The sequence below is a fragment of the Stenotrophomonas sp. GbtcB23 genome (assembly GCF_019091045.1).
In the GTDB taxonomy this organism is placed as follows: Bacteria; Pseudomonadota; Gammaproteobacteria; order Xanthomonadales; family Xanthomonadaceae; genus Stenotrophomonas; species Stenotrophomonas rhizophila_A.
This window is the reverse complement of sequence record NZ_JAGXKC010000021.1, coordinates 1-56,394: the sequence shown is the minus strand read 5'-3', so window position 1 is coordinate 56,394 and position 56,394 is coordinate 1. Positions and strand designations below refer to the sequence as shown.

The window sequence follows — 56,394 nt, the reverse complement described above, 5'->3', positions numbered from 1 at the left end:
CGCATTCAATCGCGCGGCGCGACAGGCCCGGGAATGTGACTTTCATCACTTTCGCCCTTGGCTACCAGGGTGGTCAGGGCCAGGTCGCCGGTGACGTTGAGCGCGGTGCGGCACATGTCCAGGAAGTGGTTCACGCCCAGGATCAGGCCGATGCCCATCGGGTCCACGCCGACCATGGCGCAGATCATCGCCACCACCGGCAGCGAGCCGGACGGCACGCCGGCGGTGCCGATGCCACCCAGGATGCAGACCACCATCACCATCAGCTGCTGGGTGATGCTCAGGTCCACGCCGAAGAACTGCGCCAGGAAGATCACCGTCACGCCCTCGAACAGCGCGGTGCCGTTCTGGTTGGCAGTGGCGCCCACGGTGAGCACGAAGCGCGATACCTTCTGCGGCAGCCCCATCTGGTCGGCCACGCGCAGCGCGGTCGGCAGGGTCGCGTTGCTGGAGGCGGTGGAGAACGCCATCACCGTGGCCTCCTGGGTATCGCGGAAGAACGCCAGCGGCGAACGCCCCGACAGCCACACCGCCGCACCGTACGTCACCACCATGTGCAGTGCCAGCGCCAGCACCACCACGCCCACGTAGGCGCCCAGGCGGATCAGCAGGTCGAAGCCGAAGATCGCGGCCAGGTTGAACATGAAGCAGGCCACCGCGTACGGCGCCAGGCGGATGACCAGGTTGATCAGGGTCATCGAGACTTCGAACACGCCTTCGATGACCTTGCGCAGTGGCGCGGTCTTCTCATCCGGCGACAGCACCATGCCGATGCCGAACATCAGCGCGAAGAACATCAGCGACAGGATCGCGCCGTTGCTGGAGGCGGCGGCCAGCACGTTGCTGGGCACGATCGACAGCAGCATGTCCATGCCCTTGGGCTGCTCGCCGATGTTGGCCACGATCTCGCGGCTGCGCTCGACGTTCTCGTGCAGCAGCTGCTGGGCCATGGCCGGGTCCACGCCTACGCCCGGCTTGAGCACGTTCACCAGCACCAGGCCCAGGCCAACCGCGATGCCCGACAGCAGCACGGTGTAGGCCAGGGTCTTCCAGCCGATCCGGCCGAGCGAGCGGATGTCGCCCATCTCCGACACGCCCATCACCAGCGCCGAGAAGATCAGCGGCACGATCAGCATGAAGATCAGGTTGAGGAACAGGCCCGACAGCGGCGTGGTCAGGTAGGTCATCACCGCGCGGGCGGCATCGGGCAGCCAGGGAATGCCCGGCCCGACAGCGTGCACGATCAGCCCCAGCAGCAGGCCAAGCCCGAAGCCAATGCCCATTTTCCAATGCAATGGCAGCTTCTGCCGGGTCGTTGCGGCCTCAGTCATGGAGCGGTGTTCCTTGAAAATTAGAGAAAGAGCTTAGCAAAGCCGGCCAACCCGGCCCGGGGGCCGCTCAGCGTCCCGAAGGATAGAGCGGCGCCAGCCCAGTATTTTCTGCGGTCTGCGGCGGCTGCCAGTGCGGTCCGTCATGGAAGGCGCGGCGCAGCGCCTGTCGCGCCTGGGTCGCATCGCCGCCGTCGCGGCTCCAGCGCGCGGCCTGCATGTCGCTCAGGGCCTGCCGTTGGGCCGGGTCGGCCAGCCGCGCCAGCACGGCATCGAGGCCGTGTACGCCGCCCATCCTGCCCAGCAGCGCGACGATCGCGTCCAGCCCTTCGTGGTCCAAGGCGCGGCGCAGCTCACCGCGCGACGGGACCTGTGCGGAGGCAGCCGGCCCCACCGCAGCGTGGGATGCGCCGGGCGCTGCCACGCGTCGGCGCCGCCACGCCCACGCCAGGGTCAGCAGCCACAGCGCCGCAAAGCCGGCCGCTGCCGCGATCCAGCCCCAGGGACGGCTGGCCGCGGCCGCCACGGTGACGGCGTCGGACGGCGTGGCGGTGGTCCCGGGCAAGGGCGAGGTGGTATCCAGCGCGGTCGGCGGCGGCACCGTACCCGGGGCGCCGGCGGCCACGGCCAGGCTGAGGTCGGGCAGCGAGGCGGTGCGCGCCTGGCGGCCACGCACATCCCACCAGGCCATGCGCGGGCCGGGAATCACCAGGGTGCCCGGCTGGCGGGGCACCACCGAATAGCGGCGGGTCAGGGTCAGGCGCGGGGTGCTGCCGTTGAAGGTTTCGTCGTACTGCGGCGGCTCGGCGAACACCTGCGCGCCCGGACCGGCATCCAGCGGCGGCAGCTCGGGGAACTGCGCACGGGTGGCGCCGTCGGCCACCGCTTCCACTACCACCGTGACCGCCTCGCCGGCGCGGGCGCGGGTAGGCGCGGCGGTGTAGCGCAGGCGCAGGTCGTGCAGTGGCAACCACGGCTGCGGTGCGGCGTCGGGTTGTGCCTGCACCTGCAGGGTGCGGTCGGGCGCGTTGGCGCGCAGCCGGCCATCGCCACCGAACAGGTCATCGAAGAAGCCGCCCGCGCTGCGGCCGTTGAAGCGCGCGCCCGGCAGCACCAGCGGCCCGCTGCGCTCGGGAATGAGCAGGTACCGGCGCTCGACCAGGTTGTAGCGCCGCCCGTTGATCTCGCGGACCAGGCTGCGATCCTCGCCGACGCGCTGCATCGAGGCGCCTTCGGGCGCATCCACGCCCAGTTCGCCCGACAGCAGTTGCGAAGCGTAGTACAGGCGCACCACCACGCCCACGCTCTGCTGCACGTAGGGGCTGGCGTCATCGACCTCCATTTCGACAAAGGCAGTGGCGTTGCCGGGCACGGCGGGCGTGGCGGCGGCACTGGCAGCCACGGTCAACTGCAATGGCGCGGTCCGCGCCGCGCCCACCTGGAGCGCGGGAATGGTCAGCACGCCACTGCGCCGGGGGCTGAGCGCTACGCCGTACAACGAGCGCGACTGCATCGCGCCCTGGCTCCACTGCACCTGGCGGCTGCTGGTCTGGCCGCTGAGCTCGAAATCGGCCTGCAACGGCGCGTAATCCGGTGCGCCGGCATCGGTCTCGATATTGAGCGTGACCGTGTCGGTGTCGCTGATCGCATCGCGATCCAGCCACGCGCGGGGCTGGGCCTGGGCCAGGCTGCTCACGCCCAGCAGCAGCCAGGCGCAGGCGCGCCACCAACGTTGCGTGGGGGATGCTGCGCTCATTGTCCGTCCCGTTTCCTGCGTTCGCTTTCCAGTTGGAATTTCTGCCGCAGCAGGTTGCCCGGTTCATCGGGCACCCGCCGCATCCACGCTTCGACCGCCTGGCGCTGCTCGCGCTGCTGCGGCGTCTCATTCGCCTCGCGGCGCTGCGCCGGGGTATTGCCGGCGTCGGCCTGTTGTTTTTCCAATGCTTGGCGCATGCGCTCGCGCTGGGCCGCATCGGCCCGCGCCTGCTCGCCCGGATCGGGCTTGCCCGCCTGCGGGTCCTGCGGCGGCGTGCCCTGCCCCGGCTTGGGCTGGCCCTGCTCGCCTTTCGGGGAGGGGTCCTGTTTCTGTTGCTGTTGTTGCTGCTGGGACTGCTGCGACTGATTCTGCTTCTGCTGTTGCTGCTGCGGTTGCTGCCCGGCACCCGGTGGCGGCTTGCGCTTGCGGGCGGCGTCCACGGCGGCACGGTTGGCCACCGCATCGGGCATGCCCGGGCGCAGGGCCAGCGCCTGGTCGTAGGCGGCAATCGCCGCGTCGTACTGGCCCTGCCGGGCCAGCGCGTTGCCGAGGTTGTAGCGGGCCTCGGCGTCGTTCACACCCTCGAACTGCTGCTGTGCTGCCTGGAAATCGCCTCGCCGGTAGGCTTCCACCCCCTCGGCCACGCGCTGCTGGTCGCGCTGGTCGGCGCGCTGCCACCAGTTGCGTTCGGCGGCCTGCGCGGGCGCGGGCATGGCCAGTGGCAGCATCACGCAGACCAGGGCCACGGCCGCCACGCCACGGCGACGGAAGGCCCACAGCGAAAGCAGCATCAACGGCGGCAGCAGCCAGAAGCCTTCGTCGCGCCAGGCCAGGCCTTCGCCTTCGCGGCGTTGCTGCTCGCCTGCGCTGGCGCGCGGGGTCAGCACGCCCAGCGCCTTCAGATCACCTTCGTCGTCAGCCACCGGCGCGTAGCGACCACCGCCGGCATCGGCCACCGCGCGCAGCGTGTCCGGCTCCAGCTGCGCGCGCGCGATCTGGCCATCGCCGCTGCGGTAGGCCGCACCGGCCGCAGTGCCGAGTCCGAGTACCGAGACGTGGATGTTCTGCGCCTTGGCGGCAGCGGCGGCAGCACGTGCGGCGTCATCGGCACGGTCGGTCAGCAGCAGGATATCGCCGCCCTTGGCGCCGGACTGCTGCAGCAACAGCACCGCCGCTTCAATCGCACGGTCGGCGCGTTGGCCGTCGCGTGGCATCACGTCCGGGGCCAGCGCATCCAGGTACAGCGCCACGTTGGCGGCGTCGCCGGTCAACGGGGCAACGGTGAAGGCATCGTCGGCGTAGGCCAGCAACGCCACTTCCCCGCCGCTGCGCTCGCGCAGCAGCGTGGCCAGCTTGGCCCGCGCCTGCAGCAGGCGCGACGGCGGCAGGTCGGTGGCGGTGGTGCGCGATGAAAGGTCCAGCGCCACCACCAGCGGCGCCGGTGCCTGCCACAGCGGCTGCGGCAGTTGTCGCCAACCCGGTCCGGCCAGGGCCACCACGGCCAGTGTCCAGCCCAGCAACAGCAGCGCCAGCCCGCTCCAGGCGCGGCGCCCGCCGGCCACCAGCAGGTGCGGCAGCAGGTGCGCATCCACGTTCTGCCGCCAGACGCTGCTGCGCCGGCGGCGCCAGGTCCAGAGCAGCGCGATCAGCGGCAGTGCGGCCAGCGCCCAGAGCAGTGCCGGGCGCGCCAGATGCACGTGGCTCAAGAGGGTATTCATGCCCAGCGCCTCGGCAGCAGCCAGCCCAGCCCACCCAGCAGCATGGCCAGCGCCAGCGGCCACGCATAACGTTCGATATAGGGACGCACCGCCGCGCCTGCGGCGGTGATCGGCTCCAGCCGGTCCAGCTCGGCATAGATGCCCGCCAGTTCGTCGGTGTTGCGCGCGCGGAACGCACGGCCGCCGGTCAGTTCGGCGATGCGGCGCAGCGTGGCCTCGTCCACCGGGTCGTCGCCGGCGGCGATCTGCACGCCGAACAGGCTCATGCCACCGTCGCCGCCGAATGCCACCGGATACACGCGCACGCCTTCGGCCTTGGCCAGTTCGGCTGCGCGCAGCGGCTGCAGCACGCCGGCGTTGCTGACGCCGTCGGTCAGCAGGATCAGCACGCGTTGGCCTTCGGGCTGTTCGCGCAGGCGCTTGACCGCCAGTGCGATGGCATCGCCGATGGCGGTGTCGCGGCCGGCCAGGCCGACTTCGCTGTCCGTCAGCTGGTTGCGCACGGTGGTGAGGTCGGCGGTGATCGGGGTCAGCGTGTAGGCACGCTCGCCGAAGATCAGCAGCCCGACGCGGTCGCCGGCACGGCGGTCGAGGAAATCGGCCAGCACCGCTTTTGCGGCGGACAGACGCTGCACGACCTGGTTGCCCAGCATCATGTCCGGCTCGCTCATGCTGCCGGAGACGTCCACGGCGAGCATCATCTGCCGGCCCTGCTGCGGCGGAGTGACCGGTTCGCCGAGTTGCTGTGGCCGGGCCATGGCCACGCACAGGCAGGCCCAGGCCAGCCACAGCAGCAGCCGCCCGATCCGCCAGCCGGCCACGCCACTGGCCTGGCCGAGTTCGGCCAGCGCACCGGCGGCATACGGCACGCGCAGCGCGGGAGCCGCTGCGTTGCGGCGCGGCCACCAGCGCATCAGCCACGGCAGCGGCAATGCCAACAACGCCCACGGCCAGGCCAACACATCCAGCCACGGCAGCACGGAAGACAGGGCCGGGTTCATCGGCCGCGCCTGCTGATCAGTTCAAGGAAGCGTGCGCGCGCGAGATCGCGCACGCGCTGCACGTCGGCAGCGTCGAGGCTGCGACGGTAGCCCCCGTCCAGCAGCAGGCGTCCATCGCCGTCGGAGAAGGCGCGGCTGCCGGGGGCATCGAGGAATTCCAGCCAGGCCTGGCCCTGCAGCAGTTCCGCGCCCGGTTGGCGGCGGCGCGCGGCGCGGCGCAGCAGTTCGGCCATCGCGGCTACCTGGGCACTGCCGTCCTGCTCAGCATTGACCGCCGTGTCGAACACCCGCAGCCAGCGCCGCTGCTGGCGCCGTCGATGCGCGCGCCACGCCCAGGCCAACAGCACGACCAGCGCCAGCGCCGCCAGCACCAGCCACCAGCCCAAGGGCAGCGGCCACCAGGACGGGATGGGCGGCAGGTGCACATCGCGCAGCGGCAGCGAGGTGGCCGCGCTCATGCGACCACCGCCGACGGCTGCGGACCGAGCCAGCAATCGCTGGCATCGTCGGTACTGACCACGTGCACCTGGATGCGGCGGGCGCCGAGGCTGCGCTGCAGCGTTTCCAGCGGTTCGACGAAGCGGGCGTGCCAGTGTTCGCGCACGGCACGATCGTGCAGGTCCAGCACCACCTGCCGGCCCTGCGACAGGAACGGCAGCACGCCATCCGGCGGCGCCAGCTCCAGCGGATCGGCCAGCAGCATCAGCTGCACTTCATGGTGCATGGCCAGCGCGGTCCAGCGCGGAATGTCGATGGCGGCCGCGCGCGCCGGATCGGCCAGCACCACCACGCGCGCGCCAGGGCGCAGCACGCGCGCGGCCTGCTGCAGTGCGTGGTCGAGGCCGGCGTCGTCGGGCGGCGGCGCGGCGTACCAGCGGGTCAGTGCGTCGAGTACGCGGAGCACGCCCCGCGTACCGCCGGCCGGTGGGATCGGTGCTTCGCTGCGGCTGCCGCGCAGTGCGGACAGGCGGTCGCCCTGGCGTTGTGCCAGCCACGCCGCGACGGCACCGACCCGCGCGGCCTGCACCGACTTGAAGCGCACCCGGGTGCCGAAATACAGCACCGGGTCGGTGTCGGCCACCAGCAGTGTCTGGCGTTCGCGTTCGGCCCGGAACAGCTTGGTATGCGCGCGCCCGGTGCGCGCCGTCACCCGCCAGTCGATGTGTCGCGCATCATCGCCGGCGACGTACTCGCGCGACTCTGCGTACTCCATGCCGCGCCCGCGCATTGGCGAGGGCGCCTGCCCGGCATGCGCCAGCCGCCCGCGTCGCGCCGGTGCCAGCCGGTGCGCGCTGCGCCGCAAGGCGACCAGTTCGGCCAGGCTCGGCTGCACGCCGTTGCCCGCCAGCGCATCGGCAGCAGTGTCATCCGGGGCAGTCATGCGGATCTCAAGGCACCGGGATGCGGGCCAGCAGCTCGGCCACCAGCCGCTCGCCATCCCAACCTTCGGCGGTGGCTTCATAGCTGGGCAGCACGCGGTGGCGCAGCACGTCGGGGGCGACGCTGCGCACGTCCTCGGGGGTCACGAAGTCGCGTCCGGCCAGCCAGGCGCGCGCACGCGCGCATCGCTCCAGCGCGATCGAGCCGCGCGGACTTGCACCCCAGGCGATGCGCTTTGCCAGCGCCGGGTCATAGCGGCCCGGATCGCGCGTGGCCAGGACCAGTTCAATCAGGTAACGCTCCAGCGCCGGCGCCATGTGCAGCAAGAGCACCGCGCGGCGGGCGGCGAACACGTCGTCCAGCGGCATGCGCGCCGGCGCCGCCGGAGGCGTACCGAGCGCATCACGCGCGCGCTCGCGGGCCAGGCGCAGGATCTCGGCTTCGGCGTTGGAGTCGGGATAGCCGATCCGCACGTGCATCAGGAACCGGTCCAGCTGGGCTTCGGGCAACGGGAAGGTGCCCTCCTGCTCGATCGGATTCTGGGTGGCCATCACCAGGAACAGCGCGGGCAGCGCATAGGTATGCCGGCCCACGGTGACCTGGCGCTCGCCCATGGCCTCCAGCAGCGCCGACTGCACCTTGGCCGGGGCCCGGTTGATCTCGTCGGCCAGCAGGATGGGGTGGAAGATCGGACCGGGCACGAATTCGAAGCGTCCCTCCTGCGGGCGCCAGATCTCGGTGCCGGTCAGGTCGGCGGGCAGCAGGTCCGGGGTGAACTGCACCCGCGAGAAGTCGGCCTCCAGGCGCGCTGCCAGTGCGCGGATGGCGGTGGTCTTGGCCAGCCCCGGGGCGCCTTCCACCAGCAGGTGGCCATCGGCCAGCAGTGCGGTCAGCAGGCGCTCGACCAGCGCGTCCTGGCCGACGATCTCGGCCGCGAGCGAGTCGCGCAGCGCGCGGAAGCCGGCATGCAGGCGGTCGTGTTCGGGGGTGTCAACGAAGGGCGTGGGGTCGATTGCGGGCATGGGGGGTGGCAGGTTCATGGCGTCCATCTGACCCACGCGACAGGCGTAAGGTTCCGCACACATGATGGCAGGGCTGGCCGCGCAGCGGGATCAAGATTGCCTGAACGCGGCTAAGCCCGTCCTGCACCGTCGAAGATGGCGCTGCAATAGGGGCCGGCCATTTCAAAGCGCCTGCAGACCATCGGCCGTTCGGCATAGATGCCGCAGGACATGGATTCCCGGTCGAGCGCCACGCACCAGCCGTCCGCGCTTTTGGCCATGGCCAGCACGCCATCGGCAATCTCGGTGGTCAGGTTCGAGGGGACGCACTCCGACGGCGCCAGCACGGCAGTAAGCCGGCAGCATTGCGCGGTGCAACCGGAGCAGTGTGCCTGGGCCATGGGGCAGGATAGCGCGGCGGCCTTGCCCTGCCCTGAACCACTCCCGATGGACGAACAGCCAAAAAAAGATCCGGCGCCCTCGCGGGCACCGGATCCTTGCTTACCAACCGTGTGCTGGATCTGCGGCTCAGTTGGTCTTGGCCACGCGCAGCACCTTCGGGGTGACGAAGACCAGCAGTTCGGCCTTGTCCTTGTTGCGGCTGCGCTTCTTGAACAGGTTGCCCAGGAAGGGCACGTCGCCCAGGAACGGCACCTTGTTGACGCTGTTGCGGTCGGTGAACTCGTACACGCCGCCGATCACCACGGTCTGGCCATCATCCACCAGTACGGCGGTGTTGACTTCGCGGCGGTTGATCGAGGGAACCTGGCCGTAGCCTTCCAGCACGATGTAGCTTTCGACTTCATCCTTCTTGACCGCCATGTTCAGGAACACGCGGTTGTCGTTGGTGATGGTCGGGGTGACCTTCAGTTCGAGCAGCACTTCCTTGAACTGCACGTTGGGCGTGGCCGCCTGGCCGGCAGTGCCGCCGGTGATGGTGACGTAGCCGATTTCCTTACCCTGCTTGATCACCGCTTCGCGCTGGTTGGTGGTGACCACGCGCGGGTTGGAGATCACTTCACCGCGCGATTCCTGCTGCATCGCCGACAGCTCCACGTCCAGCAGGTAGCCGGCGTTGAGGATCGACAGTGCCAGCGAACCCGGGTTGCTGGCCGCGGCCACCGGCAGGTTCCAGTTCAGGCCACCGGTGTTGATGGTACGGGGCGGACGCACCGGGATCGGACCGGTACCGCCACCGGCAGCCCACTCGTTGAGCGCTTCCTGGTACTCGGTCGCGTTCTCGCCGTCGCTGGTGACGTTTTCGTGGTTGGTGTTGGTGTTGCCACTGAAGTACACGTTGTCGCGGCTGCCGGTGATGCCGAACTTGGCACCCAGTTCACGCGCGAAGGTGTCGGTGGCGATCACGATGCGGCTCTCGATCAGCACCTGGTCGACCGGGCGGTCGATCACGTTGATCAGCTCGCGCATGCGCGCGACCTTCTTCGGGATGTCGCTGATCATCAGCGTGTTGGTGCGCTCGTCGGCCACCAGGCGGCCACGCGAGGACAGGAACCCGCTGTCTTCCTGCGAGCTGCCGCCGGAACCGCCACCGCTGCCACCACCACCACTGCCGCCGATACCCTTGGCCTCGGTCAGCGCTTTGAAGATCTGCGCGGCGTTGTGGTAGTTGATCTGGACGTAATCGGTGATCAGGTCCTGGCGGTTCTCGATCGCAATGCGGGCGTCTTCCTTCTCCTGCTCGAACTTGGCCAGCTCCGGCTGCGGGGCCACCCACACCACGCCACCGTCACGACGCTTGTCCAGGCCCTTGGCCCGCAGCACGATGTCCAGTGCCTGGTCCCACGGCACGTTGACCAGGCGCAGGGTGACGTTGCCTTCGACGGTGTCGGAAGCAACGATGTTCAGGTTCGACTCCTCGGCGATCAACTGCAGCACGGTGCGCACCGGCACGTCCTGGAAGTTGAAGGTCACCGGCTTGCCGCTGTAGCCACGCTGCGCGACCGCGGTGGCCGCCTGGGTCACCGTGGTGGCGTTGATCGCACCGGTGGCCGGGGCGCTCTTGCGGGCGCTGATCTCGACCACGTACTCGTTGCCGGTCTGGTAGGCCAGCGACTCGAAGGCCGTGTTGGTGTCCAGCACCAGCTGGGTGCCACCGCCATACGGCTTGGGATCGATGCGCTGCACCGGCGTGGCGAAGTCGACCACGTTGATCGACTTCTGCAGGTTCGCCGGCAGGGTCGCGTTGCCCACGTCGATCACGACGCTGTTGCCCTGGCTGCGCAGGTCCGGATTGGCGCCCTTTCCATCGAACTGCAGGATCAGCCGGCCGCTGCCGTCTTCACCGCGCTTGAAATCGATCTTTGACACCGCCAGCGAGGCCGGTGCGGCGGCCGGCGCGGGGCCGACCCCCTGGGTCGTGGCTGCAGCGGCCGGCGTGGCCGCCATCAGGGTGCCATTGGCCACCATGAGCGCGACTCCCAGCGCGCACAGGTGGATCAGCTTCGGGCGCCGGTCGGGACGCTGCAGCATGGCGTTGGAAAAGGTCATCGTGCTATCCCCATAATCATTCATTGATCTTCAAGCGCAAGCGATGCAGGCCGTTCCAGCCAGCCGCCCGCGCCATCCGGCACCAGTTCAATCAGTTCGATCCGGTCTTCGAAGACCCCGGTCACGCGGCCGTCGCTCTGCCCCATGTAGACGGCCGGACGCACCCGATAGGTGACCTTGTCCGGCGCCATCACCAGCGCGACCAGTGCGCTGCCCTTGCCGATCGACCCGACCATGTCCAGGGAGTCCAGCGGGAAGGCTTCCAGCGGCTCCTTGCGGCGGTTCGGATCCGGGCGCAGGCCCGAGCCGCCGGCCTGGGGGTTGGCCCAGGCGTCGGTGAACGGATCACGCATCCCCTGCGCGGAGTACTCGAAGGTCTCGAACTGCTGCATGACAGGCAGCGGTTCGAGCGGCGGTGCCGGGCGGGCGCGCACGTCGGCGACCCACTTTTCCAGGTTGGGCGCGTCACCGGGCGTGCTGGAGATGCTGCGTGCGCAGCCCGCCAACAGGACCAGCATCAGCAGGCCACATACCCGTGCGGTGCTGGCCAGGTTCATGGCTTGCCTCCGTTCGGGCCTGCTGCCTGTGCGGCCGCTTTCTCCTGCGCTTCCATTTCCACGTCGTCCAGGTAACGGTAGGTCTTGACCGTGCCCGACAGTTCCAGCGCGCCGCTGCGCGCGGTGATGCCGGTCTTGGGGTCCTTGGGCTTGAGGTTGATGTCGTGCATGGTCAGGATGACCACGCGCGGCAGCGAAGCCACGCCGCTGACGAACGCACCGAACTGGTGGTAGCTGCCCACCATGCGCAGGGCGATCGGCTTTTCGGCGTAGAACTCCTTGGGCACTTCCTCACCGGGCTGGAACAGCTCGTTGACCAGCCCGCTGGACAGCGCGGTCTGCGAGATGTCGATGATCAGGTCCGGCATTTCGGTCTTGCTGGGCAGCTGGCGCAGCATCTGCTGCAGCACCTGCTCCATCTGGGCCAGCTGCTGCTTGAGCGGCTCCAGGTTGACCGCGCGGCCCTGCTCTTTCTCGAAATCGGCGCGCAGCGAGACTTCGGTCTGCTCCAGCGATGCCAGTTCGTCGCTCTTGCCACTGATCAGCAGGAACCACGAAAGCACGACGATCAGCACGGTCAACAGGGCGCAGAAGACGATCTTCGCCTGCTGCGGCCAGCTGCCGATGTTGTTGAAGTCCAGATCCTTCAGGTTGACTTTCTTCTGGCTCATGCGGCCCCCTTCTGCGGCGTGCTGGACGCCGCCGGTTGCGTTGCCGGGGCGGGAACGATACGGCTGCCCGAAGGCGCCGGCGCAGCCGGGTCAGCGGCCGGTGCCGGAGCAGTGCCCGGCGCAGGTGCCGGTGCGCCAGTTCCTGCCGGCGCCGGCGCAAGCGGGGCCACGGCGGGGGCAGCGGCGGGCGCGGCATTCGGGTCGGTGCCCGGTGCCTCCACGGTGCCATCCGGCGCGATGCCGTCGACCGCTTCGCTCTGCGCGGGCAGCGTCACCTTGACCACGAACACGTACGGCAGCGCGGAAATGTCCGAGACAGGGCCGATCGGCTTGTCCTTCTCTTCTTCCGGCTTCCTGGCTTCGATCACCGACAGTTCCGGCTTGGTCATCCAGCCCGAGCTTTCCAGGTTGCGCATGTAGGCGCTGACCCGGGCGTTGGACTGGGTGCGCCCTTCCAGCGTCAGGATGTCGCCTTCCTGCTTCAGCGCGGTCAGCACCAGCCCGTCAGGGATGGTCCGGACCAGCGCGTCAAACAGGTGCACCATCTGCGAGCGCTTGGCCTGCAGCTGTTCGATCACCTTCTTGCGCGCCAGCAGGCGGTCCTTCTGGCGATCCAGGCGGTCGATTTCCTTGTTCTGCTCCTTGACCCGTGCGATCTCGGCCGTGAGGAACGCGTTGCGGTCCTCCTGGCCACTGAGCTGGCGGTCGTAGTAGAACCAGATCAGCGCCGACAGCACCACGCCTGCGATAGCCGCAAAGCCGAGCATGGTCATGAACTCGCGCTGGCGTTGCTTGCGCCGCTCGGCGCGCCAGGGCAATAGATTGATTCTTGCCATCAGTCGAAGCTCCTCAGCGCCAGACCGGTGGCAATCATCAGCGCCGGGGCGTCCTGGGCCAGGGCATGCGCCTGCACCTTCGGACCCAGCGTCATCTGCGCCAGCGGATTGGCCACCACGGTGGCCACGCCCAGCTGTTCCTCCACCATCTCCGGCAGACCGGCCAGCGCCGCGCAACCGCCGGCCAGCACGATGTGGTCGACCCGGTTGAACTCACTTCCTGCATAGAAGAACTGCAGCAGGCGGCTGATCTGCTGGACCGTGGCTTCCTTGAACGGCTCGAGCACTTCCATCTCGTAGCTTTCCGGCAACCCACCCTGGCGCTTGGCCAGGCCCGCTTCCTCGTAGGTCAGGCCATAGCGGCGCATGACCTCGTCGGTCAGCTGCTTGCCACCGAACACCTGTTCGCGGCTGTACAGGCTGCGCCCGCCACGAAGCACGTTCAGGGTGGTCATGGTGGCACCGATGTCGACCAGCGCGACCACGCCATCGCTGGCGATCGGCAGTTCACTGGCCACCAGCGCGAAGGCGTTTTCGACCGCGAAGGCCTCCACGTCCATCACCCGGGCGGTCAGGCCACCGAGCTCCAGCGCCGATTGGCGCAGCTCCACGTTCTCCGACCGCGACGCCGCCAACAGCACCTGGACCATTTCCGGGTTGTTGGGAATCGCCCCCAGCACCTCGAAATCGAGGTTCACTTCCTCGATCGGGTACGGGATGTAGTTGACCGCTTCGAGCTCGACCTGGGCTTCCATGTCGTTCTCGTCCAGATCAGCGGGCATCGGGATGAGCTTGGTGATGACCGCAGAGCCGGCCACGGCGGCGGCGGCATTCCGGGCCTTGGTGCCTGAACGGTTCACCGCGCGGCGGATGGCCTCACCCACGGCCTCCACTTCCACGATGTTCTTTTCCACCACCGCATTCGGCGGTAGTGGTTCCACAGCGTAATGTTCCACGCGGAAACGATTGCCACTGCGGGAAAGCTGCAAGAGCTTTACTGCAGTCGAGCTGATGTCGACGCCAATAAGCGGCGACTGGCTTTTTGGGATAAGCCCCACGGTTTCTCCCCTGCCGACGGGCACTTGGACGCAAAACTTGCGCCCGCGCATTAATAACGTTTTTTTTGCAATTCGCAACCATCAACGTGCAAAACGTGTACTTACGACACGTTTCACCCGTCCCCTGACGGTGACCGAAATGCTCTCCCCGGGAACAACCCCAGCCGTTCCCTTGCGTAATCTATACTCTGCGGCCACGAAATTCGCAATCGGAATCTGACACTGATGACTCGCCTTCGCCGCTGGCTGCGCTGGTTGCTGGTCGCCTTCCTGGTCCTGGCACTGATCGGCGCCGCGGTCGCCGGGGGCCTGTACTACGCCATTTCCTCCCGTCTTCCCGACGTCCAGACCCTGCGCGACATCGAGATGCAGGAGCCCATGTACGTCTATGCGGCCGATGGCAAGCTCATGGCGGTGTTCGGCGAGTCCCGGCGCACCCCGATCACCATGAAGGAGGTCCCCGAGCGCCTGAAGCAGGCCTTCCTGGCCACCGAGGACGCCCGCTTCTATGAACACGGGGGCGTGGACTACAAGGGCATCGGCCGCGCGGTCTGGCTGCTGGCCACCACCAACGACAAGCGGGTCCCGGGTGGGTCGACCATCACCCAGCAGGTGGCCCGCCAGTTCTTCCTCAGCTCCGAGTACAGCTACACCCGCAAGCTGGCCGAGATCCTGCTGGCGCGCAAGATCGAGCAGGAACTGAGCAAGGACGAGATCTTCGAGCTGTATCTCAACAAGAGCTTCTTCGGCAACCGCGCCTACGGCGTGGCCGCGGCGGCCGAGTTCTACTACGGCAAGAAGCTGGGCGAGCTGAGCCTGGACGAGATGGCCTCGCTGGCCGGCATCCCCAAGTTCCCCTCCAGCGGCAACCCGATCAGCAACCCCGAGCGCGCCCGCGAACGCCGCGACTATTACGTGCTGCAGCGCATGGCCAACCTGGGCTTCATCAGCCAGGCCGAGGCCGACGCAGCCAAGGCCGTGCCGATGCACGCCAGCGCGCATGAGCCCCCGCTGCAGGTCGAGGCCCCCTACGTGGCCGAACTGGTCCGCCAGGAGATGATCGCCCGCTTCGGCGGCGACGTGCTCAACAAGGGCTACCACGTCACCACCACCATCAATGCCGAGATGCAGACCGCCGCCAACCTGGCCGTGCGCGACGGCCTGCTGGCCTACGACCACCGCCACGGCTGGCACGGGGTGGAGCAGCAGGTGGCGCTGGGCGCGGGCGATGATGCGGCCGCACTGGCCGCGCACCTGCGCGGTATCAATGGCCAGTCCGGGCTGTTGCCGGCCATCGTGGCCGGCACCGGCGCCGATGGCAGCGCCACGGTGGTGCTGGCCAACCGCACCGAGGTGGTGCTGCCCGCCTCGGCCGCCAAGTGGACCGGCAAGAGCCCGGCCAAGCTGGTCCAGCGCGGTGACATCGTCCGCGTGCGCGCCGGCGAGAAGGAAGGCGAGTGGTTGCTGGACCAGATCCCGCGCGGCCAGTCCGCGCTGGTATCGCTGGATGCTCAAACCGGTGCGCTGAAGGCCCTGGTGGGCGGTTTCAGCTTCTCCGGCAACAAGTTCAACCGCGCCACCCAGGCGCGTCGCCAGCCGGGTTCGAGCTTCAAGCCGTTCATCTACGCCGCCGCCTTCGACAAGGGCTTCAACCCGGCCTCGATCGTGCTCGATGCGCCGGTGGTGTTCCGCGACCGCCGCGGCAAGACCTGGCAGCCGCAGAACGACGGCGGCGGCTTCCGTGGCCCGATGCGCCTGCGCGAAGCGCTGGTGCAGTCGCGCAACCTGGTGTCGGTGCGCCTGCTTGACGGCATGGGCGTGGAGTACGCGCGCAAGTACATCAGCGAATTCGGCTTTGCCGAAGCCGAGCTGCCGCCGAACCTGTCGATGTCGCTGGGTACCGCTTCGCTGACCCCGCTGTCGGTGGCGCGCGGCTATGCCGTGTTCGCCAACGGCGGCTCGCGCGTGGACACCTGGCTGATCGACCAGGTCAGCGACCGCGACGGCAACCTGGTGTTCAAGGAAAACCCGGCCCGGGCCTGCCGCGAATGCGTGGGCACCAGTGGCGGGGCGCCGGTGAGCCAGGTAGTGGACGGTTTCAACTTCGGTGCCGCTGCCGCACCTGCGCCGGCCGGCCCGGCCAAGCCGCAGCAGGCGGCGGAGCCGGCCGCGCCGGTAGACCCGAATGCGCGCACCGCGCCGCGAGCGATCGATGCGCGCACCGCCTACCAGCTGGTCTCGATGATGCGCGACGTGGTCCAGCGCGGCACCGGCACGGCCGCCAAGGTGCTCGGTCGCGAGGACGTGGGCGGCAAGACCGGCTCCACCAATGACCATCGCGATGCGTGGTTCTCCGGCTTCGGCGGCCCGTACGCCACCACCGTATGGGTGGGCCGCGACGATTTCCGTTCGCTGGGCTACCGCGAGTACGGCGGCCGTGCCGCGCTGCCGATCTGGATCGACTACATGCGGGTGGCGCTGAAGGACACCCCGATCGCGCAGAACGAGCCGCCGACCGGGATGGTCCAGGCGACGCTCAACGGCGCTACCGAGTGGGTCAAGGTCGAGGACATGGAGAAGCTGGCCGAGTACGACTTCAACACCCAGACCCCGCAGGCCGACGACGCGGCGTTCGATATTTTCTGATCCGCGGCTTCGTTCGGCATGGCGTTGACACGCATGGCGTGTCACTACGATCCGGGGTCGAGCGATGTTGGGGTTGCGTAGGGACACGCCGTGCGTGTCCTGATCGTCACAACGTGGGTGTAAAGTCGGGGCAGGTCGTACAAGGGGAGAATCGCTCATGCATCGGGCCCGTCAGCATGCCGAGAGCCAGACCCGCGAACGCCGCCACCGGCTTGCACACGAGGCGGCGCGGTTGATGGCCGAAGGCGGAATCCGCGATTACCACCAGGCCAAGCTGAAAGCCGCCGGGCGACTGGGCATCCACGACGATGCCTCGCTGCCGCGCAATACCGAGATCGAAGACGCCCTGCGCGAGTACCAGCGCCTGTTCGCCGGCCCCGGGCATGGCACGCAGCTGCGACAACGCCGCGAGGCCGGCCTGCGTGCGCTGGAATTCCTGCACGGCTTCGCACCACGCCTGTGCGGACCGGTGCTGGACGGCACCGCCGACGCCAACAGTCCGGTGCAGCTGCAGCTGCACAGCGACGACGCCGATGCCGTGCAGCGGTTCCTGGAAGAACACCGCATCCCGGCCGAGTCGCGAATGCGCCGCCTGCGCCTGGACCGCGAACGCACGATGGACGTGCCGGTGTGGGTGTTCTCCGCCGAAGGGCTGACCTTCGACGTGGCGGTGCTGCCCTACGACGCGCTGCGCCAGCCGCCGCTGTCGAGCATCGACGAGAAACCGATGCGGCGGGCCTCGGCCGCGCAGCTGCGCAGCCTGCTGGCCGAGGACGAGATCAGGGGCTATCTGGACGGCCCCTGAGCACGCGCCGCGAAGGATCTACCAGCCGATGCCCACGCCCATCGCCACGCTGCTTTCGCCGCCCTGGCTGAAGGCGCCACTGAGACTGACGCTGGTGGTGGCGCGACGGTCCAGTACGCGCTGGTAACCCACCGCCAGGGCCGATTCGCCGTCGGCATGGCCGACGCCCGCGCCCAGCCGGTTCCAGGTGGGCAGGCCCGCAGTGTTCATGGCCATGGCGGCCTGCGCACTGCTCATCGCCGCCATGCGGTTCATGCGCTGGTCGAGGCGGTCGAAGCGGCGGTCGATGCCGGCCAGGGCCTGATCGGTGTACGCGTTGGCGCGCTGCACCGCGTCGTCCACGGCGCGGGTGTCGACCGGCGGCAGTGACGCTGCCGACGGCGGTGTCGCAGCGGCCGGCTCGACCGCATGCGCGTCGGCCGCGACGGCAGTCCCGGTGGCAGCGGCCTGCGGGCCTGCGGCGTGGGTCGTGTCCGCCGCCGCCGTGATCGACTCGGCGGCGTCGGCCACGCTGGAGGGCGGACGGGCTCCGTCCTGCGCCGCGAGCGCGTCGACCTGCTCGCCCATGTCGTCCAGCGCCCGGTGTGCCGCGCTTACCGCGTAATCCAGCGCATCCAGCGCCCCGGCCACGGTGCCGTGCCACTTGCCCTGCACCGCGAAACGCATGCCGCGCACGCCGCCTTCGGCATTGACGCTGGTGCCGAGCACGCTGGCCATGTCCGACAGCTGCCGCAGCGACACCACGTCATCGGCGGCGATGCCCGGCAGGACGTTGGTGATGCGTCGACGCAGGCCCTGCCCGCCCACCGAGACCTCCCAGGGGCGCTGCACGATCGAGCCAAAGCCCAGCGCCACGCTGTCATGGGCGTCGGCCCACACCTGGGTCGAGCCGCCGAGCGCCATGCCGTTCTCGGCCAACACGCGCGAGCGCGTGCCGAGCGCGAAACCGTCTGCGGCCCCTTCCAGGACGATCGCTGCACGGCCCAGCGCCACCGAGTTGTTGCCCAATGCCGTGGCGTAGCTGCCGTACGCGGTGGAGCCGCTGGCAACGGCGCGGGCATCGGCGCCCATCGCGGTGGCCAGGAACCCGGCATGCGCGGGCAGGCTCAGTTCGTCCGATCCGACCTTGAAATACCGTTGCACATATTCCAGTGCAGCCACCCGCGCTTCGGCGGCAAACAGCTGCGCGCCGTTGACCGCGTGGGCGCTGCTGGCGCTGACCTCACCGGCGCCCAGCGCCACCAGGCGCGAGCCGCGCAGGTGCACGATGGCGTCCTTGTCGAAACGCACCACATCGCTGAGGTCGGCGCTGACGCCTTGCACGCCGTCGCGCAGCAGGTCGATGTCCAGCCGGTTGCGCGCGATCCGCTCATGGTTGTGATTGACCTGCCACAGCGCATCGGCCCACCCCGGCGGTGCGACCGGAACCTCCGCCGGCGGCACCGCGGGCGCTTCGCAGTACACCAGGCGGTCGCGGACCTGGTCGCGGCCGAACACGCCGGCCACGCCCACGCCGACGCCGAGCCCGCTGGCGAACGCCACGCTGTGCGTCACCTCGGACGTGCTGTCTTCGCGAGGTGCCGGATCCGCCTCGCCCGGCGGCGGAAACGCGGTCGCAAACGCGGTGCCAGGCACCATCAACAACAAGGATCGGTAGAGCACATGCATGGTGTTTCCTCTCAAGGCAGCAGGATCTGCTGGTGTTCGCGGTAGCCGTCGCGGCTGAGCCGGTAATCCACGCGCAGCCGCGCGCCGGGCACCGGCTCGAAGGGCAACGCCAGCGTGGCGCCCGGGTAGACGCTGCGTTCGATGTCGTGGGTGATGCAGGCGGCCGCAACGCAGTGCTCGACCCGGCGGATGCCCAGCCGGAGCGTGCCGTGGTTATGCAGGCGGCCCCCGGCAACCTGCATCGCCACCCGTCCATCGGCAGGCAGGACGTTGACCAGCACGCCCCATACCAGGCTGACGCCGAGGGTGGCAGCGGGCGTCTCCAGGGCATCGGGGCGCGCCTCCGGGTCCTCTCCGCGCACCCCTTCGAAATACACCCGGAACGCGGTTTCTTCCTTGACCGGGGCCAGGGCGATCACCCGCACCAGCCGGCTGCCGCCGCCGGCGAGCGCGAACATGCCCGGCGTCACGGCGATCGCCGCGGCGTCGCCGGTCGGCTCATCCACTTCGCTTTCGTCTTCGGTGGCGGGGGCAACCACGCGCTTGACCGTGGCCCTGACGTACTGAGTTCGGGGCGACTGCGCCTGCACGCGGATGCTGGTGGTGCTGCCCGCGTCGACATGGACACGCATGGGGTGCACGTCCAGGCTGGCCGACACCGGCAGGGCGGGAAGCAGCAACAGCAGCAGGGAAAGGCGATGCAGGCGCATGGAAGTCTCGGTCGGCGTCAGGGGCGTCGGGTGGGCAGGCGCATTTCAATCGTGAGATCGCCCTGGTAGCGTCCGTCGCGCTTTTCGGCCGCTGGCACCCGGGGCGTGATGAAGCTGAGCGGGGTCGGCACGCAGTGCACCGGCTGGTCCATGCCGGGCAGCAGTACCGGCCGCAGTGGGGCGCTGTGGATGCCGGTCAGCACCGTGTGCGCCTCCCGGTGCAGGTCGATCGTGGTGCCCGCATACAGCAGTTGCAGGCGGTAATCGATGCGCTCGTGCGGCGCGCGGCCGCCCGCGTGGTGCCACACCGAAAATGCATCGCGTGGCCGCCCCGGCACGTCTGGGCCGCGATCGCGCGCCACCAGCACCAGCTGGCCGCTGTGGGAACCCAGCCCGTCGTACAGGCACATGTCCAGCACGGCCTCGCCGCCGACGCTGGCCGGCGGCGGTACGGCCCGCAACTGCAACTGCAGGTCCATCGGCGCGGCCGAGCCGCCGTGCTCGGGCAGGTGGATGGCCGCCCGCTCGGTATCGGTCACCGTGACCTCCAGCACGAATACGTGCCGGCCGAGTACCGCGCCGCCCACGCCACCGCGCACGTCCAGGTGCAGCTCGGCCCGCCAGCGCCCGGCCACCAGCGCGCCGATGTCCGTTGCCGCCACCTGCAACGTCGCGGCGGTGCCGGCCGGAGCGATGTGACACTCCCGGGTTGCCGATGTCCACAACGGGTACTCGGATTTGTCCCAGTAGTCATCACTGCAACTGCGCTCCCACTCGACCCGTTCCATCCATCCGCTGACCCCGATGTCGCGGCGCTGGCCGCTGCGCGGTTCGTGGAATTCCAGCAGGATCGACTGGCGCCCGGTCGGTCCTTCGCCGGTGTCGCTGCGCGGGCAGCGCCCGCGCGCGGGGTCATCGGTGCAGGTGACATGCAGGCGGCCATGGCCGTGCACCACCTCGTCGAACCCGAGCACGGTGCGCGGCGCCCATAACGGCAGGGGCTGCGGCGCGGCACGGTCGAAGGCGTGGTTCAGCGTGGTCACGGTGGTGCCTGCGGCCGGCGTGGTGACCGGGGGCCGCTGCGCCGCCGCGGGTTGGGCGACCCACAAGGCCGGTACGAGCATGACGGCGCGCATCAGGGTCCGCTCCATCGCCCCTCCTGCGCGATCGGCGCTGCATCCTTCAGCAACTGCTGCACACGCGGCTGGAGGGCGATGCGGGCGGGCAGCGCGTCGCGCGCCAGGGGCGTGCACGCCACCTGCCCTACCAGCAGCACCACGCTGCGCTGCTCGCGCACCCGCAGCGGGCAGTGCAGCAAGCGACCTGCCTGCAGCAGGTACAGGACCGCTTCGCGCTGCGGGAATTCGGCGATGAACCCGCCGTCGGCCCCGAGCCGGGGAACCGCCGCATTGAGGATGCGCGCACCGGCCAGCGCGGCACCGGCCTTGTCCACGGCGCTGCCGATATAGGTGAAGGTGGCTTCCACGCCCACCGGCAATGCGATCACCCTGCCTGGCAACAGGAAGGGCTGCTGGGCAGGGCCGGGATGGGTCACCCGCACGCTGGCGTCGTGTGCGTGCCCGGGCGCATCCTGGACCTCCACCTGATGCCGCTGATAGCCGCTCAACGGCAGCAGGCGGCGTTGACCGGAGCGCAGCACCTGGCGGCGGCTGGCCCCGGCTTTTACCTCGGCGGCCGCGCCGTCGAACCCGCTGGCAGCGGCATCCTCGACGCTGACGGCCACGCCCGCGTCGGCACCGGGCGCGCCGCCCCAGAACACACCGCGCGGCGACAGCGCCAGCGCCGATCCATGGCTGAGGCTGTACCCGGTTTCGCTGGCATGCGCCTGCCGGTGGTGCGACAGCACGGCACTGGTCTGGCCAAGCGGCGTGGCGGTGCGCAGCGCCAGCAGCGCACCGACGTCGGCGGCGTCCTGCACGCTGACCTCGGTGGCCACCTCGCGCGCGGTCGCGTCCTGTTCGCGGCGCCAGGACTGCGCGAGCAGCAGGCGCTGACCGGCATCACCGGACTGCGTGCGCCGTGCTTCGGCACCGATGCGGCGCAGCTGGCTGGCGCCCGCGGCGTGCTGCAACCGCGAGAGCGTGACCGAGAGCTGCAGGCCCTGGTCGGAGATGCTCCCGGTCTGACGCCACGCGCCCAGACGCGTGCCGATGCTGACGCTGCGCCACTGCCGGGTAAGACCGTAGGCGGCCTGCAGGCTGCGGGCGCTGCCACCGGGCCAGCGGCCAGGTACCTGCGTGCGCCTGCGGCTGTGTCCCAGGTAAAGACTGCCGCCGGACAACGGAACGGTCAGCGATGCGCTGAGGGAATCAGCGCAGTCCACGCGACAACGGCTGCCGCGCAGGCGCTGCCGGTACAGGTTCCAGGAAACGGTGTTGCGCACACTGAGCTGTTGCTGGCTGCCACGCCTGCCGTCGCTGCCGACCAGGGCGCCGACTTCGGCGTGCAGGTCGTGCCTGCCCAGGCGATGTCGGACTCCGGTACGCAGTTCGGCGTGGCTGGCCTCGGCCACGCGTGCCACGCCCAGGCTCATGCCAAGCTGGCGGGCAAGTGGCATGCGCAGGCCGGCCTGCAGGACGCGGTCGCCGGCGTCCACGCGGACATCGCGGGCGCGGCTTCGCCCGCCCTGCACGAACCATTGCAGGCCCGGTTCGCCCCAGTCCTGGGTGCGGGCAAACGGCAGTGTCTCGGTCCGCAGCAGGCGCCCGTCTTCGTGGATGCGCAGGGTCACGTCATAGCTGCCCGGTGGAAACCGGCGGGTATCGAGGTCGGTGACGCCAGCGGGCAGGTAGAACGTCTGCAGCAGTCGCTCGCCGTCGTAGGCATCCACGCGCGCCTGCCGCGACAGCAGCACGGTCAGGGGCGCGGCGCCGGTATCGGCGACGGCATCGACGTAGGCCTGGGTGGTACCGGCGCGAACGCCGTCGAAGCGGTCAAGCGGCAACATGCCGAAGCCGAACTGTCCGCCCTGGGTGCTGGCAAGGTTGCGCCGGTCCATGCGCCCGACCTGCAGGTAGTGGCGCCGGGCCAGGTCATGCCGGTAGTACAGATCGTCGAACTGGAAGTGCGTACGGGCGCGCTGGCCGGGCCAGGCGTGGCGCGCGTAGTTCCAGTTGCCGCCGACATGGCCGGCGCGCAGGACGCCCAGCGTGGCGCTGCCATGCGCGTTGAGGGCGTACTGGCTGCCACTGCCACTGAGCGCGAGCGTCTGCTGGTGCAGCAACGCATTTTCGGCGTGCTCGCTGGGCGCATGCAGCCCGTCGGCACCGGGCGATGCGCGCGGCAGCCAACGCAATGCGGGAAACAGCAGCAGCGCGCCGTTGCCTTCGTCAAAGATGGCATGCATGTGGGTCGGATCCTCGGACGGGGGGCGCCAGCCGCAGCCCGGCTGTGGCTGGCCATGGACGCAGGCCAGGTGGCTGTTGCGCGGCAGCGGTAGGGACAGCGCCGGCAGCAGTGCCTGCTGCGCGGAGGTGGTCATGCCCAGCGCGGCCAACACCTGCGCGGGCTGTTCCAGCTGGACGTGCTCCAGCGTCACCCAGGCCGGCCAGAGGCCGGCGGAACGGCCGAACGCGCGCACTTCCACGCGCTCGCGCTGGCCACTGACAAGATATTCGAAACCGGCCGGCACCGGGCTTGCCTGGACGGCCACGCAGGCCAGCACCAGGACAAGCGCCACCGCCAGCCGGACAAGGGCCGGAGCAGGAATGCGCATGGCAGGGGCGCAGGAACGCCGGCCCCGCAGGGCCGGCGTCCGCGCAATGGCTTAGAGGCTGCTGGCCTTCTGCACCAGGACCAGGCTGACCGGGCCGTCGTAGAGGCCGGCGGCGGTGATGGGGCCGGGCGTGGCCTGGGCCACGGTCAGCGGCATTTCGATGGAGGCACCGGGAATCGCGCCCTGGAACAGCTGGTCTGCGGTGAACGCGATCGGGGCCAGGCCAAGCTCGCGGCCGTTGAGGGTAACCGAGAGCGGGATGTCGACCGCACCGGCAGCGGTCACCTTGGGCATCAGCACGGCCGGTTCGGCCAGGCGCACATCGACATCCAGGCTGGTGTCGTTGGAGAACACGCGCACGCGTTCGCTCCAGCTGCTCAGTCCCTGCCCGGCGCGGTACGGCATCTCGACGTCAGCGGGAAGCGCGCTGCCATCGGCCCGGAGCAGCGACAGGGTCGGGTCGACGTTCGCCCAGACGGTTATGTGCGCTTCAACGGCGTGGGCGGACAGTGCGGCGGTAAAGATCGCCAGGCCCAACGCGGCCTGCTTCAGGGTGCGGTACATGTGGTTCTCTCCCATGATTGAAAAACGCCTCGTTCGAGGCGATCACCCACGCTGCGCTGTGCAGTGTCGGCGACACGATCACGTTAGTTCTGTGCGCGACGTCTCCCCACGCAACCATTCTTAAACCCGCCACGCACGCGCACGTTCTGCGACAGCGCGCGCGAACCGGAAGCAACGCAAGCATTCCGACCCGCGCGCGTGCGCATGTGGCGCGTTGCTGCCTTATGCTCGCCGCGGCACGGCGTGGTGTTGCCGGAAGCTGAAAGCGAAAGGCGCAACGCTGAAGTCAGAGCTAAGGCCAAAGCTGTCGTTTGCACGATGCTGCGTGCAGGGCCGGCGACGTGATTTTTGCTTTTCCCGTGGTCACCGGCCGACTGTCAGAGGGTCGGCGGGGGTGGGGGTACGGGGGCTTTGCGAAACATGGATGTTTCGCAAGAGCCTCCAGGGATGGATTCACGGCGCCCCCCGTACCCCCACCACCGCCGGCCCTGCGCGCAGCATCCTGCACACGACGGCTGTTGCTTGAAAGCTCCTGCTTGAACGCTGTTGAACCCAAAAAAAAACGCCCCCTTGCGGAGGCGTCTTTTCACGCACTACGGGCTGATCAGCCCTGGTAGTCACGCACGTCGCTACCGGTGTAGACCTGGCGCGGGCGGCCGATCTTCATTTCCGGGTCGACCTGCTGTTCGAGCCAGTGCGCGACCCAGCCGGAGGTGCGGCCCAGGGCGAACATGACAGTGAACATTTCGGTCGGGATCTGCAGCGCCTTGTAGATGATGCCGCTATAGAAATCGACGTTCGGGTACAGCTTGCGGGCAACGAAGTAGTCGTCCTGCAGCGCGGCCTGTTCCAGCTTCACGGCAACGTCCAGCAGCGGATCCTGCACGCCAAGCTGCTTGAGCACCTTGCCGGTCATCTCGCCGATGACCTTCGCACGCGGGTCGAAGTTCTTGTACACGCGGTGGCCGAAGCCCATCAGGCGGAAGCCCGAGGTCTTGTCCTTGGCCTTGAGCACGGCCGATTCAACGTTGTCCGCCGAACCGATTTCTTCCAGCATCTTCAGCACGGCTTCGTTGGCACCGCCGTGGGCCGGACCCCACAGCGCGGTGACGCCAGCGGCGACCGACGCATACGGGTTGGCACCGGTCGAACCGACCAGGCGCACCGTCGAGGTGGAGGCGTTCTGCTCGTGGTCGGCATGCAGGATGAAGAGCAGGTCCAGCGCCTTGACCACGTCCGGGTTCAGCTCGTACTGGCCATCGGCCGACTCGAAGGTCTGCTTCAGGAAGCGGCTGACGTAATCCAGCGAGGTGTCCGGCGTGTTGGCCGGCAGGCCCTTGCCGTGGCGGTAGATCAGCGCCGACAGGGTCGGCACCTTGGCGATCAGGCGGACGGCGGACTGGCGGCGCTGTTCGGCGTCGGACAGGTCCAGCGCGGCGTGGTACTTCGCCGACAGCTGCGCGATGGCAGCGGTCAGGATGGCCATCGGGTGGGCATCCTTGTCGAAGCTGGCGATCAGGGCATTGATCGAGGCATCGACGTTGGCTTCGGCAGCCAGCTCATCGGTGAAGGCCTTCAGCTGCTCGGCGCTCGGACGCTCGCCGTTGATCAGCAGGTAAGCCACTTCGACGTAGCTGGACTTTTCCGACAGCTGCTCGATGGGGTAGCCGCGATACAGCAGCACGCCCTTGTCACCGTCGATGTAGGTGATGGCGGACTTGCAGCTGGCGGTGGCGGTGAAGCCGGAGTCGTAGGTGAAGAGACCGGTTTCCTTGGTCAGCTTCGAAATATCGACGCAATCGTTGCCGAGCGTGGGTTTGATGACAGGCAGAACAACCGACTTGTCGCCGGCATTCAGCGTGACCTGATCAAGATCGGACACTGTGTGCGCTCCTCAAGGGGAAGGCGCCCACCCAAGCGCGTGGGGCAGGCACGTGAAAGTAAGTCCACAGCCTGTGCTGTGGATCACGTCATTATCGCACAGCAACATTTGCCACGCCCTAGGACGGAAGTCGTAGACGCACACCCCGCTCGCCCTTGCCGCACAAGCACCGGCAAGCGCCAGGCGGGCTGGAATGGACACTGCGTTCCGCGCGGCGGGGGAATTTATGAACCGTCGTTCATCCGCCAGCAGGCTTTGCCGCAGGCATAAAAAAACAACGGCCGCCGAGGCGACCGTTGTTTGCGTGCAGCAGCTTCGAAACGCTTATTCGGCAGCAGCAGCCGCAGCCGGCTTGCCGAAACGCTTCTGGAACTTGTCGATACGGCCGCTGGTGTCGATCACCTTGTGCTTGCCCGTGTAGAACGGGTGCGAAGCAGAGGAGATTTCGATCTTGACGAGCGGGTACTCGTTGCCGTCTTCCCACTTCACGGTTTCTTTCGTCGCCATGGTGGAACGGGTCAGGATCTTGAAATCGGAGGTAACGTCCTGAAACACGACGTCACGGTAGTTCGGATGGATATCGTCCTTCATGGGGCACACACCGTAAATAAGGTCAGGGAAACGCAAGAGCGGCATTATAGCCGGGGCCGCCCCCTAGGGCAACCCATGGCCATGTTCCGCGTGAAGATACCGCCACTGCGGCGTCAGGCGACGCCGAGCGCACTCCGGACCTGGGCTTCAAAGCGCCCCTGGTCGTAGGCCATCAACAGCTCGGTGTTGTCCGGCTGCCCCGTCTGGCGGTTCCAGTCGACAATGGTAGCACCCCGGCTGTGGGTCCCGGCCAGTTCGATGTTCAGCGGGCGCGATTCGACCCGCAGCGCGCCTTCCGGCTGCAGCGCCCAGGCCATGGCCAGGGCGTCGGCGGCGAACCAGCGCTCGCCGCGGCTGTCTTCGGACCACAGGCGGGTCTGGCGCGAGATCAGCTCGTAGAAGCGCGCCTTGTCGCTGTCGAAGGCCAGCCACTGCTCGACATCCTTGTGCAGCAGGCCGTGGGCGACGGTGGCTTCCCAGTCGGCCACTTCGATGTGCGGGAAGCCGGTGAACACCACGTGCGCCGCTTCGGGATCGAAGGCGATGTTGAACTCGGCCGCCGGGGTGATGTTGCCGTGGCAGGTGACCGCCCCGCCCATGACCAGGAAGCGCTTCACGCGCTGCGGCAGGGTCGGGTCGAGCTTGAGCGCCAGGGCCAGGTTGGTCAGCGGGCCGAGGGCGACCAGGAACAGCTCACCGGCGTACTCATGGGACAGGCGCAGGATGGCCAGCGCGGCGTGTTCGGCTTCGGCCTGGCGCTTGGCGGCCGGCAGGTTGACGTCGCCGAAGCCGTCGGCGCCATGAACGTGGGCCGCATCCACCGACGGGTGCACCAGCGGTTCGGGGGTACCGGCGAACACCGGCACGTCTTCACGCCCGGCCACTTCACACAGTTTCAGCGCATTGCGGACCGTGTGGTCCAGGCCGACATTGCCGGCGGCAATGGTGAGGCCGACCACGTCATGGCGTTCGTCGGCAAAGGCCATCAACAGGGCCAGGGCGTCATCGACACCCGGATCGGTGTCGATCAACAGCGGAATCTTCTTGGTCATGCGTGCCGTCTTGGTAAGCGGCAAGGGACTTTCGCACCCCGGGATGACAAATACAAGGCGCGGGTCGGGGCCGCCTGGGCCGGCCAACGGCCGGCGCTACGAATTGTTACGGGCCCATTGGGATCTGGATCAATCGACCGTCGGGATCATTCGATCGGTAGCGCCGGCCGTTGGCCGGCCCAGACCATGCCGACTACGCCGAGGCGTATCTCACCGCGTTGCCAATCCACCGCTCGACCACCCTATCGGCCACCGTCGGCGCCTCCACCATCAACCGCTCAGCCAGCGCATGCACGCCCGGCAGCAGATCCGCGTCGCGGGCCAGGTCGGCCATGCGGAAGCCGGCCAGGCCGGTCTGGCGGGTACCCAGCAGCTCACCCGGACCGCGCAGTTCCAGGTCCTTTTCGGCGATCACGAAGCCATCGTTGGTCTGCCGCATGGTTTCCAGGCGCTCGCGTGCCATCGCCGACAGCCGCGCCTGGTACAGCAGCACGCAGCGCGACACCGCCGAACCACGCCCGACCCGTCCGCGCAGCTGGTGCAGCTGTGCCAGGCCAAGGCGTTCGGCGTTCTCGATCACCATCAACGAAGCATTGGGCACGTCCACGCCGACTTCGATCACGGTGGTGGCCACCAGCAGGTCGATCTGCCCGGCCTTGAACGCGACCATGGTGGCCAGCTTCTCGCTGGCCTTCAGCCGGCCATGCACCAGCCCCACCCGCACGCCCGGCAGCAACGCCTGCAGCGACTCGAACGTGGCCTGCGCGGGGGTGGCATCCAGCTCGTCGTTCTCTTCGATCAGGGTGCACACCCAGTACACCTGGCGGCCTTCGCGGCAGGCCAGCGCGATGCGCTCGATCAGTTCGGGGCGCCGATCATTGTTTAATGCCACGGTCTGCACCGGGGTGCGCCCGGGCGGTAGTTCGTCGATCGCCGACACGTCCAGGTCGGCGTATTCGGACATTGCCAGCGTGCGCGGAATCGGCGTGGCGGTCATCACCAGCTGGTGCGGCACGCTGTGCCCGCCCGGTCCCTTGTCGCGCAGCGCAAGCCGCTGGTGCACGCCGAACCGGTGCTGCTCGTCGACGATGGCCAGCGCCAGGTCGTGGAACACCACCGATTCCTGCATCAGCGCATGGGTGCCCACCACCACCTGGGCCTGCCCGTTGGCGACCTGTTCGAGCACCTTCGCGCGCGCCTTGCCGGTGACCTTGCCGGCCAGCCAGGCGACCTGCACGCCCAGCGGTTCCAGCCAGCCGCGCAGGTTGGTGAGGTGCTGTTCGGCCAGCAGTTCGGTGGGGGCAGCCAGCGCGACCTGCTTGCCCTGCTCCACCGCCAGCATGGCCGCCAGCGCGGCCACCACGGTCTTGCCCGAGCCGACATCGCCCTGCACCAGCCGCAGCATCGGGCGCGGCTGGGCCAGGTCCTCGCGGATCTGGGTGAACACGCGTTTCTGCGCGGCGGTCAGGGCAAAGGGCAGTTGCTTGAGCAGGGCCTTGGCCAGTTTTCCCGGGCCGGCAAGCGGTGGCGCATGGTGCGCCTGCAGGGCAATGCGTTGGCGGCGCAGGCTCAGGTGGTGGGCCAGCAGCTCTTCCAGCGCCAGCCGGCGCTGCGCGGGATGCGTGCCCGCGGCGAGCGCGGCCAGGTTGGCGTCGGGTGGCGGGCGGTGCACGGTCAGCAAGGCACTGCGCAGCGAGGGCAACGCCAGGCCATCGAGCCAGCCCGTCGGCAGCAGTTCCAGGCTGGATTCTTCGGGCAGGCGGTCCAGCGCCTGGCCGATCAGGCGGCGCAGCGTGGCCGGGCCGATGCCTTCCACCGTGGGGTAGACCGGGTCCAGGCTGTCGCCCAGCGCCGGGTCATCGGTACGGCCGAGCACCTGATAGCTCGGGTGGACGATTTCCAGCCCCAGCTGGCCCGGCTTGGGCGTGCCGAAGCAGCGCAGGCGGGTGCCCACGGAGAACTGGGCCACCTGCTGCTGGCGGAAGTGGAAGAAGCGCAGCACCAGGGTGCCCTGCCCTTCGTCTTCCACTGCCACTTTCAGGGTCGGGCGGAAGCGCATGCCGCGGTCCACCGCGACCACGCGGACTTCCACCTGCGCCGGCACGCCGTTGCGCAGGTCCTGGATGCGGGTCAGCGCGGTGCGGTCTTCATACCGCAGCGGCAGGTGCAGCCACAGGTCCTGCAGCGAGGACAGGCCGCGCGCCGCCAACTTGGCGGCCACGGCCGGACCCACGCCGGCAAGCACCGCCAGCGAAGCTTCGCCGGACGGCGCCAGCGCCGGGGTGACCGCCGGTCTGCGTGCCACGTGGCGGTCAGTCGATGACCATCACCGCATCAACCTCGAAGTTGGCGCCCTTGGGCAGGCCGGACACTTCGATGGTGGAGCGGGCCGGGAACGGCGCCTGGAAGTAGTCCTGCATGACCGCGTTGACCTTGGCGAATTCGGCCAGGTCGGTCAGGTACAGGCCCAGGCGGACCACCTTGTCCAGCGAGCCGCCGGCGGCTTCGGCCACGGCCTTGAGGTTGTCGAAGGCGCGGCGGGCCTGCGCTTCGACATTGCCGGCACCGACGATGTCGCCGGTGGCCGGGTCCAGCGGAATCTGGCCGGAGAAGTACACGGTGTTGCCGGCACGCACGGCCTGCGAATACGGACCGATCGCGGCCGGTGCGTTTTCGGTGTTGATGATCTGGCGGGACATGGGGTGCCTCGTTATGTCGAACAATGGTGGGCCATTGTATCGGTTTCGATCATTGCCTATTGCCTGCGCACCGACTGCACGACCGACAAGCGCCGCAGCCGGCGCATGACTTCGGCCAGGTGGTTGCGGTCGCGGACCTGGATGTTGAACGCCAGCACGGCGGCGTTGAAGTCGCGGTCCAGGTAGTCCACCCGTTCGATGTTGGAATGGCTCTGCGCGATCGCCGCGGCCAGCTGGGCCAGCACGCCGGTGCCGTTCTCCACTTCCACCACCAGCGCAGTGTCGTAATCGCCGGAGACGGTGGTGTCCCAGCCGATCGGCACCCAGCGCTCGGGCGACTTGCGTAGTTCGGCCAGGTTCGGGCAGTCCAGGCGGTGCACCACGATGCCCTTGCCGGCGGTGTGGTAGCCCATGATTTCGTCGCCGGGAATCGGCTGGCAGCAGTTGGCGAAGCTGACCACGCCGCGTTCGCTGCCGTTGATCAGGATCTTTTCCTGCGAGTGCTTGGAATGCGCGCCGCCGCGCAGTTCGGCGTAGGCCATCAGTGCCTGCGCGGCCTGGTTGGGCATCCAGTTGCCCAGCGCCACTTCGGCCAGCAGGGCTTCCAGGCGCGGGTAGCGGTGTTCGGCAAGGAACGCATCCAGGCGCCCCTTGGGCAGGCGTTCGAGCGAGCTGTCCATCGCCTCCAGCGCGCGGTCCAGCATGCGGTGGCCCAGCTGCACGGCATCTTCGTGTTCGAGCTGCTTGAGCTGGTGGCGGATCGCGGTGCGCGCCTTGGAGCTGACCACGAATTCGAGCCACTGCGGCTTGGGCGTGGCCGAGCGCGCGGTGATGACTTCCACGGTCTGCCCACTGACCAGCTTGGTGCGCAGCGGCACCAGTTTCTTGTCCACGCGCGAGGCCACCGCCATGTTGCCCACGTCGGTGTGCACCGCATAGGCGAAGTCCAGCGCGGTGGAGTTGCGCGGCAGGGCCAGGATCTTGCCCTTGGGCGTGAACAGGTAGACCTCGTCCGGGAACAGGTCGACCTTGACGTTGTCGAGGAATTCGAGCGACGAACCGGCGGCGCGCTGCGAATCGATCAGTTCCACGATCCAGGCGTGCGCACGGCTCTGCGCGCTGTTGGGGGTGTCGCCACCGAACTTGTAGGTCCAGTGCGCGGCCACGCCGCGCTCGGCGATCAGGTCCATTTCCTCGGTGCGGATCTGCACTTCGATCGGCGAGCCGTACGGGCCGAACAGCACCGTGTGCAGCGACTGGTAGCCGTTGGCCTTGGGAATGGCGATGAAATCGCGGAAGCGCCCATCCAGCGGCTTGAAGGTGGCATGCACCGAGCCCAGCGCGTGGTAACAGTTGGGCACGCTGCGCACGACCAGGCGGAAGCCGAACACGTCCATGACCTGGTCGAAGGATTTGTTCTCGTCGCGCATCTTGTTGTAGATGCTCCACGGGGTCTTGATCCGGCTGACCAGGCGGTGTTCAAGCCCTTCCTTGGCCAGCCGCTGCGACAGCTGCACTTCCACCTGTGCCATTGCCTCGCGGCGTACCACCGGCTGGCTGCGGATGTGCTTTTCCAGGATCGCGTGGCGCCACGGGTACAGCGCCTTGAAGCCCAGGTTCTGCAGCTCGCTCTTGACCAGGCTCATGCCCAGCCGCTGCGCGATCGGGGCGTAGATCTCCAGGGTCTCGCGCGCGATGCGGCCACGCGCCTCGGTGCTCTGCGCGCCCAGCGTGCGCATGTTGTGCAGTCGGTCGGCCAGCTTGATCATGATCACGCGCAGGTCGCGCGACATCGCCAGCAGCATCTTGCGGAAGCTTTCGGCGGCCGCTTCCTGGCGGTCGCGGAACTTCAGCTTGTCCAGCTTGGTCACCCCATCGACCAGCTCGGCCACGGCTTCGCCGAATTCGGCGGCCAGTTCTTCGCGGGTCAGCGGGGTGTCTTCGATGGTGTCGTGCAGGATCGCGGCGATCAGCGCTTCCACGTCCAGGCCCAGCTCGGCCAGTACCTGCGCCACCGCCACCGGATGGGTGATGTACGGCTCGCCCGATTTGCGGGTCTGCCCGGCATGCGCGGAGGCCCCTACCTCCCAGGCGCGACGCAGCAGCGGCAGCTGCTCGGGCGGCAGGTAATGGGCTGCGCGTTCAAGCTGGAGGACATAGTCGGGTACGGCCGCGCCGGGAGACGTGGCGACCTTGGCAGAGGGGCCTGGGTTCATGGCTGGAAGACTATTCCAGCGACGGGATAACGGCAAACTATTGCGTGAGCGCGGTGGGTCACGACCGTTGGTCGTGACGCATCGCTCAAAAGCAGACAGCCCGCACATGGCGGGCTGTCTGTTGCAACAACGGATGATCGGATGGGATCAGTCGTCGTTCTTGGACATGTCTTCGTCGGCGACGACTTCGGCAGCGGCCCATTCCAGTGCTTCACGCTCGGCACGCTCGCGCTCGGCCTTCTCGACTTCGTCGATCAGGGCGTTGTCGATCTTGCGGGCGGCAATTTCGCGCAGCGCCAGCACGGTCGGCTTGTCTTCGGTTTCGCTGTTGTCCAGGGTGGCCTGGACACCGTTGGCCAGCTGACGGGCGCGCTTGGACGCCATCATGACCAGCTCGAAACGGTTATCGACGACTTCCAGGCAATCTTCTACGGTGATGCGGGCCATGCGGGCTCCCGGCAGCCGGCAGGGGCTGCTCATCGAATGAGGGAAAGGGGACGGATTGTACCGGCCAGGGCTGGACAAAATCAAGCCGACCGGCTACCCGCCCCTTGTGAATCAGTCAGTTGCCGTTGCATCCTGGGTCAGCAGGGCCTGGATCAGGCCCGCGTGGCGGACCTTCTGGGACTCCCGGCGCAGGCGGCTGGCGGTGAAGATGGCGCACAGCTCGTCCACGGCGGTCTCGAACACTTCGTTGACGATGACGTAGTCGAAGTCGTTGAAATGCAGCATTTCCTCGCGGGCGGCGGCCAGGCGCTGGGCGATCACCGCCTCGCTGTCCTGCCCACGCTTGCGCATGCGGTCCTGCAGGGCCTGTTTCGACGGCGGCAGGATGAACACCGTGACCGTGCCGGGGACCAGCTGGCGGACCTGCTGGGCGCCCTGCCAGTCGATCTCCAGCAGCACGTCCTGGCCGGCCGACAACTGCGGCTCGACCGACTGGCGGGCGGTACCCTTCCAGTCCCCATGCACCCAGGCGTGTTCGAAGAAGTCGCCGGCGGCGATCATCCGCTCGAATTCGGGCGCACTGACAAAGTGATAGTGCTCGCCGTTCACTTCGCCCGGGCGCATCGCACGGGAGGTGAACGAGATCGACAGTGCGATCTGCGGGTCGCGCGCCAGGGTGGCGTTGACGATGCTGCTTTTACCGGCCCCGGACGGGGCGGCCACGATGTACAGCGTGCCGCGGGCCGGTTCCGGGCTCTGGAGGGGCTGGCTGCTCATTCGATGTTCTGCACCTGTTCGCGGATCTGGTCGATCAGCACCTTCAGCTCGACGGCGGCATTGGAGGTGCGGCTGTCCACCGACTTGGAGCCAAGCGTGTTGGCTTCGCGGTTGAACTCCTGCAGCAGGAAGTCCAGGCGGCGGCCGACCGGCTCGCGCTGCTTGAGCACGCGTCGGATCTCCACGATGTGGCTGCGCAGGCGGTCCAGCTCCTCGTCCACGTCCAGCTTCTGCAGCCACAGCACCAGTTCCTGCTCGGCGCGGCCAGGATCGACCGGGTGCGGCAGGTCGGCCAGCCGGGCCGACAGCTTGGCGCGCTGTCCATCGCGGATCAGCGGAATCAGGGTGGTGACCTCCGCGGCGATGCGCTCCACGCCATCGACGCGCTCCTGGATCGCCGTGGCCAGCTTGTCGCCTTCACGCTCGCGCGCGGCAACGAACCCATCCAGGCTCTCGTCGAGCAGGGCCAGCGCCTCGGCCTGCAGCGCGGCGGCATCGACGGCCTCGCCCTGCATCACGCCCGGCACCTGCAGCAGCTCGGTGAAGCTCACCTGCAGGCTGGGGAAGCCCGGCGCCAGCCGCGAGGCCAGCTCGCCGAGCTGGGCCAGCAGCGCATCGTTGACCACCAATGCCCCGGTGACCTCCGGCGCGCGCAGGCGCATGACCAGATCGATCTTGCCGCGGCTGCAGCGGTTGGCGACACGCTCCCGCAGTTGCGGTTCAAGCGCACGCAGCTCCTCGGGCAGGCGCACGCCCACCTCCAGGAACCGGTGGTTGACCGAGCGCAGCTCACAGGCCAGCGTGCCCCAGGGTGTGGCGCGCTCGCCGCCGGCATAGGCGGTCATGCTTCGAATCATGCGGGTTTCCGGTGCTCTCAAAGTGCAAATGGTACCCTAGCGGTTCCTTTGGAGCCTCCTCGCCTGCCGGTCCCCGGTCCGGGCGCGGTCCCGCATCCCTCGTCTTACCGGAAGCCATCCATGTCCGATCCCCGTCCCAGCGGCCGCCAGGCCGACCAGTTGCGCGAAGTGCGCATCGAACGCGGCTTCACCCGCCATGCCGAAGGCTCGGTGCTGGTCAGCTTCGGTGAAACCCGCGTGCTGTGCACCGCCAGCGTGGAAAACCGCGTGCCGGGCTTCCTGCGCGGCAAGGGCGAAGGCTGGGTCACGGCCGAATACGGCATGCTGCCGCGCTCCACCCACACCCGCAACGACCGCGAAGCGGCGCGCGGCAAGCAGGGCGGCCGCACCCTGGAAATCCAGCGCCTGATCGGCCGCACCCTGCGCGCCTGCATTGATCGGAGCGCACTGGGCGAACGCACCATCACCCTGGACTGCGACGTGCTGCAGGCCGATGGCGGCACCCGCACCGCCGCCATCACCGGTGCCTACGTGGCGCTGGTGGATGCGGTGAACTTCCTGATCAAGCGCGGCGACATCAAGCGCAACCCGATCTTCGGCGCCGTGGCTGCGGTGTCGGTCGGCATCTACCGCGGCACCCCGGTGCTGGACCTGGACTACGCCGAAGACAGCGACTGCGACACCGACATGAACGTGGTGATGAACGACGGCGGCGGCTTCATCGAGCTGCAGGGCACCGCCGAAGGCCACGCGTTCCGCCGCGATGAGCTGGACGCGCTGCTGGCTTTGGCCGAAAAGGGCATCACCGACCTGTTCGCGGCCCAGCAGGCCGCACTGGCGCAGCCGTGAGCCGGCGCCTCGCCCTGGTCACCCTGGTGGTGGCCGATTACGACGAGGCAATCGCCTGGTACACCGGCAAGCTCGGCTTCCATCTAATCGATGACATCGACCAGGGCAGCAAGCGCTGGGTGGTGGTCGGTCCTACCGACGGCGCCGCGGCGGCGCTGCTGCTGGCCCGCGCCAGCAATGAAGAGCAGCAGAGCCGGGTCGGCAACCAGACCGGTGGCCGGGTCGGATTCTTCCTCAACACCGACGATTTTTACCGCGACCATGCCGCGATGACCGCGCGCGGCGTGGAATTCCTCGAAGCCCCGCGCGAGGAGCCCTACGCCACGGTTGCGGTGTTCCGCGACCTGTACGGCAACACGTGGGACCTGCTGGAGCCCAAGCAATGAAACTGGTACTGGCCAGCGGCAACGCCGGCAAGCTGAAGGAACTGCAGGCCATGCTGGCCGGCCTGCCGCTGGAAATCGTCGCGCAGGGCGCGCTGGGCGTGAGCGATGTGCCGGAAACCGGCCTGACCTTCGTCGAGAACGCATTGATCAAGGCCCGCCATGCCTGCGCCAGCACCGGCCTGCCGGCGCTGGCCGACGATTCGGGCCTGATCGTGGATGCGCTGGACGGCGCGCCCGGTCTCTACAGCGCGCGTTATGCCGGCAGCCCGACCGATGACGCGGCCAACAACGCCAAGCTGCTGGACGCCATGCGCGATGTACCGGCCGAGCGCCGCACCGCGCGCTTCTACGCGGTGATCGTGCTGCTGCGCCACGCCAACGACCCGCAGCCGCTGATCTGCGAAGGCAGCTGGGAAGGCGAGATCCTGGACGAACTGCGCGGCAGCCACGGCTTCGGCTACAACCCGCTGTTCCTGGACACGGTGCTGGGCCAGACCGCCGCGGAAATGGCACCGGATGTAAAGAACGCGATGAGCCACCGCGGCAAGGCATTGCAGGTGTTGAAGCAGAAGCTGTCGGCGTTGATCTGAAATGATGGGCACCATGTCAGACCACGATTGTTTGCCGGGCGGGAACTGCGACCACGACCACGCGGTGTCGCTGGTACCGCCGCCGCTGTCGCTGTACGTGCACCTGCCGTGGTGCGTGCGCAAGTGCCCGTATTGCGATTTCAACTCGCACCAGGCCAAGGGCGAACTGCCGTTCGAGTCCTACATCGACGCGCTGATCCGCGACCTCGACCAGGACCTGCCGCTGGTCTGGGGCCGGGTGGTGAACAGCGTGTTCTTCGGCGGCGGCACGCCCAGCCTGTTCCCGCCGGAGGAGATCGACCGCTTCCTGCAGGCAGCTTCGGCACGGCTGCGCTTCGCCCCGAACCTGGAGGTGACCCTGGAAACCAACCCGGGCACGGCCGAGCACGGGCGCTTCGACCGCTACCGCGCGGCCGGGGTGAACCGGATCAGCTTCGGCATCCAGACCTTCAACGATGAGGCGCTGCAGCGGCTGGGCCGCATCCACGACAGCGGCGAAGCCGAGCGCGCGGTGAAGCTGGCCCAGGATGCCGGCTACGACAACTTCAACATCGACCTGATGTACGCGCTGCCGCAGCAGACCCTGGCCCAGGCCGAGCACGACCTGGAACGCGCGTTCGCGCTGCAGCCCACCCACCTGTCGCACTACCAGCTCACCCTGGAGCCGAACACGGTGTTCTTCGCGCGGCCGCCGCAGGGCATTCCCGACGATGATTCGGCCTGGGACATGCAGGAGCACTGCCAGCGCCTGCTGGCCGAGGCCGGCTATGCCCAGTACGAAGTGAGCGCGTACGCGCGCCCCGGGCGGCAGAGCCAGCACAACCTGAACTACTGGCGCTTCGGCGATTACCTGGGCATCGGTGCCGGCGCCCACGGCAAGATCAGCTCCGGCGCCGGGCAGCACGTGCTGCGTCGCTGGAAGCACAAGCACCCGCAGACGTTCATGGACACTGCCGGCACGGCCGCGTCGATCGGCGGCGACGAGGTGATCGGCGCCGACCGCCTGCCGTTCGAATACATGCTCAACCTGCTGCGGCTGCACGAGGGCTTCCGGTTCAAGGACTTCGAGTCGCGCACCGGGCTGGACCGGGCGAGCATCGCCGCGCCGCTGCAGACCGCCCTCGCCAACGGCTGGATGACGGTGCAGGGCGACCATGTGCAGCCGACCGAGCTGGGCCGGCGTTTCACCAACGACGTGGTGGAGTTGTTCCTGGGCTGAGGATGTCGGGAGATCCCTTCTGGCGGGGACCCCGGGAAAACGTTAGATTCTGTGCTCTCAGGGGAGCCGGAACCTACAACGGATGTCTGCGTCCGCACCTTCATCGTCATCCGATCCGACCCGGTTCGCCGGGGTCAATGCACCGCCACGCGTGCGCCGCCTGCTGGCGGCGCTGCACGCGCTGGCCGTGCAGACCCTGAGCACCCCGCTCAAGCTGACCATCGTGGAGCTGGAGCGCGAGCTGTTCCGCGACGCCGAACGCGCCCGCAACAGCCAGATCCAGGCCGACATCTACGCCCAGGCCCGGCGCCTGCACGACGTCAACGCGCAGTTCGCGCCGCGCTTCCTGGACGCGCTGGCCACGGCCCTGGCCAACCTGCGCGAACCGCGGGTGCGGCACGTGCCCGCCCCGAGCGCGCCGGTGGCGGCCACCACGCTGACCCTGGTCACCGACACCGATATCGACCGCGACATCGTGCTGGCCGACATCACCCGGCGCGAGGCGCAGCGCTCGGCCAGTGCGCTGCAGCTGCTGGGGCAGCGCTTCGGCGTGCTCGCCGCCGGCCCGGCGTTCGACGCCGAGGACCTGCCGTTCGGGCCCTACGTGCTGTGCCGGATCACCCGTGAGCTGGGCGAGGAATTCGCGCTGGGCCTGGAAACCCAGCTGGCGCTGTTCCGCGTGTTCGACCGCCAGCTGCTGGAACGCCTGGGCGAGCTGCTGGAACGCGCCAACGTGCTGCTGACCCATGAGGGCGTGCTGCCAGGGCTGGTCTACACCCCGTACCTGGCGCGCTCGGCCACCACGCGGCGGATCGTCACCGGCCCCGAGCGCGGGACCGGCGCGGCGCCCCCGCGCGAACCCGGCGGGGCGGGCGGACGCCCGCTCACCGGCTGGAGCGTTTCTGCCAGCAGCGGCAGCTGGGCGGCGATGACCAGCGAGGTGATCGGCCAGATGGCGCCGCCGGCGCCGGCCGTGGCCGCTGCAGCGCCCGCGGATGTCGCCCCGGTGGACATGAACGCCCCGGCGTTGTCGGCCCTGCACCACCTGCTGGACGCCGCCCGGCATACCCAGGGCCCGGCGGGTCTCGGCCATGGCATTCCATTGACGCCGGGCCAGCCCGGTACCGCCGCCGGCCCTGACACCGGTGGCGTGGAGGGAGCACAGGCCGCAACCGGGGCGTCGCATCCGGAAGCCGCGGGGGCAGGTGAGCGCCCGGAACCGGTCGCGATCTCCAGCGGCAACCTGCACGCCACATTGGCCAAGCTGCAGGCGCAGTCGGCCGGCGTGCGCCGCACCATGGCCGACCTGCACAACGCCCTGCTCGCCCAGATGCGCGCCGACCACGGCCCGCAGGCCGCGCTGACGGTCAAGGACACCGACACCTTCGACCTGCTGGACATGCTGTACGGGCAGATCCACCGCGAGGTCCGCCCCGACGCGGCCGCCGTGGACCTGCTCACCCGCCTGCAGGTACCGGTGGCGCGCGCGGCGCTGTCCGACCCGGCCTTCTTCGTGCGCGACCAGCACCCGGCCCGCGAGCTGCTCAACGCGGTGGCCGAAGCCGGCGCCAACTGGCTGGGCGAGGAGGATGTCGATCCGCAGCTGGTGCAGAAGCTGGACCGCGCCGTCGACAAGGTGGTCACCGACTACGAGGGCGATGCGGCGGTCTTCGAAGCGGCCAACGACGAGATCCAGCAGCACTTCCGGGCCCTGGCGCACAAGGCCGAGCTGGCCGAGCGCCGCCACGTGGAAGCGGCGCGCGGCAAGGAACGGCTGGAATCGGCCAAGCAGCAGGCCGGCGCCAGCATCGAACAGCTGTGCGCGCAGACCGCGCCGCCGCGGTTCGTGCAGTCGCTGCTGAAGCAGGCCTGGTCGGATGTGCTGACCCTGACCCTGCTGCGCAGCGGCGAAGGCTCCGAGCAATGGCAGGCGCGCGAGCAGGAAACCGCACGCATCGCCGAGGTCACCTGCCAACCACCCGGCAGCGCCGGGAGTGATACCCAGCTAGGCGAGCAGGTCGAAGCGGCACTGCTGCAGGTCGGCTACCACCAGGACGAAGCGGCGGCGATCGCGCGACGGCTGTCCACCCCGGGCGGTGAAGACGACAGCAGCTCACGCACCGAACTGACCGCGCGCATCCGTGCGCGCACCCGGCTGGGGGAGCAGGCCGAAGGCACCGAAGCCCGGCGCGAGGCGCCGCTGGCGCGCAGCCCTGCCGAGGAAGACTGTTACCGCCAGCTGCGCACGCTGCCGTTCGGCACCTGGTTCGAATTCACCACCAACCAGCAGGGCGACATGCGCCGCCAGCGGCTGTCCTGGTACAGCCTGATCACCGACAACGCGCTGTTCGTCAATCCGCGCGGGCAGAAGGTGGCCGAGCATTCGCTGGACAGCCTGGCCCGGCTGATGGTGCACGGGCAGGCGCGCCTGGTCAGCGAGGGCAAGAGCCGCCTGATCGACCGCGCCTGGCAGGCCACGCTGCGCACCCTGCGCTCGCTGGCCGGCACCCCGGCCACTGCAGAGACTGACGAATGAACGACGACACCCGCCGCGCGCCCCGCCGCCAGGTGGCCGAGCAGGTGCCGGTGACCGACACGATGGCCGAGGCGGTGATCGGCCGGCTGGGCAATGTGTCCGAAACCGGCATGCTGATGATCTGTTCGGTGCCATTGACGCCGGACGGCAACTACCAGTTCCGCTTCGCCATCCAGGGGCCGAACGGCCAACCGGTGCAGGTGGACGTGGGGGCGCACCTGCTGTGGATCGAACAGAGCAATGCGCCGGGCCAGTCCTGGGCGGGCTTCCGCTTCCTCACGCTGAGCCGCGAGCACCGCGACCAGCTGCGCGCCTGGATCGCCGAGGAATCTTCGGCGGTGTGAGTGCCGGTTCCGGCACAGCGCGGACGGGCTGATTGCGGCAGAATCAGGGGCTGCATTCCGCACTGCCCTGTGAGCTTCCGCGATGAACCAGCCCGACCTCGCCGCCCTGTATTCCCATCATGTCCGCGTGCTGTGCCAACGCGCCGACGAGGCGCTGGCGCGGGGCGGCTTCGACCACCTGGTGATTCCCAGTGGCACGCTGCACTACCAGGCCTTCGATGACCGCGATTACCCGTACGCGGTGAACCCGAACTTCAAGGCCTGGCTGCCGCTGACCAAGGTGCCCAACAGCTGGGTGGTATACACGCCGGGCCAGCGCCCGAAGGTGATCTTCCACCAGCCGTTCGATTACTGGCACGTGGTGCCTGATGCGCCGAACGGCTGGTGGGTGGAACACTTCGACATCGAGATCATCCGCACGCCGGACGAGGCGCTGGCGCTGCTGCCACGCGATGCGGCGCGCTGCGCGATCCTGGGCGAGCCGCAGAGCGCGCTGGGCGCGTTCACCCCGAACAACCCCGAGCCGGTGATCCACTACCTGGACTGGCACCGGGCGTACAAGACGGCGTATGAAATCGCGCTGATGCGCCAGGCCCAGCAGCTGGGCGTGCGCGGCCACCGCGCGGCCGAGGCGGCGTTCCGCGCCGGTGCCAGCGAGTTCGAGATTCACATGGCTTACTGCCGCGCGGTCGGCCAGGATGCGAACGAACTGCCCTACGGCAACATCATCGGGCTGAACGAACACGCCGCGGTGCTGCATTACACCGACCTGGGCCGCAGCGCGCCGCAGCCGCTGCGCAGCTTCCTGATCGACGCCGGCGCCAGCGCGTACGGCTACGCCAGCGATATCACGCGCACGTATGCGGCCGCCGGCCACGACGAGTTCCAGGCGATGATCGATGCGGTCGATGCGGCCCAGCAGAAAATGGGTGCCGGCGTGCGGGCGGGCGTGGATTACAAGCAGCTGCACATCGATGCGCATCTGTCGCTCATGGGCATCCTGAAGGACTTCGGGGTGCTGAAGGTCTCGCCGGAGGCGGCGCTGGCCACCGGCGTCAGCGCGGCCTTCTTCCCGCACGGCCTGGGCCACCTGATCGGCCTGCAGGTCCACGACGTGGCCGGCTTCGCGGCAAGCGACCGCGGCGGCCGCGTCGAGCGCCCGGAAGGCCACCCGTACCTGCGCCTGACCCGAGCATTGGAACCGGGCATGGTGGTCACCATCGAACCGGGCGTGTACTTCATCGACATGCTGCTGGACGAAGTGAAGCAGCGCGGCCACGGCGACAGCATCGACTGGGCTCGCGTGGATTTCTTCAGGCCTTACGGTGGCATCCGCGTTGAAGATGAAGTGCTGTGCACCGACGGCGATGCGGACAACCTGACCCGGCCGGAGTTTGCCAAGGCGTAACGTTGATCGACGCTTGCCCATGCAGCCGGGCTGTTGCCCGGCTGCTTCATGCATTTTGGCGAACAGCCGGTGCGCATCGCGTGGCCTGAGCTGGGCCGGCGGTGTGTTGGGGGCCACGGGAAGATCAACGGCAGTGCCGATCGTTTTCATGCGTCAACGGACGAGGTGGTGTTCCGTGCCGTCGTTTGGGAACCGACGCTACCGCCCCCAGCTCCATTCACGTACCCGCCGCATAACCGGCCTCAACCCCATTGGCGCACCCGCCGCGTAGGGGCACGCCATGCGTGTCTGCTCTTGCCATCCGCACGCTGCCATCTGTCGGGGGAGGCCGGCGGGCAGCCCCTGTAGGGACTGTCAAAAACATGGATGTTTTTGCCAAGCCCCCAAGGATGGGTTTACGGCGTGTCCCGTAAGGGGCTGCCCGTCGGCCTCCCCAGCACGTCGCAACCGAAACGCTGCTCTTGCCTTGGACTCGAATCAGCCAGCAGCGTTCATTTCCTGCTCAATCTCATCAGCACTTCGCGCCAACCCAGCTGTCAGCACGTGATGCCCGCTGTCGGTGATCACCACGTCATCCTCGGTACGAATGCCGATGCCGCGCCAGCGCGCTTCCACGCTGCGGTCGTCGGCGCTGATGTACAGGCCCGGTTCGATGGTGAACACCATGCCCGGTTCCAGCAGCCGCGAATCGCCGGCGAGGCGGTAGTCGCCCACGTCGTGCACGTCCAGGCCCAGCCAGTGCCCGGTCTTGTGCCGGTAGAAACGCTGGTAATGGCCGTCGGCGATGTTTTCTTCCAGCGTGCCGGTGAGCAGGCCCAGCCGCAGCAGGCCTTCGGTGAGCGTCTGTACCGCCGCCAGGTGGCCCGCCTCGTAGGGCACGCCCGGCTTGGCCTGCGCGAGTGCTGCCGCCTGCGCCGCGCCGACCAGATCGTGCAGCGCGCGCTGTTCGGCCGTGAAGCGACCATTTACGGGGAACGTGCGCGTGATGTCACTGGCGTAGCCGCGGTACTCGGCGCCCGCATCGATCAGCACCAGCTCGCCATCGCGGCTGCGCGCGTTGTTGGCGCGGTAATGCAGGATGCAGCCGTTGGCGCCGGTACCCACGATGCTGCCGTAGGCTGCCCACGCATCATTGGCGCGGAACTCGCGCTCCAGGTCCGCCTGCAGCTCGTACTCGTGGATGCCCGGCCGCGCCGCGCGCATCGCCATCCGGTGCGCCTGCACCGTGATGTCGGCCGCGCGCTGCATCAGGGCGATTTCCGCGCTCGACTTGAACAACCGCTGCTCGTGCAGCAGGTGGCCCAGTTCCAGGAATTCATGCGGCGGCTGCGCGCCATGCCGCACCTGCGAACGCACCCGGTTGACCCAGCCGATCAGCTTCAGGTCGAACTCGGCGTCGCGCCCGAAGTGGTAGTACACCCGCGAGCGCCCTTCCAGCAGGCCCGGCAGGATGTCGTCCAGATCGTCGATCGGGTACGCATCGTCCATGCCGTACTGCGCCACCGCGCCTTCCTGTCCGGCGCGTGCGCCATCCCAGGCTTCGCGGTCGGCGTCGCGCTCGCGGCAGAACAGGATCACTTCGCCGTGGCGGCGGCCAGGAATCAGCACCAGCACCGCATCCGGCTCCGGGAAGCCGCTCAGGTACCAGAAGTCCGAATCCTGCCGGAACGGATAGTGCGTATCCAGGCTGCGCACCCGCTCCGACGCGGCCGGCAGCACCAGGATGGCGTCATCGCCCGCCATTTCCATCAGCGCCTGGCGGCGCCCCGCGTATTCGGCCGCGGTGATGCCGGTCAACTCGCGGATATCCATCTCAGTTCAGGCGCTGCCGGTGGCGCACGGCCATCACGCAGTCACCGTGCAGGATCAGCACCGCCACGCGGATGAACTCTTCGATTTCGGCGAGCGCGTCCTCGTCGTCATCGTTGCCGCTTTCAAAATCCTCGCTCGAGGCCTGGGCCAGCTTGGCCAGGTCGTTGAGCGCCTCTTCGCCTTCTTCGGACAGGGTGGGACGCTGCTGGCCCGCACCGAGGCCGAAGCCGCCCAGGAACGCACGCGCCCAGGTGAACAGCGCATCGGCCTGCGCGGCGGTGTCATCGCTGTCGCTGAGCAGCAGCTCGAAGGCGAAATCGCGGTCCTCCAGCTGCGCCACGCTGGCGCCCAGCAGCCGGTCCAGCGCATCGCCTGCGGTCGGGGTGGGCAGGTTGTCGTCGGCCAGCACACGGGCCGGCCATTCGGGCACCGGCGCGCCGCCGGCCGCCAGCCAGCCGCACAGGCCTCCGTGGAGCTCCGCGGCAGTAGCGCCCAGGCCGGCCGCCTGGCTGGCCTGGTTTACGTCGTTGACACTCGGAAGTTCGGTCATCTTGGGGCTCGATCTGGTGGGTCGGCGGCGCCGCCGGCAACCCTGGGTTGGCAGCGCCACAGTGTATCAATCCGCCCCTTGTCATTATTAGCTTGACCGGCTCCACCCCGCTTGCCTATCGTGCCGGACATGGAACCCGCCGATGCCATCGCCCAATTGCAGGCCTTTGCCGCCCGGGTGGAGGCGTTGCTGGACCGCAACCAGCGCCTGGCCGAGGAAAACCGCAGCCTGCGCCATCAGCAGGAACAGCTGGTCAATGAGCGCTCGCAGCTGCTGGCCAAGAACGAGCAGGCGCGCTCGCGGGTGGAAGCGATGATCACCCGGCTCAAAAGCCTGGAGCAGCACACATGAGCCAGACCGAACCGGTCAGTGTCCGCATCCTGGACCGCGAATACACCGTGGGCGTGGGCGCCGAAGAGCGCGAAAGCCTCACCGCCGCCGCGCGCCTGCTGGACGCCAAGATGCGCGAGATCCGCGGCAGCAACCGCATGGCCGCCGTGGACCGCGTCGCGGTGCTGGCCGCGCTGAACCTGGCGCATGAACTGCAGCAGCTGCGCGACGACCATGCGCGCCAAGGGGTCGCCCTGCAGCAGACGCTGGCCGATCTGAACAGGCGGTTGGACCGGGCCCTCGACGCGGGCTGAACTGCACGCGTTTTTCATTGTTCTGAATTGGCACGTAATTGGACCGACGAACGGGGTATCCGATCCGGTCCGGTTGGCTATAATGGCCATGCGTTCTCTGCTGTGAACGACGGCGTGTGCAAACATTCGCCTTGTCCCTTAATTACGACCACGGGTGCGCGACGTCGCCGGGAGTGCAGGTCCGCCTTGTAGCGGGAAGCCCAATGGAGGCCCAGCGTACCCACTTGAACCCCGGGTTCAAGGTCGTTTCGCACGCATCGTCACCGCGGAGAATGCAGTATTCCTGCAAGAGCGACGTTCCACTGGAACGTCGCTCTTGTTTTATCCGGCCCCAACGGACCCAGGCATGACCGACCCGCGCTCCGCACTGCGCCAGCAGCTGCGCCAACGCCGCCGAGACATTCCCGCCGCGCAGCGGCTGGACGCCGCCGAACTGCTTGCCGATGCCCTGCTTGCATTGCCCTTCGCGCCCACCCACGGCTTCGTGGCCGGGTACTGGGCACTGGATGGCGAAATCGCGCTGCACCGCTGGCAGATGCGCCTGCCCGACACCGCCGTCTACTGCCTGCCCGTGCTGGCCGGCGACACGCTGCGCTTCGCGCCGTGGCGCCCGGGCCAGCCGCTGACCAGCAACCGCTTCGGCATTCCAGAACCCGACATCGCCGTAGGCGACACCCTCGCGCCGGACCAGATGACGCTGGTGGTCGCCCCGCTGGTGGGCTTCGACGCGCAGTGCCGGCGGCTGGGCATGGGAGGCGGCTGGTATGATCGCAGCTTCGCATTCCGCAACCAGCGCCCGGCCCCGCCGTGGCTGGCCGGCGTCGGTTTTTCGGTGCAGCAGGTCGATGAGCTGCCCGTGCAGCCGTGGGACGTCGGCGTGGATGCGATCTGTACCGACACCACCACGTACCTTCCCCGATAGAACGACGCATGACCGCACGCAAGCGCTACTGGCTGATGAAGTCCGAACCGGACGCCTTTTCCATCGACGACCTCAAGCGCGTGGGCCAGGAACCCTGGAACGGCGTGCGCAACTACCAGGCGCGCAACTTCATGCGCGATGGCATGAAGGTCGGCGACGGCATCCTGTTCTACCACTCCAACACCAAGGTGCCGGGCATCGTGGGAATCGCCACGGTCGCCACCGAGGCGTATCCGGACGACACCCAGTTCGATCCGAAATCGGACTATTACGATCCCAAGGCCACCCGCGAAACGCCACGCTGGCTGCTGGTGGACGTGGCCTTCGAGCGCAAGCTGCGCGACACCATTTCGCTGGACGAGATCAAGCTGCACGCCGACGCGCTGGGCGAAGGGTTCCCCCTGATCGCGCGCGGCAACCGCCTGTCGATCCTGCCGGTGACCGCCGCGCAGTGGAAGCTGCTGCTGTCGCTCGAAAAACACTGACCTTTTCCTTCACGAGTTTCCCGCCATGTCCGAAGCCAAACGCCTCGCCGCAGAAAAAGCCCTCGAATACGTCGAAGACGGCATGATCGTCGGGGTCGGCACCGGCTCCACCGTTGCCTACTTCATCGACGGCCTGGCCCGCATCCAGCACCGCATCAAGGGCACCGTATCCAGCTCCGAGCAGAGCACCGCGCGCCTGAAGCAGCACGGCATCGAGGTGCTGGAACTCAACCACACCGGCGGCCTGTCGCTGTACGTGGACGGCGCCGACGAGTGCGACGGCAACAAGTGCCTGATCAAGGGCGGTGGCGCCGCGCTGACCCGCGAGAAGATCATTGCCGAGGCCAGCGAGCGCTTCGTGTGCATCATCGACCCGAGCAAGCAGGTGCCGGTGCTGGGCAGATTCCCGCTCCCGGTGGAGGTGATCCCGATGGCGCGCAGCCTGATCGCCCGCCGCATCATGGACATGACCGGCGGCCAGCCGGCCTGGCGCGAAGGCGTGGTGACCGACAATGGCAACCAGATCCTGGACATCCACCACCTGCAGATCACCGACCCGGTGGCGCTGGAGCGCGAGCTCAACCAGCTGCCCGGCGTGGTCGCCGTGGGCCTGTTCGCGCGCCGCCCGGCCGATGTGGTCATTGTTGGCGGTGAACCGCCGATGGTGTTCTGATATCCACCGTCGGCACGCCCGTGCCGGCTCTTCTGCGAGGATCGCCCATGCCCTTCATGCGCCTGCTGCTGCCGCTGCTGATGCTGCTCACGTTGTCCGGCTGTGCCAGCGCCGGTGCCAGCCATTGGGTGGAACTGGGCGGGGCCCGCTACCAGGTGGAACTGGCCACCAACGATGAAAGCCGCACGCGCGGCCTGATGTTCCGCGACGAGATGCCCGCCGACCACGGCATGCTGTTCGTGCACGACCGCCAGGAGCTGCAGGCGTACTGGATGAAAAACACCAAGATCGCGCTGGACATCCTGTATTTCGATGAACAGCGCCGCCTGGTGAGCCAGCAGCGCGATGTACCGCCGTGTTCGGCCGGCGACCGCTGCCCGCCCTACCCCAGCAGCGGCCCGGCCCGTTACGTGCTGGAACTCAACGCCGGCCAGGCCGAGAAGCTGGGCCTGCAGGATGGCGCGGTACTGACCTTCGGGCCGGGTATCGCCGACAAGCCCTGAACCGGGCTGGCGGGCACGCCCCGCCAGTCCCGGAGTTTTCACGCGATCCCGCTTGAATCGGGCCGCGTTTGTCGCCAGTCTGTGTCCATGCAGGCGCCAATGACATTGCCGGCGTGGGACTCCCTGGCCGAACTGGACGACGAGGCGCTGCCGCTGTTGCCCACGGCGCTGCTGATCGCCCGCGACGAATACCCCGACCTGGACCCGCAGGTCTATGACGCGCTGGTGCAGAGCCACGCCGACCACCTGCGCACCGAGGTGGACACGATCGAGCATTGGCCGCTCAAGATCGCGGCGGTCAATCGCCACCTGTTCGATGAACTGGGCTATGGCGGTGACCATGGCGAGTATTACGACCCCCGAAACAGCTACCTCAACCAGGTGTTCGAACGCCGGCTGGGCAACCCGATCTCCCTGGCCATGGTGCAGATGGAAGTGGCCCGGCGGCTGGGCATCCCGTTGGACGGCGTGTCCTTCCCCGGCCATTTCCTGGTGCGGCTGCCGGTGGACGACGGGATGCTGGTGATGGACCCGTTCAACGGCGGGCGGCCGCTGGACGTGGAGGAGCTGCGCGAACGCGCGCGCTCGCACCTGGGCGGCGAAGTGCCCGATGACAGCGTGCTGGCGCAGATCCTGGATGCGGCCCCGGCGCGGGCGATCCTGATGCGGATGCTGCGCAACCTGCACGGCGTATATGTGGAGCGCAGCGAGTGGGACCGCGCCGCGCGCAGTGCCGACCGCCTGCTGAAGCTGGCCCCGGAACAGGACGATGCCCTGCGTGACCGCGGCCTGGCCTACCTGCAGCTGGATTACCAGGCCGGCGCACGCCAGGACCTGGCGCTGTACCTGCAGCGCAACGGCCAGGCCAATGATGCGCAGTGGGTGCGCGAGAAGCTGGTGGAAATGGGTGGCCGGGTACCGCGCCTGCATTGAACATGGGACGCCCGCCGGGTAGAGCCGACTGTCAGTCGGCTGCTCTTGGCGGGGCAAAACGCAGCAGCGCTGCGCGCTGCAGCCGACTGACAGTCGGCTCTACCCGCTAACGCTGCCGGTCAATCAATCTCGACCATTTCGAAATCGTCCTTGGTCACGCCGCAATCGGGGCACGTCCAGGTATCGGGCACGTCTTCCCAGGCGGTACCCGGGGCGATGCCCTCTTCGGGCAGGCCATCGACTTCCCTGTAGATGAAGCCGCAGACAACGCACATCCAGGTGCGGAAGGTGGTGGCGGTGGCGTCGGTCATCGGATAATCAGGCGTTGGGCAGTACGGTCATAGGCCATTGTCCCACTCCCGCCGTTCTACCGGTAGCCATCGATGACGCTCCCTGCTTCCCCGGCCGCGCCCGCGCGCGGCGTGTACCTGATCACCCCCGACGAGGCCGATACCGCCCGCCTCCTGGCCCGCGTGGCCCCACTGCTGGCCGCCGGCCCAACCTGGCTGCAGTACCGCAACAAGACCGCCAGCGACGCGCTGCGCCGCGAGCAGGCGCTTGCCCTGCAGGACCTGTGCGCCGCACACGGCGTGCCGCTGATCATCAACGATGACCCGGCCCTGGCCCTGGAGGTCGGCGCGGCCGGCGTGCACCTGGGCGGCACCGATGGCGACATCGGCGCCGCGCGCGCCCTGCTCGGCCCGGCCGCCATCATCGGCGCCTCCTGCTATGACCAGCTGGCCAACGCCGAACGGGCGCTGGCCGCCGGGGCCAGCTACGTGGCCTTTGGCGCCTTCTTCCCGACCACCACCAAGGTCACCAGCAGCCGCGCCCACCCGGACCTGCTGCGGCAAAGCGCCGCACGCGGGGTGCCGCGGGTGGCGATCGGGGGGCTGACGCCGGACAATGTGGGCCCGATCATCGCCGCCGGCGCCGATCTGGTGGCCGTGGTCAGCAGCGTCTTCGCCGCCAACGACCCGGTGGCCACCCTGCACGCCTACCTTGCTTGTTTCCAGGACCCTTCCGCATGAAGCACGACCAGTCCCACGCCCTGTTCACCCGCGCCCAGGAACTGCTTCCGGGCGGCGTCAATTCGCCGGTGCGCGCGTTCAAGTCGGTGGGCGGCGAGCCGTTCTTCGTCGAGCGCGCCGACGGCCCGCACCTGTACGACGTCGACGGCAACCGTTACATCGACTACGTGGGCTCGTGGGGCCCGATGATCGTCGGCCACAACCACAGCGCGGTGCGCCAGGCGGTCAAGCACGCGATCAACAACGGCCTGTCGTTCGGCGCGCCGTGCGCAGCCGAAGTGACCATGGCTGAAACGCTGACCCGGCTGGTGCCCTCGTGCGAGATGGTGCGCATGGTCAATTCGGGTACCGAAGCCACCCTGTCGGCGATCCGGCTGGCGCGCGGCGCTACCGGCCGCAGCCGCATCGTGAAGTTCGAAGGCTGCTACCACGGCCACGGCGACTCGTTCCTGGTCAAGGCCGGCAGCGGCATGCTGACCCTGGGCGTGCCGACCTCGCCGGGCGTGCCGGCCGGCCTGAGCGAACTCACCCTGACCCTGCCCTACAACGATTTCGAGGCGGCCACCGCGCTGTTCGCCGAGCAGGGCGCGGACATCGCCGGCCTTATCATCGAACCGGTGGTGGGCAACGCCAACTGCATTCCGCCGCGCGACGGCTACCTGCAGCACCTGCGCGCGCTTTGCACGCAGTACGGCACGGTGCTGATCTTCGATGAAGTGATGACCGGCTTCCGCGTGGCGCTGGGCGGCGCGCAGGCGCATTACGGCATCACCCCGGACCTGACCACCTTCGGCAAGATCATCGGCGGCGGCATGCCGGTGGGTGCCTACGGCGGCCGCCGCGAGCTGATGTCGCAGATCGCTCCGGCCGGCCCGATCTACCAGGCCGGCACGCTGAGCGGCAATCCGGTGGCCATGGCCGCGGGCCTGGCGATGCTGGAACTGGTGCAGGAACAGGGCTTCCACGACCGCCTGTCGGCGGCCAGCGCGCGCCTGTGCGCCGGGCTGGAAGCTGCGGCGGCCGATGCGGGTGTAGCGGTCACCACCAACCAGGTGGGCGCGATGTTCGGGCTGTTCTTCACCGACCAGAAGGTGGAAACCTACGCCCAGGCCACGGCCTGCGATACCGCCGCGTTCAACCGCTTCTTCCACGCGATGCTCGAGCGCGGAGTGTTCCTGGCGCCGTCGGCGTATGAGGCCGGCTTCCTGTCCAGCGCGCACGATGACAGCATCATCGACGCAACGATTGAAGCGGCGCGCGAGGCGTTCAAGGTCGCCAAGGGCTGAGCAGCCCGGAGGATTGTGTTCGGCATCAGCCGAACACAAACCTGCCTTTCATCATCGCGAAGTGCCCGGGGAACGAGCAGAAGAAGGTGTAGTCGCCGCCCTTGCGCAATGCTGCGGTAGGGAACGTCACGCTGGTGCTCTGCCCGCCGCCGATCACCGCCGTATGTGCCAGCACACGCGGATCCTGCTTCGGCAGGTAGCTGTCGGCCAGCGTCATCCGCATGCCCGACAGCGCCACCGGCTGGTAGTCCGCCGCCTGGGTCAGCACCCAGTTGTGCCCCATCGCCGTGGCCGCCAGCTTGCCGGTGTGGCGCAGGGTCAGCTTCACCTGGCTGCAGTCGCCGGCCACCTTGATCTCCTTGCTGCTGAAGCTCATCTGGTCGGTGCTGTCGATGCTGACCGCACACACGCGTGCCTGTGCGACGGGCGCCAATGCCAAGCCTGCCAGGATCATGGGGACAAACAGTTTCACGGCGTTCTCCATCCTTCAGTCACTGCAATTCTAGGCAGCTCCACCAAGGGCGTGGTGCGACGGGATGTCGCAGCGAACCCCGACAGTGCGGTAACGTCGGCTGTCGCTTCGCACATGAGTGGAACATGCCGGTTGCCCTGGACTGCCTGCTGCTGGATTTCGATGGCGTGCTGGTCAACTACGCGCGGCACCTGCGTGTGCGCCACCTGGCCGAGTCCTGCGGATGCACGCCCGCGCAGGTGCACGCGGCACTGTTCGACAGCGGACTGGAACAGCGGTTCGATCTGGGGCTGGACAGCACGCGCTACCTGCAGCAACTGGGTGATGCACTCGGCGTGGCCATCAGTCTCGCCCAATGGCAGGACGCGCGCATCGCCGCCTCACCGCCGCAGACCGGCGTGGTCGAGCGCGTGCAGCGCATCGCGCAGGCGATGCCGATCGCCATCCTCACCAACAACGGCGCACTGATGGCGCAGACCATTCCACGCATCCTGCCTGCGCTGGCGCCGATGCTGGAAGGGCGCATCCTGTGCAGTGGCGAACTGGGCGGGCGCAAGCCAGACCCGGCGGTGTTCCTGAAAGCGGTGGAACGGCTCGATGCACGTCCCACCCGCACCCTGTTCGTCGACGACCTGTTCGTCAATGTGCGCGGCGCGCGCCTGGCCGGGCTGCAAGCCGATACCGCGAACGACAGCCGTAGTTTCGGCAAGCTCATGCACCGTTTCGGCATCAATGCCTGATGCAGGGCAGCCGACTAACAGTCGGCTCTACCCCCCAACGGGACGGGAACACCGACGTGTAGAGCCGACATGTAGAGCCGACGTGTAGAGCCGACTGTTAGTCGGCTGCTCTTCGTCGGCTACCGTCAGTCAGCGGCCCTTCCTCAACGCGACGCGACGAACGACTGCACCGCAGCCCGCAACCGCTTCAGGCCTTCGGCAATCTCTTCATCGCTGATGTTCAACGCCGGCACGAACCGCAGCACATCCGGTCCGGCCTGAAGCGTCAGCAGCCCATGCTCGGCTGCGTGGTCCAGGATCGCCCCGGCCTGCCCGGCGAAATCCTTGTCCAGCACCGCGCCCAGCATCAGGCCGCGGCCGCGCACCTGGCTGAACACCTTGAACTCGTCATTGATGTTCCCCAGCCCATCGCGCAGCGCCTGCGACTGGCGGCTCACGTTGCGTGCGATCTCCGGCGACGACAATTTACGCAGCGCCACGCGCGCCACCGCCGCCGCCAGCGGGTTGCCGCCGAAGGTGGTGCCGTGCGCACCGAACTGCATGGTCTCGGCCACCTTGGGGCCGGCCAGCATCGCGCCGATCGGGAAGCCGCCACCCAGCGCCTTGGCCAGGGTCACGATGTCTGGCTTGATCTCGTCCTGCCAGTGCGCGAACAGGGTACCGGTGCGGCCCATGCCGACCTGGATCTCATCGAGCACCATCAGCGCGTTGTGCTGGTCGCACAGCTCGCGGATGCGCTTCATGAAGCCCGGCTTGGCCGGCATCACCCCGCCTTCGCCCTGGATCGGCTCCAGCATCACCGCAGCGACGTCGCCGGCGGCCATCGCCGTTTCCAGCTGCACTTCATCGTTGAAGTCCACATAGCGGAAGCCACCGGGCAGCGGCTCGTAGCCTTCCTGGTACTTCGGCTGTGCGGTGGCGGTCACTGCGGCCAGGGTGCGGCCATGGAAGCTGCCACGGAAGGTCACGATGACGCGCTGGTGAGCCGGACGGCCCTGCGAGGAGGCCCACTTGCGCACCAGTTTGATCGCCACTTCGTTGGCTTCGGCGCCGGAATTGCACAGGAACACGCGCTCGGCGAAGCGCGAGGCGGTGACCAGCTCTTCGGCGAGGCGCAGCGGCGGTTCGCTGTAGAACACGTTGCTGGTGTGCCACAGCTTGCCGGCCTGCTCGATCAGCGCGGCCTTCAGGTCCGGATCGTTGTGGCCCAGGCCGCACACGGCAATGCCGGCGGCCAGGTCGATGAACTCACGGCCCTGGTTGTCCCAGACGCGGGCGCCCTGGCCGCGTTCGAGCACCACCTGGCGCGGCTTGTACACCGGCAGGTAGTAATGCGACAGGGACAGGAGCGGATCGGGGGCAGCAGCGGTCATGGCGGTCAGGGGTCCGAGGGGTCCGGGAAGGGGGTCCATTCTCCCCCTCCACCGGCTGGGGCACAATGCGGCCCATGCACCCCCTGCGCGCCCCCCAGCTGAACCCCGCCACCGACACCGGCTGGCGCCGGACCTGGTTCGAGATCATCTATCGCCACGACACCCGGCCGTCGCGCAATTTCGACCTGCTGCTGGTCTACGCCATCATCGCCAGCGTGCTGGTGGTGATGTTCGACAGCGTGCAGCGTTTCCACATCGAGCACGCCAGCTGGCTGTACGTGGTCGAGTGGGGCTTCACGATCCTGTTCACCGCCGAATACCTGCTGCGGCTGGTGGTGGTGAAGCGGCCGCTGCGCTATGCCTTCAGCATCTGGGGCATCATCGACCTGGCGTCGATCCTGCCCACCTACCTGTCGCTGTTCATCCCCGGCGCGCAGAGCCTGCTGGTGGTGCGTGCGCTGCGCATCCTGCGCGTGTTCCGCATCCTCAAGCTGACCCGCTACATTGAAGAAAGCGGCGTGCTGATGGAGTCGCTGTGGCGCAGCCGGCGCAAGATCCTGTTGTTCCTGTTCACGGTGATCACCATCACGATCATCGCCGGCACCCTGATGTACGTGATCGAAGGGCCGAACCATGGCTTCACCAGCATTCCCAGCGCGATGTACTGGGCGGTGGTGACGATGGCCACGGTGGGCTTTGGCGACATCGTGCCGCAGACGGTACTGGGCCGCTTCGTGACCTCGGTGCTGATCCTGATCGGCTACAGCATCATCGCCGTGCCTACCGGCATCTACACCGCGGAGCTGGCCAATACCATGCGCGATGCCGAACGCGCCGCCAAACGCGATGCGCGCGGGTGCCCGGCGTGCGGACTGGAAGGGCATGAGCCGGATGCGAAGCATTGCCGGCAGTGCGGTGAGCGGCTGCCGGAAGCGTTCAATCAGTGATCGGGTCTACGTGGGACACGCATGGCGTGTCCCTACGCTTCCCGGCCGCGTAGCGACACGCCACGCGTGTCCTGCGCACTGCCTGCCACCCCGTCAATCCAGGAACAGATCCGGCAGCAACGGGCGCGAGGGATCCACCGCGTACCCGGAAAGATCCGTAACTCCAGCCTCCGCCAACACCTCATCATCCAGCAGGAAGTTGCCGCTGAACCCGGCCGCCTCGCGGGTCAATACCGCGTGCGCGGCATCGGCCAGGATCTCCGGTGTGCGGCAGCCGCCCACGTCCACGCCGGGAATCATGTTGATTGCGTCGGTCGCGATCACCGTGCGCGGCCACAGCGCGTTGACGGCCACGCCCTGCGGCCCGAACTCTGCCGCCAGGCCCAGCGTGACGAAGCTCATGCCCATCTTGGCCAGCGTGTAACCGGTATGCGGGGCCCACCACTTCGGGTCCAGGCTCGGCGGCGGCGCCAGGGTGAGGATGTGCGGGTTGGGCGCCTGCAGCAGGTGCGGCAGGCAGGCCTGCGCGCACAGGAAGCTGCCGCGTGAATTGACCTGCTGCATCAGGTCGAACCGCTTCATCGGCGTATCCAGCGTGCCGCGCAGCCAGATCGCACTGGCGTTGTTGACCAGGATGTCGATGCCACCAAAGGTATCCACGGTGGCGGCCACCGCCGCGCGCACCTGGTCTTCTTCGCGTATGTCGCATTTCAGTGCCAGGCCCTGCCCGCCCGCAGCGGTGACCGCTTCGGCGGCGCTGTGAATGGTCCCGGGCAGTTTCGGATTGGGGACCGCAGACTTGGCGGCAATCGCCACGTTGGCGCCATCGCGCGCAGCGCGCAACGCAATTGCCAGGCCGATACCGCGCGAGGCGCCGGTGATGAATAGGGTTTTCCCTTGCAGACTGGCCACGTCGATCAACTCCTGCGGTCTCATGATCGGCCAAGTATGCCGCGCCCACGCACAATTAACCGCCCCTTGACGATAGTTATTGCCCCGGTTACTGCTGCGAGGTATTCACCATGCGCCGTTCCCGCTGTTTGTTCATTGCCGTCGGCGTGGTCCTGATCGCCACCGCCTGCCAGCGCGACCCCACCGCCGCCGCGCCCGATGCAGCACCTGCTGGCACCGCCAACACCCCCACCGCCCAATCACCCGCCAACGGCACCCTGCGCTGGAGCAACGCCGTGGTCTGGAGTGGCGACCTCAATGCCTGCCGCCAAGGCGAGGCCGCGGCCACCCGCGAGTGCTTGATGAAGGCGATGCTGGCCGGTGGTGCAAGTGACGATGCCGTCACCGCCGCCGAGCAGCTGAGCAGTGCCGGCGAGCTGGCCCATGTGGTCGCCTGGCATGACCAGGATGGCGTCGGCGTGGCGACCGTCAACTACCCGTTCCGCGCCAACACCAACGAAGGCACGCGGCTGATCGATGCCGGCGGCAAGCGCATTGACGTGGACAATGTGCAGCTGGACGACACGCTGCGCGCCGACCCGGCCGTACAGGCGCTGCTGGCCACCGATCCGCAGGCGACACCGTTCGCCCCGGCGCAGGCGGCGGGCACCGCCCCACTGGACGGCGGCGGCGTTCGCCTGCTGTACCGCACGCCACTTCGCGAGTGCCACGCCTGCCCCGACCTGGGAAGCGTGCAGATGGGCTATGACTTCGATGCCAAGCGAAATTTCATCGCGCAGCAGCTGGTGCCCGTGGCACCGTAAGCATGTCGGTGCATCAGAGTCCGTAGAGGGAATCGAAGAATTCCCTCCACAGCCGTGCAACCCGTTGCGGTGCCCCACGCCGCAGCCCTTGATTCGCGTGCCAACCTCGGGACCGCACGCACTGGCGCAAGGGTAATCAGCGAGCTCTGAGCTGGTTGTGTTCCGCAAATCGGAACCGCGGCTTCCCTAACGAAACGCACGCTCCGTCCTTAGCCGACTCTCCAGAACAAACCTGACGTATCGGGACCGCGTGGTAGTCGCATCCGAATGCTGCGCAAGCAAGATCATCGCTTCAGAGCGCATTTCCGCTCCACCAGACGCCAGGAACACGAAGAACGCTGGCTCAACGTACTCCGCCGACCTATGCATGAACAACTTGCATTCATCGATTGACAGCACTTCTGCCAAGTCAGCCCACTCAATGTAGCGCTTCCAGAACAGTGGGGCACTCCATTGGCCACAGGTGGTGGTGGCCAACTTCAAGAGCTCGGACAGCTGATCTGCACATGCAT

Annotated in this window: 54 protein-coding genes and 1 other RNA gene; 22 read left to right on the top strand and 33 right to left on the bottom strand. The window is 68.3% G+C overall.

All coding sequences use genetic code 11. The annotated features are described in order from the left end of the window. Positions 1-5 precede the first annotated feature (5 nt). From KVS69_RS10660 to KVS69_RS10600, 13 genes are all read right to left on the bottom strand, one after another. Entirely contained in the window at positions 6-1,331 is a 1,326-nt protein-coding gene (locus tag KVS69_RS10660; protein WP_095363603.1) for a dicarboxylate/amino acid:cation symporter, read from the bottom strand. A gap of 67 nt (positions 1,332-1,398) precedes the next feature. Continuing rightward, a complete protein-coding gene (locus KVS69_RS10655) occupies positions 1,399-3,084 on the bottom strand; it encodes a BatD family protein (protein ID WP_217538021.1) in 1,686 nt (561 codons plus the stop codon). Beyond that, a complete protein-coding gene (locus KVS69_RS10650) occupies positions 3,081-4,802 on the bottom strand; it encodes a tetratricopeptide repeat protein (protein ID WP_217538020.1) in 1,722 nt (573 codons plus the stop codon). Before KVS69_RS10650 ends, KVS69_RS10655 begins: the two co-directional genes overlap by 4 nt. Beyond that, positions 4,799-5,803 (bottom strand): VWA domain-containing protein, encoded by a 1,005-nt coding sequence (locus KVS69_RS10645; protein WP_095363600.1) that lies wholly within the window; start codon positions 5,801-5,803, stop codon positions 4,799-4,801. The genes KVS69_RS10650 and KVS69_RS10645 overlap by 4 nt, the downstream gene beginning before the upstream one ends. Continuing rightward, positions 5,800-6,261 (bottom strand): DUF4381 domain-containing protein, encoded by a 462-nt coding sequence (locus tag KVS69_RS10640; protein WP_217538019.1) that lies wholly within the window; start codon positions 6,259-6,261, stop codon positions 5,800-5,802. The genes KVS69_RS10645 and KVS69_RS10640 overlap by 4 nt, the downstream gene beginning before the upstream one ends. Continuing rightward, positions 6,258-7,184, bottom strand: coding sequence for a DUF58 domain-containing protein (locus KVS69_RS10635; protein WP_217538018.1), 927 nt, complete (start codon positions 7,182-7,184; stop codon positions 6,258-6,260). The genes KVS69_RS10640 and KVS69_RS10635 overlap by 4 nt, the downstream gene beginning before the upstream one ends. A gap of 7 nt (positions 7,185-7,191) precedes the next feature. Next, complete coding sequence (locus KVS69_RS10630) at positions 7,192-8,205, bottom strand: MoxR family ATPase (RefSeq protein ID WP_217538033.1); 1,014 nt, start codon at positions 8,203-8,205, stop codon at positions 7,192-7,194. 110 nt (positions 8,206-8,315) lie between these two features. Continuing rightward, a complete protein-coding gene (locus KVS69_RS10625) occupies positions 8,316-8,585 on the bottom strand; it encodes a YkgJ family cysteine cluster protein (RefSeq protein WP_068853868.1) in 270 nt (89 codons plus the stop codon). Between the two features lie 127 nt (positions 8,586-8,712). Beyond that, positions 8,713-10,692 (bottom strand): type IV pilus secretin PilQ family protein, encoded by a 1,980-nt coding sequence (locus KVS69_RS10620; RefSeq protein WP_217538017.1) that lies wholly within the window; start codon positions 10,690-10,692, stop codon positions 8,713-8,715. Between the two features lie 20 nt (positions 10,693-10,712). Then, positions 10,713-11,210 carry a pilus assembly protein PilP gene (locus KVS69_RS10615; protein ID WP_237334367.1) on the bottom strand — a complete coding sequence of 166 codons (498 nt, stop codon included), beginning with the start codon at positions 11,208-11,210 and terminating at the stop codon, positions 10,713-10,715. A gap of 35 nt (positions 11,211-11,245) precedes the next feature. After that, the gene (locus tag KVS69_RS10610; protein ID WP_068853871.1) at positions 11,246-11,920 is read right to left on the bottom strand and encodes a type 4a pilus biogenesis protein PilO; all 675 of its coding nucleotides are present in this window, start codon (positions 11,918-11,920) and stop codon (positions 11,246-11,248) included. Beyond that, entirely contained in the window at positions 11,917-12,756 is an 840-nt protein-coding gene (locus tag KVS69_RS10605) for a PilN domain-containing protein (RefSeq protein WP_068853872.1), read from the bottom strand. Before KVS69_RS10605 ends, KVS69_RS10610 begins: the two co-directional genes overlap by 4 nt. Continuing rightward, positions 12,756-13,814: a pilus assembly protein PilM gene (locus KVS69_RS10600; protein WP_345776804.1), complete on the bottom strand. Its 1,059-nt coding sequence runs from the start codon at positions 13,812-13,814 to the stop codon at positions 12,756-12,758. The genes KVS69_RS10605 and KVS69_RS10600 overlap by 1 nt, the downstream gene beginning before the upstream one ends. A 225-nt stretch (positions 13,815-14,039) precedes the next feature. On the opposite strand from KVS69_RS10600, the gene KVS69_RS10595 reads away from it, so the two are divergent. Both KVS69_RS10595 and KVS69_RS10590 read left to right on the top strand, forming a co-directional pair. Beyond that, positions 14,040-16,460, top strand: coding sequence for a penicillin-binding protein 1A (locus tag KVS69_RS10595; RefSeq protein WP_095363596.1), 2,421 nt, complete (start codon positions 14,040-14,042; stop codon positions 16,458-16,460). A 157-nt stretch (positions 16,461-16,617) separates the two neighbouring features. Continuing rightward, complete coding sequence (locus KVS69_RS10590; RefSeq protein ID WP_068853874.1) at positions 16,618-17,265, top strand: hypothetical protein; 648 nt, start codon at positions 16,618-16,620, stop codon at positions 17,263-17,265. A gap of 18 nt (positions 17,266-17,283) precedes the next feature. On the opposite strand, the gene KVS69_RS10585 is transcribed toward KVS69_RS10590, so the two are convergent. The 14 genes from KVS69_RS10585 to KVS69_RS10520 form a co-directional block, all read right to left on the bottom strand. Continuing rightward, the gene (locus tag KVS69_RS10585) at positions 17,284-18,933 is read right to left on the bottom strand and encodes a YadA-like family protein (RefSeq protein ID WP_217538015.1); all 1,650 of its coding nucleotides are present in this window, start codon (positions 18,931-18,933) and stop codon (positions 17,284-17,286) included. Positions 18,934-18,944: 11 nt separating this feature from the next. Beyond that, a complete protein-coding gene (locus tag KVS69_RS10580) occupies positions 18,945-19,643 on the bottom strand; it encodes a fimbria/pilus periplasmic chaperone (RefSeq protein WP_217538014.1) in 699 nt (232 codons plus the stop codon). 17 nt (positions 19,644-19,660) lie between these two features. Beyond that, complete coding sequence (locus KVS69_RS10575; RefSeq protein ID WP_254622129.1) at positions 19,661-20,794, bottom strand: CfaE/CblD family pilus tip adhesin; 1,134 nt, start codon at positions 20,792-20,794, stop codon at positions 19,661-19,663. Next, complete coding sequence (locus tag KVS69_RS10570; RefSeq protein WP_217538013.1) at positions 20,779-23,379, bottom strand: CS1-pili formation C-terminal domain-containing protein; 2,601 nt, start codon at positions 23,377-23,379, stop codon at positions 20,779-20,781. Before KVS69_RS10570 ends, KVS69_RS10575 begins: the two co-directional genes overlap by 16 nt. Before the next feature lie 51 nt (positions 23,380-23,430). Next, positions 23,431-23,943, bottom strand: coding sequence for a CS1 type fimbrial major subunit (locus KVS69_RS10565; protein WP_217538012.1), 513 nt, complete (start codon positions 23,941-23,943; stop codon positions 23,431-23,433). 604 nt (positions 23,944-24,547) lie between these two features. Continuing rightward, entirely contained in the window at positions 24,548-25,825 is a 1,278-nt protein-coding gene (locus KVS69_RS10560; protein WP_184127167.1) for a citrate synthase, read from the bottom strand. A 324-nt stretch (positions 25,826-26,149) separates the two neighbouring features. Next, entirely contained in the window at positions 26,150-26,416 is a 267-nt protein-coding gene (locus KVS69_RS10555; RefSeq protein WP_093533653.1) for a type B 50S ribosomal protein L31, read from the bottom strand. Between the two features lie 113 nt (positions 26,417-26,529). Continuing rightward, complete coding sequence (locus KVS69_RS10550) at positions 26,530-27,468, bottom strand: nucleoside hydrolase (RefSeq protein ID WP_093533652.1); 939 nt, start codon at positions 27,466-27,468, stop codon at positions 26,530-26,532. A gap of 193 nt (positions 27,469-27,661) precedes the next feature. Further along, positions 27,662-29,773 (bottom strand): ATP-dependent DNA helicase RecG, encoded by a 2,112-nt coding sequence (gene recG, locus KVS69_RS10545; RefSeq protein ID WP_217538011.1) that lies wholly within the window; start codon positions 29,771-29,773, stop codon positions 27,662-27,664. A gap of 7 nt (positions 29,774-29,780) precedes the next feature. Beyond that, on the bottom strand, positions 29,781-30,167 hold the full coding sequence (locus KVS69_RS10540; RefSeq protein ID WP_217538010.1) for a RidA family protein: 387 nt from the start codon (positions 30,165-30,167) through the stop codon (positions 29,781-29,783). Between the two features lie 56 nt (positions 30,168-30,223). Next, positions 30,224-32,383 (bottom strand): bifunctional (p)ppGpp synthetase/guanosine-3',5'-bis(diphosphate) 3'-pyrophosphohydrolase, encoded by a 2,160-nt coding sequence (locus KVS69_RS10535; protein ID WP_068853883.1) that lies wholly within the window; start codon positions 32,381-32,383, stop codon positions 30,224-30,226. Positions 32,384-32,530: 147 nt separating this feature from the next. Next, the gene (gene rpoZ, locus KVS69_RS10530; RefSeq protein WP_068853884.1) at positions 32,531-32,830 is read right to left on the bottom strand and encodes a DNA-directed RNA polymerase subunit omega; all 300 of its coding nucleotides are present in this window, start codon (positions 32,828-32,830) and stop codon (positions 32,531-32,533) included. Between the two features lie 111 nt (positions 32,831-32,941). Continuing rightward, positions 32,942-33,607, bottom strand: coding sequence for a guanylate kinase (gene gmk / locus KVS69_RS10525; RefSeq protein WP_093533650.1), 666 nt, complete (start codon positions 33,605-33,607; stop codon positions 32,942-32,944). After that, a complete protein-coding gene (locus KVS69_RS10520) occupies positions 33,604-34,464 on the bottom strand; it encodes a YicC/YloC family endoribonuclease (protein WP_184127156.1) in 861 nt (286 codons plus the stop codon). Before KVS69_RS10520 ends, gmk begins: the two co-directional genes overlap by 4 nt. 120 nt (positions 34,465-34,584) lie before the next feature. Between KVS69_RS10520 and rph the strand changes: the two genes are divergently transcribed. The 7 genes from rph (at position 34,585) to pepQ (ending at position 41,796) form a co-directional block, all read left to right on the top strand. Continuing rightward, the gene (gene rph, locus KVS69_RS10515) at positions 34,585-35,313 is read left to right on the top strand and encodes a ribonuclease PH (RefSeq protein ID WP_217538009.1); all 729 of its coding nucleotides are present in this window, start codon (positions 34,585-34,587) and stop codon (positions 35,311-35,313) included. Then, positions 35,310-35,699: a VOC family protein gene (locus KVS69_RS10510; RefSeq protein WP_217538008.1), complete on the top strand. Its 390-nt coding sequence runs from the start codon at positions 35,310-35,312 to the stop codon at positions 35,697-35,699. Before rph ends, KVS69_RS10510 begins: the two co-directional genes overlap by 4 nt. Further along, the gene (gene rdgB / locus KVS69_RS10505; protein ID WP_068853889.1) at positions 35,696-36,289 is read left to right on the top strand and encodes an RdgB/HAM1 family non-canonical purine NTP pyrophosphatase; all 594 of its coding nucleotides are present in this window, start codon (positions 35,696-35,698) and stop codon (positions 36,287-36,289) included. Before KVS69_RS10510 ends, rdgB begins: the two co-directional genes overlap by 4 nt. Positions 36,290-36,302: 13 nt before the next feature. Then, on the top strand, positions 36,303-37,508 hold the full coding sequence (gene hemW, locus KVS69_RS10500; RefSeq protein WP_217538007.1) for a radical SAM family heme chaperone HemW: 1,206 nt from the start codon (positions 36,303-36,305) through the stop codon (positions 37,506-37,508). 82 nt (positions 37,509-37,590) lie between these two features. Beyond that, the gene (locus KVS69_RS10495) at positions 37,591-40,044 is read left to right on the top strand and encodes a DUF1631 domain-containing protein (protein WP_217538006.1); all 2,454 of its coding nucleotides are present in this window, start codon (positions 37,591-37,593) and stop codon (positions 40,042-40,044) included. Then, positions 40,041-40,388, top strand: coding sequence for a PilZ domain-containing protein (locus KVS69_RS10490; RefSeq protein ID WP_068853891.1), 348 nt, complete (start codon positions 40,041-40,043; stop codon positions 40,386-40,388). The genes KVS69_RS10495 and KVS69_RS10490 overlap by 4 nt, the downstream gene beginning before the upstream one ends. A gap of 82 nt (positions 40,389-40,470) precedes the next feature. Continuing rightward, positions 40,471-41,796: a Xaa-Pro dipeptidase gene (gene pepQ, locus KVS69_RS10485; RefSeq protein ID WP_217538005.1), complete on the top strand. Its 1,326-nt coding sequence runs from the start codon at positions 40,471-40,473 to the stop codon at positions 41,794-41,796. A 477-nt stretch (positions 41,797-42,273) separates the two neighbouring features. On the opposite strand, the gene KVS69_RS10480 is transcribed toward pepQ, so the two are convergent. Beyond that, positions 42,274-43,602 carry an aminopeptidase P N-terminal domain-containing protein gene (locus tag KVS69_RS10480; protein ID WP_217538031.1) on the bottom strand — a complete coding sequence of 443 codons (1,329 nt, stop codon included), beginning with the start codon at positions 43,600-43,602 and terminating at the stop codon, positions 42,274-42,276. A gap of 7 nt (positions 43,603-43,609) precedes the next feature. After that, complete coding sequence (locus KVS69_RS10475) at positions 43,610-44,158, bottom strand: UPF0149 family protein (protein WP_068853893.1); 549 nt, start codon at positions 44,156-44,158, stop codon at positions 43,610-43,612. 129 nt (positions 44,159-44,287) lie between these two features. On the opposite strand from KVS69_RS10475, the gene KVS69_RS10470 reads away from it, so the two are divergent. The 8 genes from KVS69_RS10470 (at position 44,288) to KVS69_RS10435 (ending at position 48,318) form a co-directional block, all read left to right on the top strand. Next, a complete protein-coding gene (locus KVS69_RS10470) occupies positions 44,288-44,509 on the top strand; it encodes a TIGR02449 family protein (protein ID WP_068853894.1) in 222 nt (73 codons plus the stop codon). Next, positions 44,506-44,802 carry a cell division protein ZapA gene (locus KVS69_RS10465; RefSeq protein ID WP_068853895.1) on the top strand — a complete coding sequence of 99 codons (297 nt, stop codon included), beginning with the start codon at positions 44,506-44,508 and terminating at the stop codon, positions 44,800-44,802. The genes KVS69_RS10470 and KVS69_RS10465 overlap by 4 nt, the downstream gene beginning before the upstream one ends. 91 nt (positions 44,803-44,893) lie before the next feature. Continuing rightward, positions 44,894-45,078, top strand: a non-coding RNA gene (ssrS, locus tag KVS69_RS10460) — 6S RNA. Between the two features lie 70 nt (positions 45,079-45,148). Further along, positions 45,149-45,724, top strand: a complete 576-nt coding sequence (locus KVS69_RS10455) for a 5-formyltetrahydrofolate cyclo-ligase (RefSeq protein ID WP_217538004.1) — start codon at positions 45,149-45,151, stop codon at positions 45,722-45,724. Between the two features lie 8 nt (positions 45,725-45,732). After that, entirely contained in the window at positions 45,733-46,209 is a 477-nt protein-coding gene (locus KVS69_RS10450) for an EVE domain-containing protein (RefSeq protein WP_068853897.1), read from the top strand. A 25-nt stretch (positions 46,210-46,234) separates the two neighbouring features. After that, entirely contained in the window at positions 46,235-46,882 is a 648-nt protein-coding gene (gene rpiA / locus KVS69_RS10445) for a ribose-5-phosphate isomerase RpiA (protein WP_093533643.1), read from the top strand. Positions 46,883-46,929: 47 nt separating this feature from the next. Beyond that, positions 46,930-47,385, top strand: coding sequence for a DUF192 domain-containing protein (locus KVS69_RS10440; protein ID WP_176472637.1), 456 nt, complete (start codon positions 46,930-46,932; stop codon positions 47,383-47,385). Between the two features lie 87 nt (positions 47,386-47,472). Then, a complete protein-coding gene (locus KVS69_RS10435; RefSeq protein ID WP_068853900.1) occupies positions 47,473-48,318 on the top strand; it encodes a SirB1 family protein in 846 nt (281 codons plus the stop codon). Positions 48,319-48,437: 119 nt separating this feature from the next. Here KVS69_RS10435 and KVS69_RS10430 read toward each other — a convergent pair whose 3' ends face one another. After that, entirely contained in the window at positions 48,438-48,629 is a 192-nt protein-coding gene (locus tag KVS69_RS10430; RefSeq protein WP_068853901.1) for a rubredoxin, read from the bottom strand. Between the two features lie 72 nt (positions 48,630-48,701). Here KVS69_RS10430 and thiE point away from each other — a divergent pair, with 72 nt between their 5' ends. Both thiE and hemL read left to right on the top strand, forming a co-directional pair. Continuing rightward, on the top strand, positions 48,702-49,349 hold the full coding sequence (gene thiE, locus KVS69_RS10425) for a thiamine phosphate synthase (RefSeq protein WP_217538003.1): 648 nt from the start codon (positions 48,702-48,704) through the stop codon (positions 49,347-49,349). Further along, a complete protein-coding gene (gene hemL / locus KVS69_RS10420) occupies positions 49,346-50,635 on the top strand; it encodes a glutamate-1-semialdehyde 2,1-aminomutase (protein ID WP_217538002.1) in 1,290 nt (429 codons plus the stop codon). The genes thiE and hemL overlap by 4 nt, the downstream gene beginning before the upstream one ends. Positions 50,636-50,660: 25 nt before the next feature. On the opposite strand, the gene azu is transcribed toward hemL, so the two are convergent. After that, positions 50,661-51,107, bottom strand: coding sequence for an azurin (gene azu, locus KVS69_RS10415; protein ID WP_217538001.1), 447 nt, complete (start codon positions 51,105-51,107; stop codon positions 50,661-50,663). A 125-nt stretch (positions 51,108-51,232) separates the two neighbouring features. Between azu and KVS69_RS10410 the strand changes: the two genes are divergently transcribed. Continuing rightward, on the top strand, positions 51,233-51,847 hold the full coding sequence (locus tag KVS69_RS10410) for an HAD-IA family hydrolase (protein ID WP_217538000.1): 615 nt from the start codon (positions 51,233-51,235) through the stop codon (positions 51,845-51,847). A gap of 143 nt (positions 51,848-51,990) precedes the next feature. Here the strand turns inward: KVS69_RS10410 and KVS69_RS10405 are convergent, their stop codons facing one another. Continuing rightward, the gene (locus KVS69_RS10405; RefSeq protein ID WP_068853906.1) at positions 51,991-53,220 is read right to left on the bottom strand and encodes an acetylornithine transaminase; all 1,230 of its coding nucleotides are present in this window, start codon (positions 53,218-53,220) and stop codon (positions 51,991-51,993) included. Between the two features lie 74 nt (positions 53,221-53,294). Here KVS69_RS10405 and KVS69_RS10400 point away from each other — a divergent pair, with 74 nt between their 5' ends. Then, positions 53,295-54,167 (top strand): ion transporter, encoded by an 873-nt coding sequence (locus tag KVS69_RS10400; RefSeq protein WP_217537999.1) that lies wholly within the window; start codon positions 53,295-53,297, stop codon positions 54,165-54,167. 93 nt (positions 54,168-54,260) lie between these two features. Here the strand turns inward: KVS69_RS10400 and KVS69_RS10395 are convergent, their stop codons facing one another. Further along, entirely contained in the window at positions 54,261-55,103 is an 843-nt protein-coding gene (locus KVS69_RS10395) for an NAD(P)-dependent oxidoreductase (protein WP_217537998.1), read from the bottom strand. Positions 55,104-55,189: 86 nt separating this feature from the next. On the opposite strand from KVS69_RS10395, the gene KVS69_RS10390 reads away from it, so the two are divergent. Continuing rightward, positions 55,190-55,882, top strand: a complete 693-nt coding sequence (locus KVS69_RS10390; protein WP_217537997.1) for a hypothetical protein — start codon at positions 55,190-55,192, stop codon at positions 55,880-55,882. The last annotated feature ends 512 nt before the right edge of the window (positions 55,883-56,394 follow it).

Coding starts and splice junctions, on each gene's coding strand:
- hemW (WP_217538007.1), top strand. CDS start 36,303: ATGTCAGACCACGATTGTTTGCCGGGCGGGAACTGCGACCACGACCAC.
- KVS69_RS10650 (WP_217538020.1), bottom strand. CDS start 4,802: ATGAATACCCTCTTGAGCCACGTGCATCTGGCGCGCCCGGCACTGCTC.
- KVS69_RS10615 (WP_237334367.1), bottom strand. CDS start 11,210: ATGCTGGTCCTGTTGGCGGGCTGCGCACGCAGCATCTCCAGCACGCCC.
- KVS69_RS10495 (WP_217538006.1), top strand. CDS start 37,591: ATGTCTGCGTCCGCACCTTCATCGTCATCCGATCCGACCCGGTTCGCC.
- rph (WP_217538009.1), top strand. CDS start 34,585: ATGTCCGATCCCCGTCCCAGCGGCCGCCAGGCCGACCAGTTGCGCGAA.
- KVS69_RS10580 (WP_217538014.1), bottom strand. CDS start 19,643: ATGCGCCTGCATCGCCTTTCCCTGCTGCTGTTGCTGCTTCCCGCCCTG.
- KVS69_RS10475 (WP_068853893.1), bottom strand. CDS start 44,158: ATGACCGAACTTCCGAGTGTCAACGACGTAAACCAGGCCAGCCAGGCG.
- KVS69_RS10655 (WP_217538021.1), bottom strand. CDS start 3,084: ATGAGCGCAGCATCCCCCACGCAACGTTGGTGGCGCGCCTGCGCCTGG.
- KVS69_RS10490 (WP_068853891.1), top strand. CDS start 40,041: ATGAACGACGACACCCGCCGCGCGCCCCGCCGCCAGGTGGCCGAGCAG.
- KVS69_RS10575 (WP_254622129.1), bottom strand. CDS start 20,794: ATGGAGCGGACCCTGATGCGCGCCGTCATGCTCGTACCGGCCTTGTGG.
- KVS69_RS10590 (WP_068853874.1), top strand. CDS start 16,618: ATGCATCGGGCCCGTCAGCATGCCGAGAGCCAGACCCGCGAACGCCGC.
- KVS69_RS10410 (WP_217538000.1), top strand. CDS start 51,233: ATGCCGGTTGCCCTGGACTGCCTGCTGCTGGATTTCGATGGCGTGCTG.
- KVS69_RS10605 (WP_068853872.1), bottom strand. CDS start 12,756: ATGGCAAGAATCAATCTATTGCCCTGGCGCGCCGAGCGGCGCAAGCAA.
- KVS69_RS10465 (WP_068853895.1), top strand. CDS start 44,506: ATGAGCCAGACCGAACCGGTCAGTGTCCGCATCCTGGACCGCGAATAC.
- thiE (WP_217538003.1), top strand. CDS start 48,702: ATGACGCTCCCTGCTTCCCCGGCCGCGCCCGCGCGCGGCGTGTACCTG.
- KVS69_RS10450 (WP_068853897.1), top strand. CDS start 45,733: ATGACCGCACGCAAGCGCTACTGGCTGATGAAGTCCGAACCGGACGCC.
- KVS69_RS10640 (WP_217538019.1), bottom strand. CDS start 6,261: ATGAGCGCGGCCACCTCGCTGCCGCTGCGCGATGTGCACCTGCCGCCC.
- KVS69_RS10395 (WP_217537998.1), bottom strand. CDS start 55,103: ATGAGACCGCAGGAGTTGATCGACGTGGCCAGTCTGCAAGGGAAAACC.
- KVS69_RS10610 (WP_068853871.1), bottom strand. CDS start 11,920: ATGAGCCAGAAGAAAGTCAACCTGAAGGATCTGGACTTCAACAACATC.
- KVS69_RS10630 (WP_217538033.1), bottom strand. CDS start 8,205: ATGCCCGCAATCGACCCCACGCCCTTCGTTGACACCCCCGAACACGAC.
- hemL (WP_217538002.1), top strand. CDS start 49,346: ATGAAGCACGACCAGTCCCACGCCCTGTTCACCCGCGCCCAGGAACTG.
- KVS69_RS10565 (WP_217538012.1), bottom strand. CDS start 23,943: ATGTACCGCACCCTGAAGCAGGCCGCGTTGGGCCTGGCGATCTTTACC.
- rpoZ (WP_068853884.1), bottom strand. CDS start 32,830: ATGGCCCGCATCACCGTAGAAGATTGCCTGGAAGTCGTCGATAACCGT.
- KVS69_RS10550 (WP_093533652.1), bottom strand. CDS start 27,468: ATGACCAAGAAGATTCCGCTGTTGATCGACACCGATCCGGGTGTCGAT.
- KVS69_RS10520 (WP_184127156.1), bottom strand. CDS start 34,464: ATGATTCGAAGCATGACCGCCTATGCCGGCGGCGAGCGCGCCACACCC.
- KVS69_RS10585 (WP_217538015.1), bottom strand. CDS start 18,933: ATGCATGTGCTCTACCGATCCTTGTTGTTGATGGTGCCTGGCACCGCG.
- KVS69_RS10400 (WP_217537999.1), top strand. CDS start 53,295: ATGCACCCCCTGCGCGCCCCCCAGCTGAACCCCGCCACCGACACCGGC.
- KVS69_RS10455 (WP_217538004.1), top strand. CDS start 45,149: ATGACCGACCCGCGCTCCGCACTGCGCCAGCAGCTGCGCCAACGCCGC.
- rpiA (WP_093533643.1), top strand. CDS start 46,235: ATGTCCGAAGCCAAACGCCTCGCCGCAGAAAAAGCCCTCGAATACGTC.
- KVS69_RS10595 (WP_095363596.1), top strand. CDS start 14,040: ATGACTCGCCTTCGCCGCTGGCTGCGCTGGTTGCTGGTCGCCTTCCTG.
- KVS69_RS10540 (WP_217538010.1), bottom strand. CDS start 30,167: ATGTCCCGCCAGATCATCAACACCGAAAACGCACCGGCCGCGATCGGT.
- KVS69_RS10430 (WP_068853901.1), bottom strand. CDS start 48,629: ATGACCGACGCCACCGCCACCACCTTCCGCACCTGGATGTGCGTTGTC.
- pepQ (WP_217538005.1), top strand. CDS start 40,471: ATGAACCAGCCCGACCTCGCCGCCCTGTATTCCCATCATGTCCGCGTG.
- KVS69_RS10570 (WP_217538013.1), bottom strand. CDS start 23,379: ATGCGCATTCCTGCTCCGGCCCTTGTCCGGCTGGCGGTGGCGCTTGTC.
- KVS69_RS10405 (WP_068853906.1), bottom strand. CDS start 53,220: ATGACCGCTGCTGCCCCCGATCCGCTCCTGTCCCTGTCGCATTACTAC.
- KVS69_RS10440 (WP_176472637.1), top strand. CDS start 46,930: ATGCCCTTCATGCGCCTGCTGCTGCCGCTGCTGATGCTGCTCACGTTG.
- gmk (WP_093533650.1), bottom strand. CDS start 33,607: ATGAGCAGCCAGCCCCTCCAGAGCCCGGAACCGGCCCGCGGCACGCTG.
- KVS69_RS10660 (WP_095363603.1), bottom strand. CDS start 1,331: ATGACTGAGGCCGCAACGACCCGGCAGAAGCTGCCATTGCATTGGAAA.
- KVS69_RS10535 (WP_068853883.1), bottom strand. CDS start 32,383: ATGAACCCAGGCCCCTCTGCCAAGGTCGCCACGTCTCCCGGCGCGGCC.
- KVS69_RS10620 (WP_217538017.1), bottom strand. CDS start 10,692: ATGACCTTTTCCAACGCCATGCTGCAGCGTCCCGACCGGCGCCCGAAG.
- KVS69_RS10435 (WP_068853900.1), top strand. CDS start 47,473: ATGCAGGCGCCAATGACATTGCCGGCGTGGGACTCCCTGGCCGAACTG.
- KVS69_RS10470 (WP_068853894.1), top strand. CDS start 44,288: ATGGAACCCGCCGATGCCATCGCCCAATTGCAGGCCTTTGCCGCCCGG.
- KVS69_RS10635 (WP_217538018.1), bottom strand. CDS start 7,184: ATGACTGCCCCGGATGACACTGCTGCCGATGCGCTGGCGGGCAACGGC.
- KVS69_RS10625 (WP_068853868.1), bottom strand. CDS start 8,585: ATGGCCCAGGCACACTGCTCCGGTTGCACCGCGCAATGCTGCCGGCTT.
- rdgB (WP_068853889.1), top strand. CDS start 35,696: ATGAAACTGGTACTGGCCAGCGGCAACGCCGGCAAGCTGAAGGAACTG.
- KVS69_RS10390 (WP_217537997.1), top strand. CDS start 55,190: ATGCGCCGTTCCCGCTGTTTGTTCATTGCCGTCGGCGTGGTCCTGATC.
- KVS69_RS10555 (WP_093533653.1), bottom strand. CDS start 26,416: ATGAAGGACGATATCCATCCGAACTACCGTGACGTCGTGTTTCAGGAC.
- KVS69_RS10645 (WP_095363600.1), bottom strand. CDS start 5,803: ATGAACCCGGCCCTGTCTTCCGTGCTGCCGTGGCTGGATGTGTTGGCC.